Origin of the sequence: Xanthomonas sp. WHRI 10207 (assembly GCF_040202975.1) — a bacterium.
In the GTDB taxonomy this organism is placed as follows: domain Bacteria; phylum Pseudomonadota; class Gammaproteobacteria; order Xanthomonadales; family Xanthomonadaceae; genus Xanthomonas.
Genome location: NZ_JBEGDX010000008.1, coordinates 1 through 57,671, shown reverse-complemented (window position 1 = coordinate 57,671; position 57,671 = coordinate 1). Strand labels below are relative to the sequence as shown.

Here is a 57,671-nt window from a genome sequence, read left to right as displayed (position 1 = left end):
GCGCAACTTCGGCGCCGGTTTCGGTCGTCCGGGTGGCCCTGGCACACCGCCGACCCCGCCTGGCGCCGGCAGCATGGGCAGCGGCCCGATGGGCACCGGCACGCACGGTGCGTCCAACAGCCATACCGGTACCACCGGCAAGGCCCGCAACCGCGGATGACAGCACTGCTCGCGCCTGCCAGCCCGATGGGCTGGCAGGCGCGAGCAGTCAGCGGCCGGCCTGCTCCGCGCAGGCCGAGCAGATCCGCTCTACGTGGTAGCCGCGCGCACGCAGGCGCTCCACCACACCGTCGTTTCCCAACAGATGCAGGGCGCCCACCACGACCAGGGTGGTTCCACTGCCCTTGCCCAGCTGTTTTTCAAGACGTGGCACCCAACGCGCATTGCGTTCGACGTTGATGTCTTGATACAGCGCCGGGTACTGGCGGCGCATGTCTTCGGCCATCTGCGTGGAGAGCGTGTGCACGTCGCCATTGCGCCACGCCGCATGCAGGCGACGCAGCTGATCGGTTGTATCGGCTTCGTCCAGCGCTTCTTCCAGCAGCTGATGCTGCTCGGTGGGCGACATGCCATCCAGCAGGGCGATCTGTTCTTCGGCGCGCTCCAGACCGTCGGCGGGCTTGCCCTTGGCCTGCGCCTGGTCCATGAAGTAATGGTCCAGACCCGCGTTCGGGTCCATGCCTTGCCGGCTCATCTCGGCAAGGCTGATCGACAGTGCGACAAACCAGGGTTTGAGCGACTGCAGGGCGTCGATCGACATGCCGTACTTGCGCGCGTAGGCACTGAGCGCCTGCCAGGTCTTTGCGTCCAGCACGTCCTGCAGGGTGCGGCCATCGGTGCGACGTGCCACTTGCAGCATGCGGCTGGCCAGCTGCGGCGATTGCGCATCCGACGGCGGCAGCTCGAACAGCAGACGGTCGGCCTTGGCGAATGCCTGCATCACATCCGGCGACAACGGGTAATCGCTGGGCTTGAGCACGTGGAACGAACCCAGCAGATAGAGCGTGCCGCCCTTGCCGTCGACTTTCCACAGCAGCGGCACCGGCGGGCCGGCAGGTGCGTCGTTGGCACCGCGCGCCCAGGCCGGTGCGGCCGCCCCGCTCCACAGCGCCAGGCCGATCAGCGCGCCACTGCACCACGCGGCAACGCGCGCACGCAGGCGCACCGTCATCGCATCAACGTTCACCATATCCACCTCATCACGTCAGTGCGGCACCTTGTAGGTTTTCTCGCCGGCCGAGACCGCCAGATCGATCCGGTTTTCCGGCGGCGGCAACGGGCAGGTTGCGAAGGGAGTGAACGCGCACGGCGGGTTGTAGGCGCGATTGAAGTCCACCACCACATGACCGGACGCATCCGGCACGTCCACGTCCAGGAAGCGCCCGGCCGGATAGCTGCCGTGCCCACTGGTGCGGTCGGCGAACACCACGAACACCGGCCGCCCAGGTTCGCCGATCGTTTCCAGGCGATAGGTCTTGCCATCGCGCTCGAAGACGATGGCACCGGCGTTGGGCTGCTCGCTACTGATGCCGACGATGTCCACGATCGGGATGGTTTTGCCGACATCGTTGGGCACGTAGCGTGCGGTGATGCGCCAGGAAGGATCTGCCGGCCAGTACTCCAGCCCGGCGAATTTGCTGCGCGATGGCGCATCGGCGTGCTTGACCCGCAATGCGTAGCGGTCGCCACGATGGATCAGGCTGAGCACACCCTTGCCATCGTCGAAATGGATGAACGTGGGCTGCGGATCGCGATCGGACTGGAAGCGGATTCTGCCGGTCAGCGGCTTGCCATCCACGCTGAGCGCAGCGCCACGTTCGGGCACGAACCACACTGCCCCGCCCTCGCTGGACACCATGCCCATCTTCGGCGGCCCGACCGCGAGCCGGATGCCGCTGTCGGCGCTACTGCCGATGTAATGCGCTTTCAGCGACAGCCAATGCAGCCCGACCAGGCTGGTCCAGCCATCGGGCGCACGCAGTTCGTTGATCCGGCTTTCGCGCCAGGCGGCGTTGTCGGCCAGGAACGTCTTGTCCAACGCGACCGGCGCGGCAGGCGGCGGCGCATCGCGCCCACATCCGACCAGCGCCGCTGCCACCAGCATGCCGAGCAGCCAGCCCTTCCCCATGTGCACTGCCATCAACGCCCCCTGAGAAACCAACGATCGATATCGCTCAGCGTAAACCGAGCCCAGGTGGGTCGGCCATGATTGCATTGACCCGAGCGCTCGGTGGCTTCCATATCGCGCAGCAGCGCGTTCATTTCAGGCACGGTGAGACGTCGGTTGGCGCGCACCGCGCCGTGACAGGCCATGGTCGACAGCAGTTCGTCGCGTGCGCTGGCGATACGGCGGCTCTGACCGTGCTCGCGCAGGTCGCCCAGCACATCGCGCAGCAACGCCTCCGGCTCGGCATTGGCCAGCAAGGCGGGAATGCTGCGGACGTGCAGCGATTGCGGGCCGGCGCGGGTGATCTCGAAGCCCAGGGTGGCCAGCGTCTCGGCCTCACGCTCGGCGGTATCGGCCTCGCGCTCGCCCACTGCCAAGGTCATCGGCACCAGCAACGGCTGCGCATGCAGACCGATGCTGTCGTGCGCGTTCTTGAGCCGCTCGTAGCCGATGCGTTCGTGCGCGGCGTGCATGTCCACCACGATCAGGCCTTCGGCGTTTTCGGCCAGGATGTAGATGCCGTGCAACTGCGCCACCGCATAGCCCAATGGCGGCACGCCGCTGTCTTCGGCCGTGACTGGCAGACCGGTTCCGGAGAACTGCGGCAGGCTGGCAGACTGCTGCGCGCTGCCAGATGGCGGCGCATACAACGCGCTATAGGCTGCACGCGCTTCGTCCACACGCAGACCCAACGGCGTCTGCGAGGGCGTCCAGTTGGCGTAGCTGCCTGAGCCGCCACCATTCCCGGATGCGCCGGCATACGGTGTGGCACCGTCGCCAGCGAGGTTGCCCATCCCACCAGTCGCCGCATAACCCGCACCGTCGCTGCCGATGCTATTGGGCGTGGCGCCGGCGCGGGTCTGCGCCAGCGCATCCTGCAGGGTGCGATAGACAAAATCGTGAATCAGCCGCGCTTCGCGGAAACGCACCTCGTGCTTGGCCGGATGTACGTTGACGTCCACGCGCGCCGGGTCCAGCTCCAGAAACAGCACATACGCCGGTTGGCGGCCATGGAACAACACATCGCCGTAGGCCATCTTGACCGCGTGCGCCACGCTGCGATCGCGTACCGAGCGGCCGTTGACGTAGAGATATTGCTGGTCGGTGCTGGCCCGCGAGTAATGCGGTTGCGCAACCCAGCCATGCAAGCGCAGGCCGGCACCGCTGTGATCGACCCGCAAAGCCTGCCGTGCGAAATCCTCGCCCAAGGTTTCGCCCAGCCGCGCATCCGAGTAGAGATCGCCCGGCTTGTAGCGGCGCGACGGTTTGCCGTTATGCGAGACGCGCAATTCCACATCCGGGCGCGCCAACGCCAACGAGCGCAGCCACTCTTCGATGTGCCCAAGTTCGGTGCGTTCGGCACGCAGAAACTTGCGCCGCGCCGGCACGTTGAAGAACAACTCGCGCACTTCCACCGTGGTGCCGGGCGCATGCGCGTGCGGCGTTACTTCGCCAAGCCGCCCGCCTTCGATCTGCAACGCCGAGCCGTGTTCGGCATCGTGACGACGCGAAATCAGCGTAAAGCGGCTGACCGAGGCGATCGAAGGCAAGGCTTCGCCGCGGAAGCCGAGCGTGGCGACGGTTTCCAGATCGTCCAGCGAGGCGATCTTGCTGGTGGCATGCCGCGACACCGCCAACGGCAGTTCATCGGGCGGAATGCCGCCGCCGTTATCGCGGATGCGGATCAGGCGCACGCCGCCCTCTTCCAGATCGATATCCACGCGGGTAGCGCCGGCATCGAGGGCGTTTTCGACCAGCTCTTTGACCACCGATGCGGGCCGCTCGACGACTTCGCCGGCAGCGATCTGGTTGATCAGGATCTCGGGTAACTGACGGATCGCCATCAGCGCGCGCTTCGGCGCTGGCAGCGCAAAACAGGGTGCATCGCGGGTGTAGCAGGCAAGACGAACGTCGGCACGGCAATCCGGCGGCGCGCAGGCGCCGTCGCTCAAGGAATCAGTGCGGAATGATAGCCGAGCGGGTCAGCGACTGCCGCCGGCCACGGTGCCGACGGCATCGGCTTCGGCCTGCGCGCGCGCGGCAAACAAGGTGCCCGGAGGCGGCTGACGGGTGAAGAAGGTATCGATGCCATCCAGCACGGCGGAGGCGATCTTGCGCTGGTAGGCCGGGTCGATCAGGCGGCGCTCTTCGTCCGGATTGGAGATGAAGGCGGTTTCCACCAGCATCGCCGGCATGTCGGACGTCCGCAGCACCGCGAAGTTGGCGCGCTCCAGCTGCGGCTTGTGATTGTTGCCGATGCGCTTGAGGCCACCCAGCACATGGCCGGCGGCATCTTCGGAGGCCTTCATATGGCCGCTTTGTGCCAGGTCGAGCAGCACATTGGCCAGCGTGCTTTCGGTCTGTTGCAGACGCACGCCACCGACCAGATCGGCGGCGTTTTCCTTGTCAGCCAGCCAACGTGCGCGTTGCGAGGAGGCGCCCTTGGTCGACAGCACATACACCGACGAGCCGGTTGCACTGCGATTTTCTGCAGCGTCGGCATGGATGGAAATGAAAATGTCGGCCTTGGCGGCACGCGCTTTTTGCGCACGCATCGGCAAGGGAATGAACACGTCGGTATCGCGGGTCAGGTACGCCTTCATACCGGGCGTGGCATTAATCTGACGCGCCAGTTCGCGGCCGACCGCCAGGGTCACGTCTTTTTCGCGCTTGCCGGTCGGGCCCATCGCACCCGGATCCTGGCCGCCGTGACCGGGGTCGATCGCAACGATCAGAGGCCGCATGCCCGGCGCCATTTTGACCCGCGAGGCTTCGCTGGGCAGCACCGGGCGCGGTGGCAGATCGTCGTCGGCGCTGGCGCCGGACGCAGTGCCGGACGCGACCGCACCGGTGCCGGCAGCAGCCATCGGTGTGCTGCCGCCGTTCAAGATTGCGGCAGCGGACGCACCGCCGGTCGCAGCCGCACCAGTTGTGGGGCCCGCGGCACCGCGATTAGGGATGCTGCCAGCAGGAGTCGTTTGTGCAGCCACTGCAGCCGTTGCCGGACGCGGCGTCGGCACGCCGGTGGCGACGGTGGTCGGCACCGCTGCAGGGGTGACCGTCGGCATGGCCGAGGCAGGCACGACGACCGGCGCTGGCGGTGCTGGCGGCAGCGACGACGCACGCTGCGCGGACGCAGCCAGGGCAGCGGTTGCACGCGCGGCTTCTGCTTGTGCGTTGACGGGACGCGGCGGCGGCAGTGCGGCAGGGGTGCTGGCCGCAATCGGTGGCGCAACCGCCGGCGCCGGATCGCCCGGCCATTCGATCACCAGGGTGGAGGCACTACCCAGCGTCTGCATCTGCGGCTTGAGCGCGGTGACCGGGCTTGCCAGTTCGAACACCACCCGGAACGTGCCAGGCACTGGTTGCCCGGTGCGCACCGAGGTGACAAGGCCGCTGGCTGTCGGCAACTTCAAGCCACGCGCGGCTGCCGAATCCGGGAAATCCACCACCAAACGATTGGGATTGGCCAGCGACAGCGTCTTGAAACCGCCGCTACCGGCCAGCTGAATCTCTGCACGCGTGCCAGTGGCGCCGGTGCTGACACCGACGGTCTTGATTTCGCCGGCCCACGCAGCAAAAACCGCCAGGCTGAGGCTGGCGGTCAGGGCGGAAGCGCAGAACTGTCGGATCCCCGGTGTCATGGCGCTGGATTCAATCATCCAACCGGGTGAATTGCAAGATGATTTCCCTTAATAATCCGTAACCTGGCGTTCATTCTTCTTGTCCACTGACAAAAAGAGGCTGCAACTCGGCCTGTTGGGCCACCGCATGCAGCCAGTCGCGCCCGGCTGGGCTGCGGCCCAGCAACCGTACGCTGCGCCCGTCGCCCTCTACGGCCAATTCCACGTCAAGATCCACCGGCGGCAAGATGCCTGCGCCGCGCTCCGGCCATTCGACCAGCCACAGGCTGGCGCTGCCCTCGTCCAGACCGAGGAAATCCAGCTCGCCGGCATTGCCGATGCGGTACAGATCCAGATGCCAGGCTTCGTCGCCGCTGCCCAGCGGATAACGCTCGACCAGGGTGTAGGTGGGGCTGCGGATGGGGCCGGTGACGCCAAGCGCCCGCAGCAGCGCACGCGCCAGCGTGGATTTGCCAGCGCCGAGGTCGCCATGCAGTTGCACCATCGCCGTGGCAGGCCGCACCGCGGCCAGGGCGCGGCCGAGTGCTTCTGTGGCTTCGGCGTCGATCAGATGTGCGTCGAGCTGATTCATGTGCTGGCTCCGGCATTGGCGAGACGACGCAGCTGCGGCAGCAGGTCGGTGGGCAACAGGCCGCGCTCGCCATCGCGTGCGGCCGCATCGCCGGCGCAGCCGTGCAGCAAGGCGCCAAGGCTGGCGGCGTCGAAGGCCGACCAGCCCTGCCCCAGCAACGCGGCGATCACTCCGGTCAGCAGGTCGCCCATGCCGCCGACGGCCATGCCGGGATTACCGGCGTCGACGATCCGCGGCACCGCATGCGGCGCGGCCACCACCGTACCGGCCCCCTTGAGCACCACTACTGCATCAAACCGGTGGGCCAACGCGGCAGCGGCGGCCAGGCGATCGCGCTGCACCTGCGCAGTGGGGATTCCCAGCAGCCGCCCTGCTTCGCCGGGATGCGGGGTCAATACGCGCGGGCCACGCGGTGGCGCGGCGGTGGCCGCCAGCAGATTCAGGCCATCGGCATCGATGACGACCGCGCTGTCCGAACCCAGCACGCCTTGCCACAACGCGCGCGCCCAGTCGTCCTGGCCCAGTCCCGGCCCAAGCGCAACGACATCGGCGGCATCGGCCAGTGCGGCGATGTCGTCACCCGCCTGCATGGCGCGCACCATCGCTTCGGGGCAGCGCGCCAGCAGCGCGGTGACATGCTCGGCGCGAGTGGCGACCTGCACCAACCCTGCGCCGCTGCGCAGTGCGGCTTCGGCGGTCAGCAGGATCGCGCCGCCGCTGCCGAGATTGCCGCCCACACACAGCACACGCCCCGATTCGCCCTTGTGCGTATTGCGCCGACGCGGCCGCAAGTGCGCGGACAGGGCATCAATGTCCCAGCTGTGTGCAGCCGGATGCAGCCCATCGAATGCGGAGGCCGGCACGTCCAGCGCGGCGATGCCGCGTTCGCCCGTGTATTCCAGCGCGTCGCCGGTATACAAGCCGAGATGTGGGACGATGAACTGCAAGGTGACATGCGCGCGCACCGCGGTCTCGAAAGCAACGCCGTGGTCGGCATCGATCCCGCTGGGCACATCCAGCGCCAGCACCGGGGTGCCGGCCGCGTTGATGGCCTCGATCAAGGCGGCGGTCTGCGCATCCGGCGCGCGGTTCAGGCCGATACCGAACAGCGCATCGACAATGACATCGGCCTGCGCCAGCGGAGTTGGAAACAGCTCGATCGCACCGCCAACCGCCAGATACTCGGTGCAGGCGCGCTGGGCCAGCGCCGAGGCCGGGCCGTGCTCGGGCAGATGCACCACGCACACCTGGCGTCCGGCGCGCTGCGCCAGTCGCGCCAGCACGTAGCCATCGCCGCCGTTGTTGCCGGTGCCGCACACCACCACGATGCGCCGCGCCTGCGGCCAGCGTTCCAGCAACCATTGCCAGGCGGCCTGCCCGGCACGTTGCATCAAGGTGTAGCCATCGCCACCCAGCAGCATGGTGGCCTGCGCATCGAGCGTGCGCGCGGCAGCGGTATCGTAAAGAGCGAGCGGTGCATACATGCCGGGAATTCTATACTTGTCGCCATGTCTGCCGCCCTCGCCCGCCCCGACCCCACCCATGCTGCCGCGCGCATCCGTGCGCTTGCGCGCGAAGCGGGCTTTCAACGCTGCGGCATCACCGGTATCGAGCTGGGCGAAGACGAGGCGCATCTGCGCAGCTGGCTGGAAGAAGGCCTGTACGGAACGATGCACTGGATGGCCCAGCACGGCGACAAGCGCTCGCGCCCGCAGGAGCTGGTACCGGGCACCTTGCGGGTGTTGTCGGTGGGCATGGATTACGGCCGCAAGGACGACACCGAGGCCTGGACGACCTTGCACGATGGCACCCGCGCATACGTGGCGCGTTATGCGTTGGGCCGCGATTACCACAAGCTGATGCGCAACCGGCTGCAGAAGCTGGCCGAGCGCATCCAGGGCGAGATCGGCGCTTTCGGCTACCGCGTATTCGTCGATTCCGCACCGGTGCTGGAGCGCGCGCTGGCCCGCAACGCCGGGCTGGGCTGGATCGGCAAACACACCTGCCTGATCGATCGCAACGGCGGCTCGTGGTTCTTTCTGGGCGAGATCTACCTGGATCTGCCGCTGCCGGTCGACACGCCCGCCACAGCGCATTGCGGCACCTGCACGCGCTGCATCGACATCTGCCCGACCCAGGCCATCATTGCGCCGTATCGGCTGGATGCACGCCGCTGCATCGCCTATCTCACCATCGAGCACGATGGCCCGATTCCCGAAGAAATGCGCAAGCCGATCGGCAACCGCATCTTCGGCTGCGACGACTGCCAGCTGGTCTGCCCCTGGAACAAGTTCGCCCAGCGCACCGATGAGGCCGACTTCCGCGCGCGCAACGCATTGGATGTGGCGACGCTGCCGCAGCTGTTCGCCTGGGACGAAGCCGAGTTCCTGCAACGTACCGAAGGCAGCCCGATCCGCCGCAGCGGCCATCAGCGTTGGTTGCGCAACATCGCCGTCGGCCTGGGCAATGCGCCCGGCACGCCGGAGGTGTTGGCGGCGTTGGAAGCCCGTCGCCACGACGCGTCGGAGCTGGTCCGCGAACACGTGGGCTGGGCACTGGCGCAACACGGCATCTGAGTTTCCAGCCGCTGCGCTCACGCGTGCGCATCGCCACTGCAGGATAATGCGGCGATGGCAGACCGCAACCAACAGATCCTCACTCCCAGCCAGCTCAACACATTGGCGCGCGACCTGCTGGAAGGCAGCTTCCCGCTAGTCTGGGTGGAAGCCGAACTAAGCAGTGTCACCCGACCGTCTTCCGGCCATCTGTATTTCACGCTCAAGGATGCGCGCGCGCAGATCCGCTGCGCGATGTTCAAGCCCAAGAGCACCTGGCTGAAGTTTCAGCCGCGCGAAGGCCTGCGCGTGCTCGCACGCGGGCGTTTGACCCTGTACGAAGCGCGCGGCGACTACCAGCTGGTGCTCGACCACATGGAAGAAGCCGGCGAAGGCGCGCTGCGGCGGGCTTTCGATGAACTACGCGCGCGGCTTGCAGCAGAAGGCCTGTTCGATGCCGAGCGCAAGCAGCCGTTGCCTGCGCACGTGCGGCGACTGGCGGTGATCACCTCGCCCAGCGGTGCGGCGGTGCGCGACGTGCTCAGCGTGCTGGCACGGCGCTTCCCGCTGCTGGAAGTGGACCTGTTGCCGTCGCTGGTGCAAGGCGACAGCGCTGCAGCGCAAGTCACCTCGCTGCTGCAGCGCGCCGATGCGTCCGGGCGCTACGACGTCATCCTGATTACCCGGGGCGGCGGCTCGCTGGAAGATCTGTGGGCGTTCAACGACGAGCGCCTGGCACGCGCGATTGCCGCCGCGCAGACACCGGTGGTTTCGGCGGTGGGCCACGAGACCGACTTCAGCCTCAGCGATTTTGTCGCCGACGTGCGTGCCCCCACACCGTCGGTGGCGGCCGAATTGCTGGTGCCCGATCAACGCGAACTGGTGGCACGGGTGCGGCGCGCACGCGCGCGCATCGCCCAGCTGCAACAGCACGCATTGGGCAATGCGATGCAACGCGCCGACCGGCTCGCATTGCGCTTGCGGGCGCACAGCCCGCAGGCGCGATTGCAGCTGCTGCAGCGCCGCCAGGAAGAAGCCGGCCGGCATTTGCGCGCGCGCATGACCCAGCTGCTGGAGCGTCTGCAAGCACGCGTGCAACGCGGGCAGACGCGCCTGCAGGCGCAGAACCCGCAACGCAATCTGGCCACCTTGCAGCAACGGTTGCGCGCATTACACCCGCGGGCGGCGATGCAACGGCGGCTACAGCACGATCAATTACGTTTGCGCGGCCTGGTGCGCTCGCTGGAAGCGGTCAGCCCGCTCGCCACCGTGGCACGCGGTTATGCCATCGTCACCCGCCCTGCCGATGGCAGCGTGGTGCGCAGCGCTGCCGACGTGGCGCCAGGCGAGCGCCTGCGTGCGCAACTGGCCGATGGCAGCATCGCGGTGCGGGTCGAGCCGAGCGACGACTGACGGCGACAACGCAGGTGCGGGTGCTTGCGCCGGATAACCGACAGCGCACTGGCAGACCGCAGGCGGTATCGTCGCGACGATGGTGTGCAGCGACTGCGCGTAGTAGCGCGGATGCGGGTACTTGTGCCGCATCACCGACAGCGCGTTGGCGACCGCATCCTGCGTGGTCGCGACAATGATGAGCAGCGGAGGCTTGCAGCAGTGCCCTCGTGCGCGCCGCCACTGCGTTGGGTACTTTGCCCGCGCAGCCGCAACCGCCTGGCACATCTCAAACCGCCATGAGGCTTTGCACGCATGGCACCGGCATGAACATGCGCTAGCTGTGGGCGGGCATCTGCGTCGCCGCATGCTGCCAGCCCTGCATCAGCACGCCGGCCAGCACCACCGGGTCGTGATCGAAGTGGTGACCGCCGGGCCGCATCACGACCTCCACGCCGCGCGTGCGCAGCTCCGGGCACAAGGTGTCTTTTTCTTCGCTGCCGTAAATGCATTGCAGACGATGCGCATCCAGCGACTGGATCGCAGGTTCGACATCCCGCTCGGCGTCGTTATGCCAGCCCAGCCAGCCGCCGACGCGCACCTTGAAGTCGGCCTGATGACCAAGCCCGAGCAGGCTGACGAACTGCACCGAGGCGCGCTGCTGCGGCGACAGGTCCGGGTAGGCGAACGGCAGCACGTCGGCGCCGAACGAGTAACCGACCAGCGCCACGTGATGGATATGCCACCGTTGCCGATAGGCGGCGATCACCCGGTCAAGATCGGCGCCCACCTGCTGCGGCGTGCGGCTGGCCCAGAAGTAGCGCAGGCTGTTCCAGCCCACCACCGACACGCCCTGCTGCTGCAACTGCGCGGCAATGCCCTTGTCCAGCTCGCGCCAGCCGCCATCGCCGGACAGCATCACCACCAGCTTGTCGCTGCCGGGTGCGTGCAGTTCGACCAGCGGCAGATCGCCCAAACCCTGCGCCTGCGCTGCCTGGAAGTGGCCGCGTGTCGCTGCGGCAATCTGCATCGGGCTGGCATCGTCGACCAAATCATCGAGGAAGCCCTGATTGGCATCGGGCACGTCGCGCGAGCAGGCCAGGCCCGCCTCCTTGGTGCCGGCATCGGCGACCACCGCGCCGCCGAGCACGTCGGGTGCGGCAGACGCCAAGGCCTGACGCGCCAGCACCGCGCCATCGCCCTGCCCCACCAGCACCGGCGGCAGGAACGCGTCCACGTGTTCGGCGCGCAGCAACTTCTTGCCGAGCCGCTCGGCGTCGTCGGCCAGCGAGCTGCACGCGGCGTGGTGCGAGCGCACACGTTCGCGGTAGCTGGCTGTATCGATCACCGCAACCAACGCACCGTCGTTGCTCAGCATGTCGGCCAGTTGTTGCGCCTGCTGCGGATGGCCGCTATCGGGCAGTAGCACCACCATCGCCTTGGGCGTGCCTTCCGGGCGGATCACTTCCACCGAGCGGTAATGTCCGGCGGTGTTGCCGTCCTGCATATGCCGCGCCACGGCATAGCCACTGCCGCCGATCAGCAGGATTGCCACGACCCAACGAAACACTTTGATCCCCATGCCCATCGCAGCAGTCCTTCAGAAGCGCTGGCGCTTCGACCTCGGTCTGCGCCAACGGTTCCGGCCTGGTGCGGGCGGGTGTTCGCTGCGGTTAAGCCATGGGACCCAGGAACGCTGCAGATGGCGGCTGGTTAGCTCCTGGTCCTGAAGGCGGCAAAGGACGCAGTCATTACCGGCCATGTTCCCTTGCAGCGGCAGCATTGTCGGATCGACCTAACTTCATCCCGACGCCCTCCGTGCCAGCGTGCGTGTGCGATTGCCGCTGTGTCTGCTCTGGACGGTGTTGCTCGGCCGGCGAAGCGTATCGTCCCCGCTGCAAGGTGCCACCGCGGCACCGCTGGATGGCAGCCAAGGCATCTCCACTGGGCGAGAAGCGACTCTGCCGCGCCAAACGCGGGCAACCCGACCGCACGCTCGGCGCCTACTTGGCCGCGGCCGCGCGACTAGATCCCGCGTGCCAGCCGGAACCCGATGCGCGCACTGGTGCTGTCGGAGTCCTGCGACTGCCGCCAGGCCGCACGCGTCTGCTGCGGCGAATTGGCCCAGCTGCCGCCGCGGATCATGCGCTGCCGGCAGCCCGGGTTGAACCACGCCGCGCCATCTGCCGGTGCTCGCCGATAACTGGCGTGCCAGCAATCGGCCACCCATTCGCTCAGGTTGCCGCCCATGTCGTGCAGGCCCCAGGCATTGGCGCGGAAGCTGCCCGCCGGTGCCGGCCCCCAGAACCCATCGCCGTAGCCGACGAAGCCGTTATTCCAGTGCCGGCCGCTGCGCGAGACGTCGTTGCCGCCGGTGAAATTACCTGCATCGCGCGGTGGCGAGCCGGCCTTGCCCCACGGATAGCGTCCGGTGGTGCCGGCGCGCACCGCGTACTCGAACTCCGCCTCGCTGGGCACGTGGTAATGCCGGCCAGTCTGTTCCGACAGCCATGACGCATAGGCTTCGGCATCACGGACGCTGACGTGCATTACCGGACTGTTGGGCGCGGCCTGCGCGCCGTTGTAGTCGGACTGCCAGTCCACCCCGCTGCGGCGAATGAAGTTGCCGCTGCGCTCGTCGTACACCACCGAGTGTCCGCGCCGGGTGGCGCGTGGACGCGCGCCGGTGGCTTCGACGAACTGGCGGAATTCGCCGACCGTCACTTCAGTGATCGAGAGTGCGAAGCCGCGCGCGAAGCGCACGTAATGCGCCGGGCGCTCGTTGTCGGATGCCCCCGGTTCGGCGTCGCCTGCGCCCATCTGGAAGGCACCGTGCGGCACCACGATCATCTGCGGCCCACGGCCACCGACCTTGAGCCCATCGGTGAACACCTGCCCGGGGCGGAAGCTGCCGTAGTGGGTGGCCAACTCCAGGCGACGCCGCAGGTCGCCGGCCATCGGGTCGCCCGGGTCGGCGATACGCAGCACTTCCGCCAGTTTCTCACCGGCCGCCTTGAGCCCGCGCGGCGAGGTCAGATCGTGTAGACCGGCGTCGTGCAAGGCGGCAATCTGCGCGCGCCGGGTGCGCTCGATGCGCGCGCGCGCATCGGCAATGGTCGGCGCGCGGTCGCGCACCTGCCCGGCCATCTGCAACCAGTAACGCGCGCCGATGAAATCGGCAGCGTCGGCGGCCTGTTCGGCGCGCTCCAGCAAACCACTTTCTACTGCGGCCAGGCCCTGGCGCGTGCGTGGGTTGTCGGGGTCCAGCTGCGCAGCATCGCGAAAATTCGCCAGCGCGCCATTGCCGTCTTCGCCCAGACGGCCACCGCGCAGATCTTCTTCGCCGGCGCGGTTGAAACCGAGCACGCGTTGCGCGGTTTCAACCTCGCTTTGCAAGGCGCGCACCTTCGGGTCCTTGGGTGCAAGCGCCAAGGCCACGATGGCAAGCTCGCGCGCCTGGTCTAGCGCATCGTCCTGCCGATCAGTCTGTGCAACCAGCGCCTGACCGCGTTCGATCAAGCGTGCGCGTGCCTGTTCCAGGCCACGCCGGCTGGCCGCATCCTTGCCACCGGCACGTTGTTCGATCGCCAGATACAGCGGGATCGCATCGTCCGCATCCCGATACAGGCGGTCGTCCTGCAGGGCTTGGTCGGCACGCTTACGTACCTGCGCCAAGGGCTCGTCGCCCAGCTCCACCGCCGGCGGCTGCCACTGCGCGACCGTCTCGGCGGATTCTTCGCCACCGATGGACACATTCGGTTTGTTCGGCTGCGCAGACGCTGCCGGCTGTCGCGCAGCCGCGGGCGCCGGTGTCGGCGCGGGGGCACGCGAACAGGCGCACATGCTGAGCGCGACCAGTGCCCACGCTGCCATCCGGTTACCGCACTTACCCACCACCTGCTCCTTCCAGTGCTCTGCCGCACGACAGGCGATCGCGACGTTAGGCTATTCTGCGCGTTCTGCGCAAACCCTTGCTGTCGACGGAAATCACGTGCCCCATTGGATCACCCACCCCTCCGAGCTGACCGAACGCCTGCAGGCGGCGCGTCCTTCGCGCATCGGCCTGGATACCGAATTCATTCGCGAACGCACCTACTGGCCGCAACTGGCATTGGTGCAGATGGCCATCGGCGAGGAGATCCTGTTGATCGACCCGCTGATCCCGGGCATGAACGAGGCGCTCAAGGAGTGGTTGACCGCCACCGACATCGTCAAGGTGATGCATAGCGCCAGCGAAGACCTGGTCACCTTCAAGTGCGCATGCGGCGTCTTGCCGCGTCCGCTGTTCGACACCCAGATCGCTGCCGCGCTGGCCGGCGTGGGCGGCGGCATGGGCTACCAGAAGCTGGTGCAGGAAGTCACCGGCACCTTGCTGACCAAGGGCGAGACGCGCTCGGACTGGATGCGTCGCCCGCTGTCGGCATCGCAACTGGAATACGCCGCCGACGACGTGCGTTACCTGTTCGCGATTCACGACGAGCTGACCCGTCGCCTCACCGAACAGGATCGCCTGGGCTGGCTGGCCGAAGACGCCGAGCGCCTGCTTGCCACGGTTGAGCACGATGACGGCGAGCGCTGGCCGCATGTGAGCCTGCGCACCGCACAATTTCTGGAGCCGGCCGCGCAACGTCGGTTGCTGCGGCTGCTGCGCTGGCGCGATCTGCAGGCGCGTCAGAGCGATCGTCCGCGCAGCTGGATTCTGGACAACGAACTGGCCAGCCAGCTGGCGCGCTTTCCGCCCGCGGATCTGGACGCCTTGCTGCGCCAGTTCGACAAATTCCCCAAAGCCCCGCGCAAGCTCGCCAACGCAGTGTGGGACGCGCTCAACACGCCGCTACCCGACGAAGACACCGCACCGCTGGCGCAGGCCGCCACCGATGGCAACAAGGCCGTGCTCAAGCGTTTACAGGATGCGGTGGCGCAGCGCAGCCGCGAACTTGGCTTAGCGGACGGCCTGCTCGCCTCGCGTCGGCATCTGGAAACCCTGATCGAGCAGCACAGCTGGCCTGCCGCGCTGGGCCAATGGCGACGCGAAATACTGGAAGCGCAGCTGATGCCATTGCTGGCCGACAACACGGCGCAGTGAACCAGGCGTGACGCAGACGACAGCCCGCAGCGATGCGGGCTTTCTTTTTGCCAGATGCGTTCTGCTCGAAGCGATGCGCCTGGTCAATCCTGCGCTGCGCAACGCGCCAGAGTGCGTTGGAAACAGTCCATTTCTGACCACGGATCCGTGCGCTGGTAGCAGCCCCAGACAGCACTCTTGCGCGCAGCGCGACGTCGCTCACTCCAAGCGTCGTGATCCGGTAGTGCGGCTCATCGGCTTCATCGGCAAAATGATGCGGTCATGGTCGCGTAAGCCGGTGCTGCGCTGGTCATCGCTCATCGCCTGCTCCTGCTCTCGTCATGGTCGAATTTGCTGGCCTGCGTGTAAGCTGGGCAGCGCCCGCAACGACAATGCGAAAGCGGCCAGGCAGACCTTGTGAAAAGGCTGTTCACTTCGTGTGCAAGCCCCCGCACACGCAGCGGTCGCCCCCGGGCCCCATGCCATAATGGCGCTCGCCCCTAGGGCGGCGTCTCCACTCTATTATTCCGAGGCCATACCTCTGTGAGCAATACCTCTTCGAAACTGGATTCCATCGCGCAAGCCAAAGCCAAGCTGCTGGACGAGCTGCAGAAGCTGGAAGAACAGGAGAAAACCGAGCGCGCGAGCGAGGCATCCTCTGCGCATGCCACCATCGTCTCGCTGCTCGAGCAGTTTGCCGGTCACTTCAATACCAAGCAGCGCAACGACATCGCGGCCTATCTGGGCACCACTTCGGCACGCAAGGAAGTGGTCAAGAGCGGCCGTAGCGAAGTGAAGCCGAAGTACGAGCTGCCGCACACCGGCGAAACCTGGTCTGGCCGCGGCCGTACCCCGAAGGCCTTCGCTGCCTGGGAAGGCTCGGTGTCGTACAAGGAATGGAAGGCCAAGAACCCGGACCTCAAGTTCCCTTTGATTCGCGAGTAATCCGTGCGGGATTGACCGATTTGCCGCGGTCCGCTGCCGGTTGCCTTGGCGAACGGTGCGGCATGTGGTTAGAATCGAGTCACGTGGGGCGGTAGCTCAGCTGGGAGAGCGTCGCGTTCGCATCGCGAAGGTCGAGGGTTCGATCCCCTTCCGCTCCACCACCGCATCAAACGAAGAGCCCTGAACGTTCGCGTCCAGGGCTCTTTTGTTTCAGCTGTCCCACCGGCGCCAAGCACGCGGAGGGACAGGCCATGCCGCCGATATCACATCGCGCGCGCTAACGTCCGCCTCTCCATCCCAGCGGACCCTTCGCCATGAGCAACCAACAGCGCCAACCCGACAGTGCCGACGACGACGCCAGCGGCGTCTCCGACAGCCAGGACTCGCGCAAGCAGGACGAAACCGCCAAGCAGCGCCCGGGCCAGGAAGATCTGAAAGTGCATGACGAGCACAGCCGCCGCCCCAAGGGGACTGCCGGCCAGGGCGAATAGCCGCACCGTTCGACAGACCGAGTGCTGCAGCATCGGCGTGGGTTCGACACCGCGTCCGCGGCCCGCCGATGTGGCAAGATCCTGACATGTCAGCCGCTGGGGCGGCCGACATTTCGGCGCACCTAACGGCAGCGACCATCGCTGCAGACACTTGATCGCCTTGATGGCGCTTGTTGCAAAGGCCTTGCATGCAGCTTCCCGACGCGCCCGCGTTGCACCTGATCCACGCCACCTTGTTGCCGGGCGACATTGGCGCCTTGTTGGGTGCGCGCCCGCCGGCCAATGAAGACGACCGTCTAGCCGCACTGCAGGCCTACCAGCTTCTGGATACCGCCCCCGAGCCGCAGTACGACGCGCTCGCCGCCGATGCCGCCGCCATGTGCCGCACGCCCATGGCGCTGGTCTCGCTGGTCGACACGCAGCGGCAGTGGTTCAAGGCCAAGATCGGCATGCAACCGAGCGAGACGCCACGCACGCTGTCGTTCTGCGCGCACGCCATCCTTGCGCCCGACCAGCTGATGGAAGTGGCCGATACGCATCTGGATGCGCGCTTCGTCAACAACGCGCTGGTCACCGGCGAGCCGCAGATCCGCTTTTACGCCGGCGCGCCCCTGCTGACCTCCGATGGCATCGCGTTAGGCACCTTGTGCGTGCTCGATCGCACGCCACGGCGGCTGTCGGGTGCCGAACGCGATGCACTGCGGGTGCTGGCCCGGCAGGTCGTGGACACCATCGAGTTACGGCGTGCGGCCGAGCTGGTCGAGCTCGATGGATTACGCGACGCGCTCACCGGGCTCTGGAACCGCACCGGGCTGGAGCATGGCCTGCAGCGTCTGCAAGACACGTGCGCCGCGGTGCCGGAACAATCGCTGGGCTTTTTGCTGATCGATCTGGATGGCTTCAAGCGGCACAAACTGCAATCGGGCGTTGCCGCAGCGGAAGCGACGCTGGTGCAGGCGGCAAGATTGGTCGAGGCGCACCTGCCGCAGACCGCGATCGTGGCGCGGCTGGACTGCGATCGGCTGTGCGTGGCGCTTCCGGTAGCGGGGGCGTCTGCTGCAGTGCACGCTGCGGAGGACATCGGTCAAGCAGTCGAAACCGCGCACTGGCCCATCGGGACGTTGACCGCCAGCATCGGGCTGGTCGATGTGCCTGCCAGCGAGACGCTCGACAGCAACACCTTGCTGGCGCGCGCGCGACATGCGTTGCAGGGCGCGATCTGCGATGGACGCAACCGCGTGCAGCGGTTCAGCGGCTGGCATCTGCAAGGCTGACACTCGCTCCGGCTGAATTGCTTGCGCTGTTTTTACTGTGTGCCCTGAGTGACAGACGCTGCAGTGCCATGCACGCAGCACTGCGGGTACACGGCGCTGCGTAACACGTGTTCAACATTGGTTGATGCGCGCCTGCGACGTTCTGACGCCGAACGTCTTTGCGCTACGTGATTTGCCTTGGGCAACGAGCGGCAGTCAACCTACTGCCGCGCCCGCTGCCCAACCAACGCGCCTGGCTTACGAATCAGCGGGACTCACGACGCGCAGTCTTTCTACGCGCTGGCAGTCGTCTGCACTCTCAATCGACCGGCATCGGCTCGCCCGAATTCCAAGCGGCCTCAGGCAGCCAGCGCGTCGGCATTGCCCGCAATCTCGTCCACCTGCAGCACCTGTTCCATCTCCAGCAGCACCACGAAGCGCTCGCCCACCTTGCCCATGCCACGCAGCAGGTCGCGACGGATATGCGTACCGAATGCCGGCGCCGCTTCGATATCGTCATCGGCCAGTTCGATCACCGCGTTGACGGCGTCGACCAGCACGCCGATCACCTGCGTGCCCTGCGCCTGCTCGGTGGACAGAATCACGATGCAGCTGCGCTTGTTGATGGCGCTGTCGGCACGCCCGAGCCGTGCCTGCAGATCCACCACCGGCACCACCGCGCCGCGCAGATTGATCACACCGCGCACGCACGCCGGCATCGACGGTACTGGCGTCGGCGTGCGGTACTGGATGATTTCGCGAATCCCAAGAATGCTGGTGGCGAAGGTTTCGCCGTCCAGCTGAAAGGTGAGGTACTGGGCGGCTGCATCGGCATCGCCCGGCATGACATCGGAAGTCTGTGCGGTCATCGATCGATCTCTCAGAAGCGAGCGAACTGGCCTTCGTCCGGGCCCTCGGACATCGCATATGCCGGCGCTACATTGCCACGCCAAGCGCGCGCACCTGCAACACGTGCCGGGCGTGCAGCGACCTGCTTGCCACGCTTGGGCGGCGTGCTCGCAGCGCCCTGCCCGCCCAGCCGGAAGAACGCCATGCTCTGTTGCAGCTGCTCGGCCTGCGCGCTCATTTCTTCGGCGGTGGCGGCCAATTCTTCGGAGGCGCTGGCGTTCTGCTGGGTGGTCTGGCTCAGCTGCACCACCGCCGAGTTGATCTGACTTACACCCGAGGATTGCTCTTCGGAAGCGGCGGAGATTTCCTGCACCAGATCCGAGGTGCGCTTGATGCTGGGCACGATGGTGTCGAGCAGGCGCCCGGCGCGGTCGGCCAGTTCGACGCTGGAACTGGCCACCTCGCCGATTTCCTGCGCGGCCACCTGGCTGCGTTCGGCGAGCTTGCGCACTTCGGCTGCCACCACCGCAAATCCCTTGCCATGCTCGCCGGCACGCGCCGCTTCGATGGCGGCATTGAGCGCGAGCAGATTGGTCTGATAGGCGATGTCGTCGATGATGCCGATCTTCTGCGCAATCTGCTTCATCGCCTGGGTGGTGGCCACCACCGCTTCGCCGCCTTCGATGGTTTCCTTCGCGGCCTGGGTGGCCATGCCGTCGGTGATGCGGGCGTTCTCGGTGTTCTGACTGATCGATGCCGTCATCTGCTCCAGCGAGGCGCTGGTTTCTTCCACGCCGGCCGCCTGTTCGCTGGCGGCCTGCGACAACGACTGCGCAGTGGCGCTGACTTCTTCGGACGCGCTGGCCAGGGTCTCGGCACTGGTATTCACCTCGCCCACCACCTGCGACAACTTCTGCACCATGGTGCGCATGGCTTCGAGCAACTGCGCGGTTTCGTCGCGACCGTGTACATCGATGCGCATGGTCAGATCGCCTTCCGACAGGCCATTGGCGACTGCAACCGCGCGACGGATCGGGCCGGTGACGCTGCGGCTGATCACCACCCCAAGCGCGGCGCCGAGCAACACACCGCCGCAAATGATGGCGATCAGCAATTTGGAACTGCGCGCATGGATGGCGCCGGTTTCTGCGTTGGCGGAGGCGGCGCTGCGCTCGCGCAGTCCGCTCAGATCGGTCATCAAGGTATCCACTTCATCCGAGCTGGCGCGCACCGCACGCGACAATGCAGCAAGTTCGGGATTGGCCTCGCGCAATGCTTCGCGATTGGCGGCTTCGATAAAGCGGCCGCGCTCATCCAGATAGGTCTGCCACGCACGATCGAACTGCGCCAGTTTGGTCTTGCCCTCTTCGGTCTGAAAGCTGCCGCGTGCACGGGTCATGTGATCGACCACCTTGGCGGTGTACTTGTCGATGTTTTGCACATGCGACTGGCGTTCTTCCGCGCTGCTGGCCAGCAACAGGTTGGCGCGTGCGCGGCCTGCGTAGATCAGATTGATGTTGGCTTCCTTGACGTTGGACAGGCCGAGCAACTCGCGCTCGTACAGCGAGGTCGATAGGTCGCTGATGCGTCCGGAGTTGGAATAGCCGACCCACCCGATGCACGCGCCGATCGCCGAGACGATCAGAAACGCCACGATCAGCCTGGTTCCGATTTTGAAGTTGCCTAACATTGGGGAGTTCTCTTTGAGTACTGCGTGGGCTGCATGCGTTGCATGGGCAATCGACGGTGCTGCGCGTGCCGATCGCACGATGCGGGCTCGTCTAACCAATCGTTGATAGCTATCGGCGCTGGCAAAACACGCTTGATATGCTTCGATCGGTACAGCGCCTATTCATGAGATTGGATATGCAGTTTTGTGACAGGTCCGGCGCTCCTGACCTGGCGTGTTCGGAAAAACCCTACCCCTGCTCTGCGGGCTGTCCGGGACAGTCCGCAGAGACATCACGACCGGGCGACTAGGCTGATGCCATGTCGCCCACGCCACTGCCCCGCGCGTTCTACGCACACGATTCGCGCAAGGTTGCGCCGCGCCTGCTCAACAAGGTGTTGGTCAGTGCCGATGGCCGGCGCGGCCGCATCACCGAGGTCGAGGCCTATTGCGGCAGCGACGATCCAGCCGCGCATTCGTTCCGTGGCATCACCCCGCGCACGCAGGTGATGTTCGGCGCACCCGGGCATCTGTATGTGTATTTCATCTATGGCATGCACTGGGCGATCAATGCAGTCTGCGGCGGTGCCCCCGGGCACGCCGTGCTGATCCGCGCGCTGCAGCCGCTCGCTGGCGTGCAGGCCATGCAGGCGGCACGCGGCGCCGCACCGGCCAAGGCACTGACCACTGGCCCCGGCCGTCTGGCGCAGGCGTTCGGCGTTACTGCGGCCGACAACGGACTGGACCTGACCGATGCTGGCGCACGTCTGTGGATCGAAGACGATGGCGCCCCGCCGCCGGCGGTTGCGCTCGCGACGCCGCGCATCGGCATCCGCAAGGCCGTCGATCAGCCATGGCGCTGGGTGGTGCCCGACAGCGCCTATTTGTCGCGCCCGCTCCCGCGCGTGACCGGCACGCGTGCGGCGCTGCCAGGCGACTGAGCCAGCCATTGCTGCATCGGCGTCTGCTCGGCCGCACCTGGCCCGCGTTGCAGAAGGCGCAAGGCTTGCTCGGTGTGTTCGGCGGTGAGGTCCTGCAGCGGTTGGAAGCGATCGGCCGCCCACACCGCCATCGGCACGCCGTCGAGCGATGCGACGCGATTGCCCGGCACCCGTGCCACGCGCTCGCCAGGCAGGATGCTGCCCAACAGATTGCTGGGGTCGCTTGCGCTCACGCACACCCAGCGCTGCTGTGGAGCCTGGGCGCGCACACGGCGCAGGGCCGCGATCGCATCCGGCAAGGCGAACTGCTCGCCAGACAGACCGGCGATGAAACGGCCACCGCGGATTTCGCCGCGCGCTTCCAGGCGTTGATACATGCGCAGTAGTTCGCGCCAGGGCGGCAACCACGCCGCCTCGCGCTCAAGCAAGCGCCAGCACACCACGCCGTAACGGCGCAGCAGCGTGCGCGCGACGTGCTCAAGCATCTCTTGATGCCGCTCGCCGGCTTCGGCCAGCGGTAGCTCGGCAAGCGCACGCACCGGCGCCCATCGCCCGGCATCGCGTATGCCCAGAGCAGTGGCACGACGCCGCTGCCGCGAGAGCGCCGACGGCCGCTTGGAGGCCGGCACCAGCAGCGCGCGCAGCCCGGCATAACTGTCGCAATGCGCACGGCCACGCATCACCAGTTCGCTCAGGGCGTCTTCCAGCTCGGTGCTCATCAGGTGCGCGGCATCGGAAATCTCGTCGAAGAACAACGCACCCAGCTGCTGCAAGACCTCGACCACACGCTGCGCGCGCGACCCCAGCGGTGCGTCGTCGACCGCACGTGCCAGGCCACTCCAGCGCTGCGCGTCACGGCGCGGCAGCAGCACGATTGGGGTCGCCCGCAACGCGGCACCGCTGCGTCCACCGCCCGGCCGCAAGCGCGCCCACACGGTGCGTCCGGCGGTGCATAAATCATCCAGCCAGGCGGGTTGATAGTCGCGTACACGCGCCGGCAGCACTTCGCTTTCCCACAGCACGGCCGGCGCTTCGAAGCCTTCCAGTTGCCCGACCACGCCAGCCAACGCGTCCGGTCCGGCAACCCGGCTCTCGCTGTCCACATGCTGCCACTCGAACAGAAAGCGCGCGTAATCGCGCTGCGACACTGGCTCGATCTCCCGCCGCAAACGCCCCAGCGTGTAGCGATGGATGCGCGCCAGCAAATGGCGTTCGCACCATTCTTCCGACGGCGCATGCGCACTGAATTGGCCGGCCATGACATAGCCCTCGCGCTGCAATGCCAGCAATGCCAGCGCGATCTCGTCTTCGGGCAAGCGCAATGCGGCGGCCAAGGCCGACACTTGCGCCGGGCCCACTGCCGACAAGCGCCCGCGCAACAGCTCGCGCACCGCCCAGTCGCGCTCCCAGTCGGTCACACCACAGTCGGCCGGCGCTTTCAATGGCGGCTGCGCCGATGCGTGCGGATACAACGGCATGAACCAATCGATCCGCTCGGCGCTGATCCACAACGCAGGCGCGCCGTCCATCACCAGGCAACTGGCGCGGCCATCGGCGGCGAGTGCCGTCAACCACGGCTGCCACTGCGCACCGGCCATTTCATCGACCGGCAGCACGCCCAGACCGACCAGGGCCTCGTGCATCTCTTCGACATCGCGGGGCTGCGGCCAGGCTTCCTCACGCACCGACGCGATGGCCTGTGGGTCCAAGCGCCCCAGGTCGTCGCTGTTCTGCGGCGTGTAACGGCGGCTTTGCACCGCCTGGGTGCGGCGTTCTTCCAGCGGCGCATCGTCCAGAAATGCGTACGGCCGCGCATTCAAGGCTTCGGCCGCCAGCGGTGACGGCGCTGCCAGATCGCGCGCTACCAGGGTGATGGCACCCGATTCCAGCCCGCGCAACACCTGCAACCAGCCTTCGCTGTCCATCGCCTGATGCAGGCAATCGTCCAGCGTTTGCGTCACCAGCGGATGATCCGGCACCTCGCGCTCGCCAACCAGATTCTCCGCACAGGCCACCTGATCCGGGAACACGGTCGCCAACAGGTCTTCGGACTTCATCCGCTGCAACTGCGGCGCCACCTTGTTGCCACCGGTGAAACGCGGCAGCGCCATCGCGTTGGTGGCGTTCCAGCGCCAACGCACGCCGAACAGCGGCGCATCCAGCAGCGCCTGGATCAGCACATGCTCGGCAGACGACGAATGCAGATAACGGCCAACCTCTTCCAGCGCAAAACTGTGACTGGTAGACAGCGACAACACGATCGCGTCTTCTGTCGCTGCGGCCTGTAATTCAAAATTGAAGGTGCGGCAGAAGCGCTTGCGCAATGCCAGCCCCCATGCGCGATTGATGCGGCTGCCGTAAGGCGAGTGGATCACCAATTGCGTTCCGCCGCTGGCATCGAAAAACCGTTCCATCACCACACACTGCTGCGTGGGCATGGCGCCCAGCGTTGCGCAGGCATGCGCCAGATAGTCCACCAGTTGCTGCGCCGCTTCTGCAGAGCAGCCCAGCGTGCTGCATAGCCAATCACGTGCTGCCTGATGCGGTGCGCTGTCGAGTCGGGCCGCAATCTCGCCGCGCAGGCGCGACACCGCTGCTGACAGCTCGTCGCTGCGGCCAGGCGCTTCGCCCAGCCAGAACGGGATATTCGGCGGCGCGCCCTTGGCATCTTCCACGCGCACGCGCCCGGCATCCACGCGCAGGATGCGGTAGCTGGCATTGCCGAGCTGGAACACGTCGCCGGTGAGACTTTCGACCGCAAAATCTTCGTTCACCGTGCCGATCTTTTCGGCCTGCGGCTCCAGCACCACGCTGTAATCGCCGGTTTCGGGAATGGTGCCGCCGGAGGTCAGCGCGGTCATGCGCGCACCGCGGCGCGCATGCAGCCGCCGATGCACCGCATCGCGATGCAGATACCCGGCACGCGGGCCAAGCCGGGTGCTGAAGCCCTCGCACAGCATGCGCACAACGCTATCGAAAGTGGCACGGCTCAGCTGAGCGAACGGCCACGCGCGCCGCATCAGCGTAAACAGCGCATCTTCGTCCCAGTCCTCGCAGGCCGCTTCGGCCACGATCTGCTGCGCAAGCACATCCACCGGCGCCAAGGGAATGCGCAGCGCATCCAGTTCGCCACGTCGGATGCTGTCCAGCAACGCCGCGCATTCGACCAACTCGTCGCGGGTCTGTGGAAACAGCCGCGCCTTCGGCGTGCCGCCGACCTTGTGACCGGAGCGGCCCGCGCGTTGCAGGAAGGTGGCGATCGAGCGCGGCGAGCCGAGCTGGCACACCAGATCCACATCGCCGATATCCAGGCCCAGCTCCAGCGATGCGGTGGCCACCAGCACGGTGAGTTCGCCCGCCTTGAGCCGTTGTTCGGCCAGTAGACGCGTCTCGCGCGACAGACTGCCGTGATGCGCGGCAACGCGTTGCTTGCCCAACAGATCGCCCAGATGCCGCGCCGCACGCTCGGCCATGCGCCGCGTGTTGACGAACACCAGCGTGGTGCGATGCTGCTGCGCAAGCGTGGCCACGTCGGCATAGACCTGCAGCCATTGGTCGTTGGACATCACCACGCTCAACGGTGTGGGCGGCAGCGCCAACGCCAGATCGCGCTCACGCGTGTAGCCGATATCGACGATCTCGCAGGGCGGTGGCACGCCGTCTTCGCCAACGCCGACCAGAAACTGCGCGACGGTGTCGATGGGTTTCTGCGTTGCCGACAACCCGACCCGCGTGATCGGTTGATCGGCCAGTCGCTGCAGCCGCTCCAAGGTCAGGCTCAGATGGCTGCCACGTTTGTCCGCCGCCACCGCATGGATTTCATCGACGATCACCGTGCGCACATGCCGTAAGGCACTGCGCCCGGATGCCGAGCCCAGCAGCACGTACAACGACTCCGGCGTGGTCACCAGGATATGCGGCGGCACGCGCCGCGCCTGAGCCCGCTCGCGTTGTGGCGTGTCGCCAGTGCGGACCGCCGTGCGCACCGCCACGTCCGGCAGGCCTTCGGCGGCCAGGGCCGCGCGGATACCCTGCAACGGCGCGTCCAGATTGAGATGGATGTCGTTGGAGAGCGCCTTCAGGGGCGACACATACACCACCCGCGTTTGGTCAGGCAGCGCACCGCCGTTGTCCAGGCCGTCGCGAATCAACGCATCGATCGCCGCAAAGAACGCGGTGAGCGTCTTGCCCGACCCGGTCGGCGCCGCCACCAGCGTATGCCGCCCTGCCTGGATCGCCGGCCACGCAGCGATCTGCGCCGGCGTGGGCGCCGCAAAGGTCTTCGCGAACCACGCGGCGACCACAGGATGGAAGTGCTGCAGAACAGGATGCATGGGCGATGCCCGACACCACGACGCCAACGGGCGCCCGGCAATCGGATTCAACTCAACGAGAGTGCAATGGATGGGGGTCGGCAGCAGCCCACACAAGCCGGATGCGGCGTTGGCAGTGAACGATTTAGAGCGAATAGACAAGATTACGCCGCGACCATCAAACGGGTTCAGCCGCCAGGCGGGCACGCTCGGTGCCCGCAATCCTGTTTACCACGCTTGCACTCTGGTGCCCGTGTACCGTCCACGTCCGCTTCGCGGTGGCTCGCTACGTGTGCTGGCCGCTCTTGGTACGAGCAAGCAAGGCTAAAGCGCGAGCACCGGACGGGCGCGGCCGGTGCTCGGACACTTGTGTATCGCGCTTGCACTCTGGTGCCCGTGTACCGTCCGCGTCCGCCTCGCGGTTGCTCGCTACGTTGCGCCAGCCGCTCTTGGTGCGCGCAAGCAAGGCTGAAGCGCGAGCACCCGACGGGCGCGGCCGTACTCGGACTCTTGTTTATCGCGCTTGCACTCTGGTGCCCGTGTACCGTCCGCGCCCGCTTCGCAGCGGGTCGCTACGTTCTGATAGCAGCTCCTGGTGCGGCATGGCTGGGGCCGGACTGCGGGGTGCGGGATTGCGAGCACCGCCGATTGCTTGGCGATGATGGCGTCGCTGACGCAACGCTGCGGGCCGAGCGAACGATTGTCGATCGGCCGCAAGCCGTGGCACATTGGCGGCATGCCTAGCCTCATCCTCTTCATGATTGCCGGCGCCGCACTGTTCGCGTTTTGGAACTCGTCGCGGGCCGCCGCCGAACGCGCCGATATCCTCGGCCGCAATGCTTGCCGCGCTGCGGATGTGCAGTGGCTGGACCAGAGCGTGCACTCCACCAATCTGCGCATCTGCAGGATGCCCAATGGATGGCTGGGCTTCGAGCGCACGTTCCGCTTCGAGTATTCCTACGATGGCGCAGATCGCCACAGCGGCAAGCTGGTGCTGCGTGGCGATCAATTGATTGCCTTCACCGGGCCACAGGTCGCAACGGTGCGTGCGCTGCACCCGGAGCAAGAACGGCTGGAATGAGCAGGCTGCGTTTGCACCTGCCCTGGCGCCTTCGTCTTGCAGCTATCTGATGCCTGATGCCTGATGCCAGCGTATAGCGGCTAACGCAACGTCGCGAGCAGTCGTCAGGTGGGTGCGGACGGCGCGCTCATAACCGGAGTGGACGGTTGGTTCCTTCCCTACCGAGCGCCGGCCGCGCCCGCTTGGCGACGAGCGCAGCACTTTGTTAGCCGCTGTTAGCCGCGACTGTCGTCGTGCGTTGTACTTGGCTCAGTCCATCAGGCGACGAATGGCAGACCTCCAGCCAGATCCGGCCATCGGAGCTGCCGCGCCATCCGGCACCGGCTCGTAACCATCGCCCTTGCCGCTCAACCAGCGCAGCTGCTGCTTACCCTCGCGACGCAACTCCGCCTGTGCGAATAGGCAGAGCGGATGCTGTATGTCCGCCCGCTTCAACAGCCGCGACTTGCCACCCACTTCGATGCTGAGAAAGTGCGCTTCATCGGGCGTATCGACATAGCTGCGTGCCACAAGACAGCGCGCGCCTTGCGTGAAGCGATAGAGGTCGTACTCGTAGTGGTAATCGACCGCGCCGGACGCATCCAGCTCACTGCAATCGACATGACGCGCGCGTTCCACCAGCATGGGAACGCTGCGGTCAGCCATCTTGCGCGCGCTTACTTGACCACGCGCAGATGCGGGCGCTTGCCACCGCTTGGCGGCTCATCCGGCGCAGGCGCGCTCGGCGGCGGTGCACCGGGATCCGGCGGCTCGCTGCTGGTGCCGGGAATGTCGTCCGGCAACGCCATGCCCTGCCCGGTTTCGCGCGCGTAAACCGCCAGTACGGCGGCCATCGGCACCATCACCGGGTAGCTGACGCCGCCGAAGCGCGCAGTAAAACTCACGCTCTCGTTGTCGACCTGCAGCCCGACCACGGCGCGCTCGGCGATGTTCAACACAACGCGGCCATCTTTGACAGCACTGGCCGGCACTTGCACGCCAGGCAGTCCTGCATCCACCAAAACGTGCGGCGTCATGCCGTTGTCGTTGATCCATTCGACCAAGGCCCGCAACAGGTACGGGCGATGGCTGGTCATGCGGGGGAAATCTTCGCTCATGACGTCATTTTACCCGGACATGGCCCGCAACGGCGGCGACGCGCTCGCAAGTCGGTCTGTTGGCATACAGCCGTCACATCAGCCCGGCAGATCACGCAGCTTTTTTTCCTGATCGGTGAGGCTGCGAATGAAACCGGGATTGCGGAAGATCCGGTTGCCGTAGTCCTCGATCGCCTTGCCATCCTTGGGCAGACCGATCTCCAATGCATCCAGTCGCCAGATGATCGGCGCCATCGCGCAATCGGCCAGACTCATTTCCGGATTGAGGAAGAACTTGCTGGCCTTGAACAGCGGCACCGATGCGGTGAGCAGTTCTTTCAGCCGCTTGCGACCGGCTTCGGCCTGGGTCTTGTTGCCGAGCTGGATCGCCTGCACCTGCGGCACCCAGTCGTGTTCGATACGCAGCATCGCAAGGCGCAGACGCGCGCGCGATAGCGGGTCGACCGGCATCAGCGGCGGATGCGGATAGCGTTCGTCCAGATATTCGCTGACCACCGATGCGGCATACAGCACCAGGTCGCGTTCGACCAGCGTAGGCACCGAATGATAGGGATTGAGATCGATCAGATCTTCGGGGGGATTTTGCGGGTCGACCGGCACCAGGTCGTAGGTCACCCCTTTCGCTGCCAGGACCAGACGGACCCGATGGCACAACACGTCGTCGTTGGACGAAAACAAAGTCAAGGTATTCCGCATACGCACACTCGTCGCCATTCAAGGCTCTCCGACGACCGGAATCCGCCGGCCGCATCGGCGCGGTCGGCCCAACGCCGACCGTCACCACGGTCCTTTGAGTGTGCAATCACGTCACGCAAAAGCCAAGAGTGATAGGGCTTATTAATGCACGGGTAGCCGATGACGTTGTCGAGTTGTCAGGCATGGCAGACGATTTGCGCCGTTTTGGCGGAGATATCGCTTTGCGGCGATGCAGTTCAGGCGCCGACAACAGCCGATGCGTGGCATTACAGTCGATGCCCCACCTGGATGTCACTTTGTGAAACCTGCGCCCCGCAGGGCATCGCGCCGCAGCGGCCAACGTTGCATTGGCAGAACCGCTGAGTTGGATGGCTTGGTGTGACCACTGGCTGACGCCGCTGAAGCGTCGCGCAGGTTGCGCAGATCGCGTGGTGTATGCGGCTGCTATTGCCGGGGTGTGCTTTCGCTGTCGTGAGCGGAGCGACGCATTGCGGAATGCCTGCAGTGCGTGTTGTATCCGCGCAGATCTGCGCGAGTGATCGAGATCAACATCATCGTGCCAGCAACGATGGGTCGGTGGTGCATGCATCACTCGACAGCCTGCCCTCACCCCAACCCCTCTCCCGTGGGGAGAGGGGCTTGAGCATGCAGGTCAGTGTCCGAGCTTGGCGTCCGCAGCTTGGTGCCTTTGCTTGGTACGTGCTTGAGGCATGCGCTTGGTGCAGGCATTAATCGGAGATTACGCCCCGATCAATGCACGTCCCTCAAGTCTCAATGCACATCCTTCCAGTATTCCGTCTTCAGCAAGTACGCGATGAAGGTGAGGAGCGCCAGGAACAGGATCACCCACACACCCATGCTCTGCCGCTTCAATGCGGCCGGTTCGCCGGCGTACTCGAGGAAGTTGGCGATATCGCGCACGGTCTGGTCGAACTCCACCGGGGTCTGACGTCCCGGCTGCCCAAGCTTCAGCGCCTCAACCGGTTTGTCGCCGGTGGCCTTGTCGGGCGGGCCGAATTGCGCCTGCTGCAGGCCTTGCAGCTCCCACAGCGGATTGGGCATGGACGCGTTGGGGAACAATTGATTGTTCCAGCCCAGCGGACGGGTCTGATCCAGATAAAACGACTTGAGGTAGGTGTACACCCAGTCGGTACCGCGTACGCGTGCGATCAAGGTCAGATCCGGCGGTGCCTTGCCGAACCACTTGGTGGCCGCATCGTGCGGCATTGTGCCTTCGATATGCTCGCCGACCTTGGCCCCGGTGAAGTTGAGATTGGCCATGACCTCGGCTTCGCTCAATCCCAGATCGCTGGCCATGCGCGAGTAGCGCAGGTACTTCAACGAGTGGCAGCCGGAGCAGTAGTTCATGAACAACTGCGCGCCGCGTTGCAGCGATGCGCGGTCGCCCAGATCGTTGCCCGCCTGCTGCACCTTCCCGCCTTCGGCCGCCATTGCGCCTGCGGCCAGGGTCAGGCCACACAGCAGTGCCGCCACGCGCGACTTCCATGACATCACGATGCGCTTAGTCATGGGTCGTCACCCGCTCCGGTACCGGCTTGGTCTTGTCCAGCCGCGTCCACACCGGCATGGTGATGAAGAAGGCGAAGTACAGGAAGGTAAGCACACGCCCCACATAGGTTTCGTGCGCATCGGTGCCGGGGCCGGAGCCGATCACGCCCAACCACACGAAGCACACCACCAGCACGCCCAGCGCCACCTTCGAGATCCAGCCGCGATAGCGCACCGAGCGCACCTTGGCGCGATCCAGCCACGGCACCAGGAACAGGATGGCGATCGCCGAGAACATCACCAGCACGCCGCCGAGCTTGTTCGGTATCACGCGCAACATCGCGTAGTACGGCGTGTAGTACCAGACCGGCTTGATGTGCTCCGGCGTTACCAGCCGATTGGCCTCGGTAAAGTTGTCGTGCTCCAGAAACAGGCCGCCGAACGCTGGCGCGAAGAAGATGATGAAGGCAGCAATCAGGAGCAAAAAGCCGACGCCAACCAAATCTTTCACCGTGTAATACGGGTGGAACGGGATGCCATCGGCGGGCTTGTGCGCATCCCAGCGATTGCCCTTCGGCCCCTTCTTGATATCCACGCCGTCGGGATTGTTGGAGCCCACTTCGTGCAGCGCGCCGATGTGCAGCACGATCAGCAGCAACAGCACCAGCGGCAGTGCGATCACGTGCAGCGCGAAGAAGCGGTTGAGGGTGGCATCGCCGGGCAGGTAATCGCCCATGATCCACTCCGTCAGCCCGTTGCCGATCACCGGAATGGCGCCGAACAACGAGATGATGACCTTGGCGCCCCAGAACGACATCTGGCCCCATGGCAGCACGTAGCCCATGAAGGCTTCGGCCATCAGCACCAGGTAGATCAGCATGCCCAGAATCCACACCAGCTCGCGCGGTTTCTGGTAGCTGCCGTACATCAACCCGCGGAACATGTGCAGATACACCACGATGAAGAACAGCGAGGCGCCGGTGCTGTGCATGTAGCGGATCAGCCAGCCCCACTCCACGTCGCGCATGATGTATTCGACCGACGCGAATGCTTCGGCGGCGCTGGTCTTGTAGTGCATCGTCAGGAAGATGCCAGTGACGATCTGATTCACCAGCACCACGATGGCCAGCGAGCCGAAGTAGTACCAGAGGTTGAAGTTCTTCGGCGCGTAGTACTCGCTGATGTGCTTGCGGTACGTGGGCATCAGCCCGGGCGCGCGTTCGTTGACCCACTCGAACACACCGTTGGCGGTACGAACCAGGATATTGCTCATCAGGCAGCCCCCGTGCTTTTGGTCGACGGACCTGCACCATCCGGATCGACGCCGATCACCAGGGTGTTGTCGTCCACATAGTGATGCGGGGGCACCAGCAGATTGATCGGTGCGGGCACGCCGTCGAAAACGCGGCCGGACATGTCGAAACGCGATTTGTGGCAGGGGCAGAAGTAGCCACCCTTCCACTGCGGGTCGTAGGGCTCGGGCCGGATTTCGGCCACCATTTCCGGTGAGCACCCCAGATGCGTGCACAACCCGACCAGCACCGAGATATCGGACTTGATCGAGCGGTACTCGGGGTTCTTCAGCACGTACTCGGGCTGTTGGTCCTTGTTCTCGGACTTGGGGTCCTTGAGCCGGTCGTCCAACGACGGCAATGCATCAAGCATTGCCTTGGAGCGCTTGACGATCCAGATCGGCTGACCGCGCCATTCCAGGACCAGCCGTTGCCCTTCCTGCAAGGCGCTGATGTCGGCGGTCACCGGTGCACCTGCCAATTTGGCGCGTGCACTGGGATTCCACGACTTCACGAATGGAACTGCAACAAATCCTGCTCCGACCGCACCGACCACGGCCGTCGTCGCGGTCAAAAACCGACGACGCCCGATATCAGCAGGTGCGTTAACCCCATCGTTGGCCATCCGGCTCTCCGATCTTAATTAGGTAGCGTGAGGCTGCCAACGGCTGGCGGGGGGTCCAGCCGCGATGAATCGACCGCAGTGTAGCGGAACGCTTAATGCACAGACAATGCAATGTACGCAGTCGGGCATGTGCGATGCAATGGCCGATGTGCGCGGTCGCCTGTCGTGGTGCCTGCGAAGCGCGATAACCCATGCGATGGTTGTGACGCAGTGCGCGCAGACGGCGCATCGGTGCGAGGGCGCGATGAGGCAGCGGAGGCATCGCTGCGCGTGTGCAGCACTGCCGACCATGCGAACGGCAAGGCCTCATGGAGTCACCACCTCAGCGCTGCCTGCATCTGCACGTGCTGGGGCGCAGCGCATTGCTCAGTTGGCAGTTGCGCTCTGACCACGATAGCGGCCGGCCAGCAGGCCGACGCGTTGCACGTAGCGCTGGGTCTCGCTGTAGGGCGGCACGCCACCATAGCGATCCACGGCACCCTCGCCGGCGTTGTAACCCGCGGCTGCCAGGGTGAGGTCGCCATTGAAGCGCTTCAGCAACCACGAAAGGTATTGCACACCACCGCGAATGTTTTGCGATGCGTCATAGGCATCGTTGACACCGAAGCGGCGTGCGGTACCCGGCATCAACTGCATCAGTCCCTGTGCACCGGCGCGACTGAGCGCCAATGGGTTATAGGCCGACTCGGCATGGATGATGGCCCGCACGATGGCTTCTTCGACCCCGAACTCGCGCGCCGCCGACGCGATCTCCTGCTGGTAGGCCGCAGTGTTGAGCCGGATTGCGCCGAAGTTGACGCCCGGCTTGGCGCCGCAGGCGTAACAGGTCTCGATGAAGCTGTAGTGGATGGTGCGCAGCCCTTCGATGCTGGCAACCTGGCGCGGACGTGCGCTGGTGTAATGACGCACGCCGTCCTTCATATACGAATAGACCTGCCCGCTGACCACCCGGCGCGGGTTGACCGCGGCGGCCGGCATGATCAATGTCGCACGCTCTGCCACCGGCAGCGCACGCGGCGCCGCCACAGCGGCCTCGGCCGCGCGCCGTGGTGGCGGGCTGATGATCGTGGCGGGCGCGCCACTGTCGATACTGGCGATGGGACGGGCCAGACCGCTGGACACTGCCGACGCCGGGTATACAGGCGAAGGCGAAGATGGCGGACGGCGGACCGAGCGGTCGGGGGTATAGCTGCTGATGACGCTACAGGTGGCGCCGCTCTGGCGCTTGCTCAGGTAGCTGGTGATGCCGTCGCCGCTGACGCACTTGTATAGCGTGCCGGCGCTGACCGGCGCAGCCGACAACGTGACAAGCAATAACCCCAGCAATCTTGACATCCCCTTCATGCGGCGGAGTGTCCCAGCTTGCCCCGGGCTTGCCAAGAGGCGGCAATGCTCAGGCCGACAGCCGGTGCAGTCGTGTCCGCAATGCATCCAGCGCATCGACCAGCGGCTGCCGCAGGTCGTCCGGCGCAATCGCCTCGAATGGCAGCTCCAGCAACAGAAGATTGGCGGCAAGCGCCGGCATGCTCGGCGCGCCCAACCCAAGCCAGCAATGGCCTGCCCCGTCTGCCTCCAGCGCGCCCAGCCAGGGTGGAACCTGCACGGCCAACACCTCCAGCGTCCCCGGCAGGCGCACCCTCACCCGACAGGGAAACGGCGCTTCGCCGATGGCTTTGCGCAGCAACTGCAGCGGCTCCTCCGGTAGCGCACGCGCGCCGAACCGGGCCCCGGTAAGGACCGCCAGATCGATGCGATCTGCGCGCAGCGTGCGCCAATCCTGGCGTTCGCAATCCCAGGCCAGCAGGTACCAGCGCCGACCGTAGTTGACCAACAGCGCTGGCTCGACGCAGCGGGTGATGGCCACACCGGAGTGACGTCGATAGTCCAGCCGCAGCGTGGTGCGGTCGCGGCAGGCGCCGGCAAGCTGCGCCAGCAAGGCGGCGTCCACCAGGGTGCCCGCCTCGGCAATCGGCATGCTCGCCATGGCAGCGTGTGCGGCGCTGGCGCGTTGACCGCTCCGGCGTGGCAACAGCGGGTCCAGCTTCGCCAGCACCCGGGCCGCCGCCGCATCCATGCCGGCGATGGCCGGGGCGGCCGCGCGTAGGGCGATCGCCACGGTCAGGGCCTCTTCTTCTTCGAACAGCAGCGGCAAGGCCGCCGCACCCTGCCCCAGTCGGTAACCGCCACCGGATCCCGGCGCCGCATGCACCGGATAGCCAAGCTCGCGCAGTCGCTCGATATCGCGCCGCAGGCTGCGCGGGTGCACCTCCAGGCGCGCGGCCAGTGCAGCGCCCGGCCAGCTGCGGCCACCTTGCAGCAAGGAAAGCAGTCGCAACAGACGGGCAGCAGTCGAAGCCATGGCGAGACGGTATTGCGGACAGAAACTGTCCGCAAGCCCCCTTAGGATCGTCATATCAGCAATGACCTCGAACCCACCTCACCACCACCTGCTCTCAAGGAACCCACCATGTCCGCCGACCGCCACATCACCCTGTTCCATAATCCCCGCTCACGCTCACGCGGTGTCCTGGTGCTGCTGGAAGAGCTGGGCGCCAGCTACAGCCTGCAGATCATCGATCTGGAAAAGGAGCAGCAGCTTGCGCCGGAGTTCCTCGCGATCAACCCGATGGGCAAGATCCCGACGATCGTGCACGGCGACAGCGTGGTCACCGAACAAGGCGCCATTTATCAGTACCTGGCCGAGCTCTACCCGGAAGCCGGCCTGTCGCCTGCGCCGGGCGACGCCGACCGCGGCGCCTACCTGCGCTGGTTGGCGTTCTATGGCGCGGCATTCGAACCGGCAATCGTCGACCTTGCGCTCAAGCGCTCGCCCCCACCGCGCTCGCTCTCGCCCTATGCCGACTCCGACACCGTACTGAACGTGGTCTACGCACAGCTGGCGCAAGGCGACTACCTGCTGGGCACGCGCTGCAGCGCAGCCGACGTGCTGTGGGGCGGCGCATTGGCATGGATGGTGCAATTCGGCCTGATCGACCCGCCGGCCCCGACCCGCGCCTACATCGCACGGATGGCCGAGCGCCCGGCAGTCGCGCGGGCAACCGGCGTCGACGCGCAGGCAGCAAGCTAGGAGCGCAGGCGCTGCCGTGAGCGGGTAAACTGTCCGGCTATCTCACCCGCCTGGAATAAGCGCCATGCCCGGGACATCCGTTTCCGATCTGTCCGCGGCCACCGCCGTGGACGCACCTGCCCTGCTGCCGTTGCCGGTCGCCCGCCCGGCGACGCCTGCCGTGGTGCGCGGCAAGCTGTACATCAAGACTCACGGTTGCCAGATGAACGAGTACGACTCGGCCAAGATGGCCGACGTTCTCGCAGCCTCCGAAGGGCTGGAGCTGACCGACAACCCTGAAGACGCCGACGTGGTGCTGGTCAACACCTGCTCCATACGCGAGAAGGCGCAGGAAAAGGTGTTCAGCCAACTGGGCCGCTGGCGCTTGCTCAAGGAAAACCGTGCCAAGGCCGGCGGTACGCCGGTGATTATCGGCGTGGGCGGCTGCGTGGCCTCGCAGGAAGGCGAAGCCATCGTCAAGCGCGCGCCGTATGTGGATCTGGTGTTCGGGCCGCAGACCTTGCATCGCCTGCCGGAACTGATCCGTGCTCGGCGCCAGTCCGGCAAGTCACAAGTGGACATCAGCTTCCCGGAAATCGAGAAGTTCGATCGCCTGCCCGAACCGCGCGCCGATGGTCCATCGGCGTTCGTATCGATCATGGAAGGTTGCTCCAAGTACTGCTCGTTCTGCGTGGTGCCCTACACGCGCGGCGAAGAAGTCAGCCGCCCGTTCGAGGATGTGCTGGTGGAAGTGGCGCAACTGGCAGCGCAAGGCGTGCGCGAGATCAACCTGCTCGGCCAGAACGTCAACGCGTATCGCGGTGCGTATGGCGCCGATGCCGGCGAGGCGGCGCAGTACGCCGATCTGGGCCTGTTGATCCGCACCATCGCGCAGATCGAGGGCATTGGCCGCATTCGCTTCACCACCTCGCATCCGCTGGAGTTTTCCGATTCGCTGGTGGATGCGTATCGCGACGTGCCGCAGCTGGCCAATTATCTGCATCTGCCAGTGCAGGCAGGCAGTGACCGCATTCTGTCGGCGATGAAGCGTGGTTACACGGCACTGGAATTCAAATCCAAGATCCGCAAGTTGCGCGCGGTGCGCCCGGACATTTCGATCAGCTCGGACTTCATCGTCGGCTTTCCCGGCGAGACCGAAGCAGATTTTGAAAAGACCATGAAGTTGATCGAAGACGTCGGCTTCGATCAGAGCTTTTCGTTCGTGTATTCGCGTCGCCCCGGCACGCCGGCTGCGGACCTGGAAGACGACACGCCCGATGCGGTCAAGCAGGCGCGTCTGGCGCGCTTGCAGGCACACATCAGCGCGCATGCGGCGACCATCTCGCAGTCCATGGTCGGCAGCGTGCAGCGGGTGCTGGTGGAAGGCCCATCGCGCCGCGACCCGAACGAGCTGACCGGCAAGAGCGAGAACATGCGACCGGTGAATTTCCCCGGAAATCCGCGTCTGATCGGGCAGTTTGTGGATGTGTTGATCACCGAGGCGATGAGCAATTCGCTACGTGGTCGCATCCAACTGGATGACAGCACCAGCTGACATACGCGCCGCAGTTGTGCGGCGCTGCGTCGAGACAGTCTTTGCAGCGAACACACATCGCGCGTGCGCTGCACGCGTGATGCCGTGTCGGCACACCACCGCTGAAAGATCGATGCAAGCTGCCAGCCGCATTGCGTGCTGGCGCGTGTGCTGGGTCAGGCGGCGCACGTGCTGTCGCGCGTGACTCCTGCTTCGCCTCGACGCAGTGGACTCGCTGTTTAAGGTGCTCGTGGGCGATGCGCAAGATGCATAGCCGCGTTGCCGGAGGCGAGGTCGCCACCTACTCCCGCATCCGGCGATGCGCCGCAGAGCGGCGACATCGCGGCACGCAGCATTCCACCGCATCCGCTACAGTGGTCAAAAATTCACCACACTGCTGCAACACCTTGCAGCACAAGGCGTGGTGACACTTACCCACAGGCTTTGCGGAATTCGATCCACACCGCATGTGGACAACCTCGCAGGCACTGGTGATTTTTTCACCACACAGCTCCCAGACCTTGCGCCAGTAAGGCTGACGCAATCTATCCACAGGTTAGTGATGCGTGACTCCACAGCGCTTGTGGAAAACTGCCTGCACGCGCAGCGGCTATCGCTGACGCCACCGAGTTTGTTGGTGGGATCACATGCTGCGCGCTACCCTCATCTGCCGCCCTACCGACGCCGCACGCGCGCTGTCCGACCCCACCATGAACTCACCTGCCTACCGCGATTTCACCCTGGAACCCGACGACACCGAGCGCCTGGCCAATCTGGCCGGCCCGTTCGACGCGCACCTGCGCCAGATCGAACTCAAACTTGGCGTGGAGATCGCCAACCGCGGCAACATCTTCCGTATCACCGGCCCGGAGCCGGCAGTCACCGCCGCGCAGACGCTGTTGACTGCGTTGTATGACGAAGCCGCCTCGACCACCTTCGATAACCATGCGATCCACTTGCGCTTGACCGACGCCAATGTCGAGCATGTGGCAGACCGTGCTTACCAGGCGCAGGACGTGGCGATCAAGGTCAAGCGCGGCACCGTGCGCGGCCGCGGCGCCAACCAGGCCAAGTACCTGCATGCGATCGCCACGCACGACATCAATTTCGGCATCGGCCCGGCCGGCACCGGCAAGACCTTCCTGGCAGTGGCCAGCGCGGTGGAAGCCTTGAACGAATCGCGCGTGCAGCGGTTGATCCTGGTGCGTCCAGCGGTGGAGGCCGGCGAAAAGCTCGGCTTCCTGCCAGGCGACCTCAGCCAGAAGGTGGACCCGTACCTGCGCCCGCTGTACGACGCGCTGTACGAGATGCTGGGTGTGGAAAAGGTGGTCAAGCTGCTGGAAAAGAACGTCATCGAAATCGCCCCGCTGGCCTATATGCGCGGCCGCACGCTCAACGATGCCTACGTGATCCTGGACGAGGCGCAGAACACCACCATCGAACAGATGAAGATGTTCCTGACCCGCCTGGGCTTCGGCTCTACTGCCGTGGTCACCGGCGACCTGACCCAGATCGACCTGCCCAAGCACGTCAAATCCGGCCTGCGCGATGCGATCGAGGTGCTGCACGATGTGGAAGGCGCCAGCTTCACGTTCTTCGAAGCACGCGACGTGGTGCGGCATCCGTTGGTGGCACGTATTGTCAAGGCTTATGAAAAGCGCGACCTAGTCGAAAAGCCTGCCGAACCTGCGGCATGACTGTGTAACGATAGCGCCCTGCTAAGCGGGGCTTGGTGCAAATTTAGGACAAGCCAGAAACTGCGGAAATTCTCGGCGTGGTCATCGCGCCGCCGTCCGCCGCAGCGCGGATCTACACGCACCAATCCGCAGCGCTACAGCGTTACACTTGGGACAACGCTCTGCACAGGAAGTGCGCATGGTCGGCTATCGCGTCTTGTTCTCTGTCTGCCTATTGGGTCTTGCGCCGGCTGCGTTGCCAGCCGCAGCGGAGAATGCCGGTGCATCCTCCCGCGCTTACATCGAAACCAGTTATCTGGCCGCACCGAGGAATATTGGCCCATTCAGGCTCGCCCGCAGTTCCTATAACCCGGCCGCCAAGGTTTCGGGCGCCTGGTTTCATTACACGATGGCCGACCATTCGGAATTGAACATCGATGTCTTCGTGTATCCGGCCGGGCAACGTGATCAAGCCGAAGCCATCAAGCACGGCATGACCGCCTTCCGCCAGGATCTTGCCGCGGCGCGTACGCAAGGCACCTATTCACGGCTGGACGAGCTGGACCAGACCAGGTTCATCTTGACAAGCGACGATGCCCCGACTCATACCCCGGCCGACGCGGTAGATGCCCAGGTGATTGCGGCCATTGCCGATGCCGAGCGAATCGTTGGAGAAAAGTTGAGACTCAGCATGGACTTGTCGTCGTCCGGCATGCCGCTGCTTTCCACAGGCTATCTGTTCTACAAGCAGCTCTACTACGTCAAGGTACGGGTATCGGCAGCGCAGCGAGCCATCGCGCAACCCGACTTTGACGCGCTCGCCGACCAGGCCGCACGTGCGCTCGTACCGGCAGTGAAGGTGACCAACATCGGCGGATGCGCGGACCTGACCATCCACCTCGACGCCAAGGCCAAGCCCGAGCAAAGCGCCGTGGGCATGACGCGCCAGCTCAAGGCGCATCTGGGCTTCAATTGCTACACATCGACCAAGCAGGCTGGCATCGAAGATTTGGTAAAAGCCGCCGAGGTGATCGAAATCGCCTACAGCGCCGGTGACTGGAAGTCGCAGTGAGGCAGCACTCGCGCGATACTGTCACCTCTGTCTGATCTGACTTGCTGGTGCTCCCATGACCAAAGGACCCGTCCGCCTCGACGTTGCCGTCAGTTACGCGCTTCCGCGCGCCGGCCTGCCGTCGGCGGTAAGTTTTCGCAAATGGGTGGCCGCGGCGCTGAAGGGCCGCATCCGCGAGGCCGACCTGGCGGTGCGCGTGGTCGACGAGAAGGAAGGCTGCTCGCTCAACCATCATTACCGCGGCAAGGACTACGCCACCAACGTGCTGAGCTTTCCGGCCGAACTGCCCGAAGGCCTGCCCAAGGGCATCAAGATGCCGCTGCTCGGCGATCTGGTGATCTGCGCGCCGGTGGTGGCACGCGAGGCGGCCGAACAGGGCAAATCGCTGGCATCGCATTACGCGCATCTCACCGTGCATGGCACCTTGCATCTGCTGGGCTGGGACCACGAAGACGACAAGGAAGCCGACGCCATGGAGCAACTGGAGCGGGAAATCCTGGCCGACCTGGGCATCGACGACCCGTATGCGGGGGAGCGCTGATGCGCGCGTGGTTTGCCCTGACCTGCGTGCTGCTGAGCCCGTCAGCGGTTCTGGCACAGACCGCACCGATGCGGCCGGACCTGCCGGCGTTGATCGAATGCCGGCAGCGCATTGGCGACTTCAACGCCCTGACGCCGGTACTGGCCGACCCGCTCAAGGCGGTCGCGCTGGGCTGGACGCCGCTGGAGCAATCCAACCTATTCATGACCGAATACACGCTCAACACGCCAATCACTGTGTTCGGCCACAGCACCACGCATATCGCGTTTTCCGGCGCCAGCGTCATGGCGATCCTGGACCTGCCCGACCCGCGCCCGCTGGCCAAGCAGCTGGACCTGGAACTGGGCGTGGATAACGCCGAAAAGGTCATGTACGGCCGCGAGCTGGTCAGCGAAGACACCACCAACCCGAAGACCGGTGAGGCGATGATCGAGTCGGTCGTGCTCAGCGTGACCAACGTCAAATCGCATCCGGGCAAGACCGTGGTCGGCTGCGGCTACAGCCTGGACCTGCCCTGAAACCCTGCGCCCGGCAGCGCATCCACAGCGGCTTGCCGGCTTCCTGCTAGACTGCGCCCTATCGCCTGGTCTGCCGGGTGCCCTTCCCCGTCATGATGTCCGAAGACGACAGTAGCCACACCTCAGAAAACCCCGAAAAACGCCGCAGCTGGCTCGAACGCCTGAGCGCGGCCTTCTCTGGCGAACCCCATACCCGCGACGAACTGGTCGCCTTGCTGCGGACCGCCGAACAAGACGGTCTCATCGCCGCAGACACCCTGCGCATGATGGAAGGCGCGATCTCCGTGTCCGAGCTCACCGTGGGCGACGTGATGATTTCGCGCTCGCAAATGGTGTCGCTGCCGGTGGAAGCGCGCTTCATCGACCTGATGAAGCAGGTGGTCGAATCCGGCCATTCGCGCTTCCCTGTGCATGGCGAAAACAAGGACGAAGTGCTCGGCATCCTGCTGGCCAAGGACCTGTTGCGCGGCGTGGTCGCCGATAACGGGCCCGGCAATGTGCGCGAGCTGCTGCGCCCGGCGGTGCTGATCCCCGAGTCCAAGAAGCTCAACGTGCTGCTCAAGGAATTCCGCCTGTCGCGCAACCACATGGCGATTGTGGTGGACGAGTACGGCGGAGTCGCCGGCGTGGTCACCATCGAAGACGTGCTGGAGCAGATCGTTGGCCAGATCGACGACGAGCACGACGATGCCGAAGAAGAGAATTCGCTGATCGCGATCCAGGCAGATGGCCGCTACGTGGTCGATGCGCTGACGCCGATCGAGGACTTCAACGAACGCTTCGGCGCCGAATTCCCGGATGACGAGTACGACACCGTGGGCGGCTTGGTCACCGATGCGATCGGGCACCTGCCGGAGACCGGCGAAGAGTTGACCTTGGGCAGGTTTGCGTTTCGCGTGGCCAAGGCCGACACGCGCCGTGTGCACGCCTTCCACGTCACCATCCTGCCGCCCGACCCGCAGGACGACGCTTGAACCTCGCGCGCCGTCACGCCACGGTGCGATGCGGCCGTGGTGGCTGGCAATGGGTCGCGTCCTGGGCGCTGCTCCTGCTGACGCTGCTGGTTGCGCCGCTTGCGTCGGCCCAGGGTACGCAGGCTGCTGCCTCGGTTAGCACACCGCCACCGCGCGTCGGCGTGGTCACCATGCAGCCGGGCGAAGTGTTCTTCGAGCGCTTCGGGCATGACGCCATCGTGGTGGTCGACCCGCTCACCCAGCGGGCAACCTCGTACAACTTCGGCTTCTTCGACCCGAGCGAGCCGGACTTCGTGCCGCGCTTCACCCGCGGCGAAATGATGTACTACCTGGTGGCGTTGCCACTGGAAGAAGACCTGTCGCAGTACCGCGACGTTGGCCGCGGCGTCAGCGTGCAGTGGTTGGATCTGCCGCCCGAGCAGGCGCGCGCGCTTGCCGATGGCCTGGCGGTCCGCAGCCGGCCGGAAAACGCGCGCTATCACTACGATTATTTCGAAGCCAACTGCGCCACCATGGTGCGCGACACCCTGGACCGTGCCATGGGCGGCGGTTTGAAATCGCAGCTGGCTGGCCGCTCGCGCGGCAATACCTTTCGCAGCGAAGCGGTGCGCCTGGCCTCCCCTGCCCCGTGGATGTGGCTGGGCTTCGACCTGGGGCTGGGGCCGTACGCAGACCGCTCGCTGTCGCGCTGGGAAGAAGCGTTCGTGCCGATGCGGCTGGCCGACAGCCTGACCCAGGTACACAACAGCGCCGGCCGTCCGCTGGTGCAAGCCACGCAGATACTGCTGCCGCACCGCATCGCCCCGGAACCTGCCGACCAGCAGCGCCATTGGTGGCCGTGGTTGCTGGTCGGGCTGGCGCTTGCAGCCGGCGTGCTGGCACTGCGTCGCAAACCGCGCTTACTGGCCGGCCTTGCGCTGCCGTTTTGGTTGTTGTGCGCCATCGGCGGCGGCCTGCTGGTGTACCTGTGGGGCTTTACCGCGCACCAGTCCGCCTGGGCCAACCGTAATCTGCTGCTGGTCAATCCGCTGTGCGTGCTGCTGTTGATCGGCGGCATACAGTTGCTGCGTGGTCGCCGGCCCGGACGCTGGTTCGATGGACTGCGCTGGGTGGTGGCCGCAGGGGCCTTGCTGGCCATGGTGATTCACTGGCTCTCGTTCCAGGCGCAATACAGCCTGCAATGGGTGATGCTGCTGTTGCCGGTCCACGCCGCGCTCGCGATCGCTCTGCAACCGCGCGACTTGCCGCTGCGTCAGCGCTGATCCAGGATGCGCGCATGAACAACCACGGTCGCCATCCGGACAACCCGTCCTGCGTCATCACCTGCGCGTACTACGACGGTGACGGCAAGCGGCACGACATCAGCCTGGAGCAGATCAGCGATGTGCTGGAGCGCCCGGATGGCTTCGTCTGGGTCGGCTTGTACGAGCCGCAGGAATCGGTGCTGCACAAGTTGCGGGACGAGTTCGGCTTGCACGATCTGGCTATCGAGGACGCGCTCAAGGCGCACCAACGCCCCAAGGCCGAGAGCTACGGCAATTCGTTGTTTGTGGTGGTCAATACCGCGCAACTGGTCAACGAACGCATCCGCTATGGTGAGACGCATGCGTTCCTCGGCGCACGTTTTCTGCTGACCGTGCGCCACGGCGCGTCGCTCTCCTACACGCCGGTCCGCCATCGGGTGGAACGCGAGCCGGCGATGCTGCGCAAGGGCGCGTCGTTCTGTCTGTATGGCGTGCTGGACTTTGTGGTCGACAACTATCTGCCGATCATGGACGAGTTTCGCGACACGCTGGAAGGCCTGGAAAAAGACATCTTTGCCGACAATTACAAGCGCGAAACCGTGGTGCGCCTGTATGAGCTCAAGCGCGAACTCAACAAGATGCGTCTGGTGGTCGCCCCGTTACAGGACGTGCTCTCGCACCTCAAGCGCAATCCGGGCGCGTTGATCCATGACGAGGTCGGCATCTACCTGCGCGACGTGCTCGATCACGCCGTGCGCATCAACGACGCCATCGACACCTTGCGCGAGATGCTGGGCACCGCCTTGAGCGTCAACCTGTCGATGGTGACGCTGGCACAGGGCGAAACCGTCAAGCGCCTGGGCGCCTGGGCCGCCCTGCTCGCCGCACCGACCCTGATCACCAGCTGGTACGGCATGAACTTCACCCACATGCCCGAACTCGACAAATCCTACGCTTACCCCTTGCTGGTGGGCGGTGTGGTGGCCTCGTGCCTGGTGCTGTATCGCCTGTTCAAGCGCGCGCGGTGGCTGTAGGCCGCTTTGCGGCCGGGATTGGGGAGTGGCGATTCGGGATTGGTTGGAGCGGGTTGGCTGGTTGCTGATCGAGCTTGAGTGATGGTTGAGTTTGAGCGCTGTTGCGTTTGATCGTTCGATCAATCCTGTTTGAAGGCTGGTGGTTTCTGTTGGCGCGCGCTAGCCAACGACCAGCTGATGCGTACCCTCATCCGCCCTTGGGGCACCTTCTCCCGATGGGAGAAGGAAGCGCCGTTGCTTGACGAATCCCTACTCCCGAATCCCCACTCCCGGCACTCAAGCCACATAGATCGTCTTGATATTCATGAACTCGTGGATGCCGTGATCGGCGAGTTCGCGGCCAAATCCTGAGCGCTTGATGCCACCGAATGGCAGCCGCACATCGCTCTTGACCACCGAATTGACGAAGGCGGCACCGCACTGCAATTGCTGCGCGACGCGCTCGCCGCGCTTGGCGTCTGCGGTCCACACACTGCCGCCCAGGCCGAAGGTGGTGTCGTTGGCCACACGTACCGCTTCGGCTTCGTCGGCCACACGAATGATCGAGGCCACCGGCCCGAAGAATTCTTCGTCGTACGCCGGCATGCCGGGGGCGACCTGGTCGAGGATCGTGGCCGGGTAGCCGGCATGCGAGCCCGGCACCGGTGCGCCGCCCAGCAATACCTTCGCGCCCTTCGCCACGCTGGTCTGCACCTGCTTGTGCAATTCGTCGCGCAAATCGGCGCGTGCCATCGGTGCGAGCGTGGTGCTTTCCTGCTGCGGGTCGCCGACCACGCGCTCGGCGGCGGCCGCGACGAAGCGTTCGATAAACTGGTCGGCGATGGCATCGACCACGATGAAGCGCTTGGCGGCAATGCAGGTCTGCCCGCTATTGTCGAAGCGCGACTGCACCGCCGATTGCACGGTGTGCTCAAGATCGGCGTCTTCCAGCACCACGAAGGCGTCGCTGCCGCCCAACTCCATCACGCATTTCTTCAGCTGGTCGCCGGCATTGGCGGCCAGCGAGCGGCCGGCATGTTCGCTGCCGGTCAACGTCACTGCAACAATGCGGTCATCGCGCAGCACATCGGCGGCCTGGTCGTTGTCAATATGCAGCACGTCGAAAACGCCCGGCGGAATGCCGGCAGCATCGAGCACGTCCTTCATCGCATCGGCGCAACGCGGCACGTTGCTGGCGTGCTTGAGCAAGGCCACATTGCCGGCCATCAGGCCTGGCGCGAGAAAGCGAAACGCCTGCCACAGCGGGAAATTCCACGGCATCACCGCAAACACGCAGCCCAGCGGTTCATAGCGCACATAGCTGGACTGCGCCTCGGTTGGAATCTCGCGTGGCGCCAGGTATTCGGCAGCATGGTCGGCGTAATACGCGCAGGCCTGCGCGCACTTGTCGACCTCGGCCAGCGCTTCGCGGCGCAGCTTGCCCATCTCGGCGGTCATGATGCGCTGCAGGTCGTCGCGCCGTTTGGTCAACTCTTCGCCGACCCGGCGCAGCAAGGCGCCGCGTTCGGCCAAGGGCAATGCTGCCCACTGCGGAAACGCCTTGGCGGAAGCGGCCAAGCGCGCCTCGATGGCGGCGGCGTCCAGCGTCTGCTGGGTATGTTCGACCTGGCCGTTGGCAGGGTTGACGGTGTCGTAGGACATGACGGTCTCCAGTTGCAAGACGCCCAATGCTAGTCGCCGGGAAGTTGCAGCCGCGTCACAACCACTGCAAATTGCTGCAACGCTGTGTTTACCCGCACCGCGACGCAATGCCGCACATTCATCGCACAACTCTCTGATCAATGACCGCTGGGATAACGCCCCCAGACGAGGTAACGAAAGCAGCCTTGCCCTGTTCAGACGGTCCAACCGCGCATTGCTCTAGCATTGCGCGGCGGCAGATTCATCCATCCATGGAAGACCACCACGATGCGCCGGAATCTCATTGCTCTCGTTGTACTTGGCACCAGTGCATGCCTGCCGGGATGTGCCGTCGTCCAGGACCTCTTGCGTGGCCCGCGGCCCGGACCGGCCGGGTTTGTCACCGTACGCTGCAACAGCCTGATGCCCGATCCCGCGCAACCCTGCGAGGACGAGGCACTGCATGCGTGCTCGGACACTGCCATCCGCCAACTGATCACCGCGCAATCGTCACCGAACATGGTCACGATCTTTCCCGATAAGCGAAAGTCCAAGGACGACGGCAAGGACAACCGCAAGGACCGCGCCGATGAACAACCTAGAGTCGAGCAACACGGCTACGACATCAGGGCCGAGTATCAGTGCTACCTGACCAAGCCGCAGCCCTGGGACAACGGGTACACGCCTCCGGCCAGGTAGCCGCCGCCGCTCCCACTGGTGTTCCCAGCGTCCGGCGGCCGTCGTAATAGTAGTCGCAGCCGTCGTCCACGTCGGTGGCTTGAGCGTTCGCACCTGTCTGGTGGCCGCTTGCTGCAGTTCATTGGCCACACCAATGCGAGCCCCTGCTCAGGGAGCCGCTTGCAGCGCCAGTTGCTGATCGCGCAGACGGCGTTTTTCGCTGCGTGCCAGCAGCCACCAACCGATCACTGCGGCGACCGACACCGCCAGCACCATCACTGTGGCCAGTGCGTTGATCTTGGGGCTGATGCCCAGCCGCACCGATGCGAACACCTTGATCGGCAGGGTGGTCGAACTCGGCCCGGCCAGGAAGCTGGCAATCACTACATCGTCCAGCGACAGGGTAAAGGCGAGCAGCCACCCCGATGCGAGTGCCGGGGCGATGATCGGCAAGGTGATCAGGAAGAACACCTTCAGCGGCGTGGCCCCCAGATCCATCGCGGCTTCTTCCAGCGAGCGGTCCAGCTCCTGCAGGCGCGAGGAAATCACCACGGTGACAAACGACACGGTGAAGGTGACATGCGCGACCCAGATCGCCACTGCCCCGCGCGGTGCGATGCCGAGCACGCCGCCCATCGAGACCAGCAACAGCAGGATCGACAAGCCGATGATCACCTCCGGCATCACCAGCGGTGCGGTGATCAGCGCGCCGAACAGCGTTTTGCCGGGAAACCGCCGCATGCGCACCATCGCCATCGCGGCCATCGTGCCCAGCACCATCGACGCGCAGGCGGTCCAGAACGCAACTTCCAGACTGACCCAGGCTGCCTCCAGCAATTGCCGGTCGCGCAGCAACTCGCCATACCAGCGCGTCGAAAACCCGCCCCACACCGTGGCCAGACGCGAGGCGTTGAACGAGTACACCATCAGCAACAGGATCGGCAGATACAAAAACCCGAACCCCAACGCGAGCACACTGCCGCCGAGCACGCGCCCACCGCGCGAGGCGCGCATCATGTCAGCCGCCCTTCCAGCTCGCGCTGCTGGTAACGGTGGAAGATCACGATTGGCACCAGCAACAACACCAGCATGACCGTGGCCACGGCAGCGGCCACTGGCCAATCGCGATTATTGAAGAACTCGCCCCACAACACGCGGCCGATCATCAAGGTGTTGGGGCCGCCCAGCATTTCCGGAATCACAAACTCGCCCACCGCCGGGATCATCACCAGCATGCAGCCGGCCACGATGCCGTTACGCGACAGCGGCAAGGTGATGCGCACAAACGCTTGCCACGGACGCGCGCCCAGATCGTAGGCCGCTTCCAGCAAGCGGTTGTCGTGCTTGACCAGATTGGCGTACAGCGGCAACACCATGAAGGGCAGATAGCAGTAGACGATGCCGATGTAGGCGGCGACGGGCGTGTACAGCAACTGCAATGGCTGCTTGATCACGCCCAGCGCCAGCAGCGCCTGATTGAGCAGGCCGTTGCCGTCGAGAATGCCGATCCACGCGTAAACCCGAATCAAGAACGAGGTCCACGATGGCAGCACCACCAGCATCATCGCCACGTTGCGGGTAGCCGACGGCAAGCGTGCGATCACATACGCCATCGGGTAGCCGATCAACAACGCCAGTGCGGTGGAGATCGCCGCGATCTTGATCGAACTCAGGTACGCGGCCACGTACTGGCTGTCACGCAGCAGCGCCAGATAATTGCCCAGATGCAGCCTGACGCTGACGGCGCCATCGGCCGCAGATGCGAACAGCGGCGTGTATGGCGGCATCGCGATGGCGCGCTCGGCAAACGAAATCTTCAGCACGATCAGGAACGGGATCGCGAAGAACACCAGCAACCACAGGTACGGTGCAGCGATCACGCCCCAACGTGCACCCGGCAAGCCGCGACGGAAAAGACGCGGCCTCATGCGGTAAGCACCACGCCGTCGTCCTCGCCCCAGCCCACCCACACCGCATCGCCCCAGGTCAGCGCTTCGCTGGCCCAGCGCTGGCGATTGGCAAAGTTGGCCATCAGCTTGACCCCGCTGGGCAGCCGCACGTGGTAGACCGAATGGCTGCCGAAATAGGCGATGTCTTCGATCACCCCCTGCGCCTTGTTGCAGGCCTGCGTGGGTTCGTCCTTGCCGATGGCGAGTTTTTCCGGACGCAGCGCAAACGCCACTGCTTGGCCTTCGAAGCCGGTGATGCCGTGGCCGATACGGATAGGGGCGTCGAACGCCGGCGTCTTCAGCGTGACGTAATCGGGCGCGTCTTCGGCGATGACGGCATCGATCAGATTGACCGAGCCGATGAATTCGGCGGCGAAACGGTTGGCCGGTTGTTCGTAGATTTCATCGGGCGTGCCGACCTGCTGGATCCAGCCCTGATCCATCAGCGCGATGCGCGTGGCCATGGTCATCGCCTCCTCCTGATCGTGGGTGACCATCACGCAGGTGACCCCGGAGGTTTCGATGATGTTGACCAGTTCCAGCTGCATCTGCGAGCGCAGTTTTTTGTCCAGCGCGCCCATCGGTTCGTCCAGCAGCAGCAGCTTGGGTCGCTTGGCCAGCGAGCGCGCCAGCGCGACACGCTGCTGCTGGCCGCCGGAGAGCTGATGCGGCTTGCGCCTGGCCAACGCGCCCAGCTGCACCAGCTCCAGCATCTCGCCGACGCGGGTGGCGATAGCGGCCTTCGACAAGCCCTCCTGTTTCAGCCCGAAGGCGATGTTCTGCTCCACGCTCATATGCGGAAACAGCGCGTAGGACTGGAACATCATGTTGATCGGGCGCTCGTACGGCGGCAGCGCGTCGATCGGCTGGCCATCGAGTGTGATGCGCCCCTTGGTGGGTCGCTCGAAGCCGGCCAGACAACGCAGCAAGGTGGATTTGCCGCTGCCCGACCCGCCCAGCAGCGCAAAGATTTCGCCCTTGCGGATCTGCAGGCTGACATCGTCGACCGCGACAAAGCCATCGAATTCCTTACGGACCTCGCTGATGGACAGGTAGCCGGCATCCGCAGGGGTGGACAGGGGCGGCAAGGCGTCGGTCAGTGACATGGTTCCTCTCGATGACGGCAAACGCAGGCGCCGGGGGTAGAGCCTGCGCGCCATGATGGCAAAAGCATGTATCGGCTGTCGGGCGCGTGCGGGTCTGCGCGTCTGCGCGTCTGCGCGTCTGCGCGTCTGCGGTTGAGAGTGACGATCAAGCGGCATTGCGGCAAGTGTCGGTGACTGCATCAGTGGTGACTTGTTTCGATTGGAGAAGACATCGCCGGGCAATACCAGCCAATCAAGCGGGACCAATGCTAGACGAGCAGCTAACAAAACAACTGTGCTCAACGCCAGGCGGCCGGTGCTCGGTGCTCGGTGCTCGTTGCGGCATCTACCACTCGTACATTCCGGTTCCTCCGGGCCGTCCGCACCCACCTGACGATTGCTGGCTCCGTTGTGTTAGCCGCTCCAAGTTGGTCTGATCAACCGGATATCCGGATGCAAAACGCACGCCGTCCAAACGTGTAAGACGATGCGTAAATCGGTATGCAAGCCGTCCTCGTCGCTGCGTGTTTAAGTCCAGCAAAGCGCAGGTTTCCACACTCACTGACGGGGCTTGTGCAAACCCCATCAACCCGATGACGTCCGTGCCACCAATACTCCCGATGCAGACCGCATGCGCAACCATCACCGACGCGCGGCAATGGCAATGGAATTGGCAGCGCAGGCATGCCTACTTGAAGGCACCATCAGGCATCGACGACAGTCAACGCGTCTCCTGCGGCGCCTCGCTCCAGCCCAGACCCAGACTTTTTTGCAGCGCGACGTAGTTGACCAATAGCTGCACCTGCGCTTGCGCGGCGGCGTCCTGTGCGGACAACTGCTGGCGTTGCACGTCGAGCAGATCGATCGACGAGGTTGCGCCGGCATCGCGGCGTTGCTGCATCAGTCCGGCCGAGCGCGTGGCCGAGGCTTCGGCCTGGCGCGCGACCACTAGCTGCTTGCGCGCAGAACCGAAGCGCGACAACGCAGAGTTGGCATCCTGCAACGCCGCCAGCACCGCGCCCTCATAAGCCGCCTCGCGGCCGGCATTGCCGGCACGCGCCTGTTCCACCTGCGCACGGGTCTTGCCGAAATCGAAGATCGACCAGCGCAGCATCGGCACCGCCAGGGTGGTCAGCGCATCGGAGTTGAAGTCGCTGGGCGAACCGGCCACCCAACTCAGCCCACCCAGCAGGGTCACCTGCGGGAAGTAACCATTCAACGCCTCGCCGATCTGCGCGCTGGACGCGGCCAGCTCGCGCTCGGCCTTGCGCACGTCGGGGCGACGACGGATCAACGCGCCGGCATCGTCCACGCGCACGTCGGTGGGCAACATCGGCAGTGGCTGCACCGCCGCCAGTTGCGCGTCCAACGCGCCGGGCTCGCGTCCGACCATCAGCGCGAGCTGGTCCAGCGCTTCCTGCAACTGCATTTCCAGCGGCAGACGCTGCGCTTGCTGCTGCTGCACCTGGGTAGCGATCTGCTCAACCTGCAGGTCAGAGGACGCACCGCGCTCGCGGCGTTGACGGGTCAATGCCAGCGATTGGCCGATCTTCTCCAGATTGGCATCGGCAATGGCCAGCCGTGCCTGCAGCCCGCGATAGTTGAGATACACCTGCCCCACTTCGGCGGCGAGCTGCACCTGCGCATCGGCCAGCTCGGCTTCGGAGGCCTGCGCTTGCGCCAGCGCGCCCTCGGCGGCGCGACGGCGACGGCCGAAAAAATCCAGCTCCCAACTGGCATCGAAACCGGCGCTGTAGATCTGGGTCTTGTCCAGATCCAGTGCCTGATCGCCTGCAGCGGGCTGTTGACCGGGCTGGCCCTCCTGCAGCCCGCCCAGCGTGTCCACAATGGTCTGCGGCGGCTCGGCATAGGCGTAGATCGCACTGGCATTGAGCTTGGGCAAACGCTCGGCGCGGCGTTGCCGGGCCAGTGCGCGGTTGGCGCGCAGACGCGCTTGGGCTGCGCGCAGGTTGGGGCTGTCGGCCAACGCCCGGGTCACCAGCTGGGTGAGCTGCGGGTCGTTCAATTGCTCCCACCAGTGGTTCAGCGGCGCGGCGGCAACCACCTGCGCGCCGCTGGCGCGATGCAGCGCGGGCGCCTGCATGGCCGCATCGGCCACCGGCGGTGCCTTGGTGTAGTTAGGGCCGAGCATGCAGCCGCCAAGCAACACGGCGCTCAGCGCCGCCGCCAGTGGCATGCGCATCGGGCGCAGGGAATCAGTGCATTGCAAGGTGCGCCCCCTTGGGTAACGGTTTGAGCAAAAAAGCCAGCGGGATCGTGCAGACCACGATCACGCCGAAGATCCAGAACAGATCGCTGTAGGTCATCACCAGCGCCTGCTGTTGCACCAGTCGCGCCAACTGCGCGATCGAGCGGATGGCCGCCTCGCCACCGGCGCTGCCCTGCATCTGCGCGCTCAGGCCAGCCAGAAAGTCCTGCGCGCGCGTCGCATTGGCGGTGATCGCGCTACCGATGGTTTCGGTGTGGAAGGTCATGCGGCGCTCCTGGAAGGTGGAGATCAGCGCCAACCCGACCGAGCCGCCCAGGTTGCGGCCGGCATTGAACAGGCCCGATGCATCGCCGGCCAGCTCCGGCGGCACCGAAGAGATGGCCGCCTGATTGAGCGACATCATCGCCAGTGCCAACCCGCAGCCTTGCAGCAACTGCCCGGCAACGAAATGCGTGCCGACGGTGTCGGCGGTCAGCGACAGGTTGACGAAACACGCCGCGGCAAAACAGATCAGCCCGGCGATCACCAGGATGCGCACGTCCACGATGTCCAGCAGCTTGGGCATCATCGGCATCAGCAGCACGGTGGGCAGGCCGGACAGCAGCAGCACGTAACCAGCCTGCTCGGTGTTGTAGCCGGAGATCACCGCCAGAAACTGCGGAATCATGTACATCACGCCGAACAGGATCATGCCCACTGCCATGATCATGATGAACACCGCACCGAAACTGCGATGCAGCAGCAGCGATAGACGGATCACCGGCGCGCGCTTGCGGAACTGGCCGACCACCAGGGCAATGAATCCGCTCAAGGCGATCAGGCTCAGCGTGTTGATTTCGCTGGATTCGAACCAGCGTTCGCGCTGGCCTTCTTCAAGCACTACGGTGAGCCCGCCCAGGCCCGCAGTCAGGCCGTAGATGCCCAGCCAATCGGCATTGAGCAGGCCCGCCCAATCGGCCTTTTCATGCTTGAGCCCCAGCAGCAGCAACGCCACCAGGCCGACGCAGATCGGCACGTTGATGAAAAACGCGTAGTGCCAGCTGACGTTTTCGGTCAGCCAGCCACCGAGCAGCGGGCCGATCACCGGGCCCATGATCACGGTCATGCCGAACAAGGCGGTGCCCATGGTCTGCTGGCTGGGCGGCAGCCGGGTCGCAACGATGGTCAGCGCGGTGGGAATCAGCGCACCGCCGGCCAGGCCCTGCCCGACCCGGCCGATGATCATCATCGTCAACGAGGTCGATAACCCGCACACCACCGAAAACGCGGTGAACATCACCGCGCAGATCAGCAGGAAGTTGCGCAGCCCCAAGGTGCGCACGAACCAGCCGGTCAGCGGGATCATGATGATCTCGGCGACCAGATACGCGGTGGAAATCCAGGTGCCTTCGGTGCCGCTGGCGCCGACCTCGCCCTGGATGGTGGGCAGCGCAGCGTTGACGATGGAGATATCCAGCGTCGCCATGAACGAGCCGATGGTGCCGGCCAGCACCGCCAGCCAGGCGCCCGGCTCGGCCTTCTCGCGAGTCGCGCTGCCGCCGGCACTCGGGCCGGTGGCTGCCGCTGCACTCACTGCGCGCGCTCCTGCTCCTGCACGCGGTCGGATTCTTTTTCGGCACGCTCCTTGGCGTCCTTGGCCGAGCGCGTGTCCACCGTCACTTCCACCGACATGCCTGGCACCAGCACCTTGCGCGCCTCTTCGCCGGCCAACACGCGGATGCGCACGGGCAAGCGCTGCACCACCTTGGTGAAGTTGCCGGTGGCGTTTTCGGGTGGCAACAGCGCGAACTGCGAGCCGGTCCCGGGCGACAGGCTTTCGACCTTGCCGTGCAGCTTCACCCCGGACAGCGCGTCGACCTCGATCTCGGCCGGCTGACCAGGACGCATCAGGCCGACCTGGGTTTCCTTGAAGTTGGCGATCAGGTACAGCGATTCCTGCGGCACGATGGTCATGGTGCGGGTGCCGGCGGCCAGGAACTGCCCCACCTGCACGGTCTTGTCGCCGACACGGCCGTGGATCCGGCTGGTCAGGCGCGTGTCTTCCACCGCGATGCGGGCCTGATCGGCGTCGGCGGTGGCTTGCTTCACTCCGGCCTGGGCCTGCTCCAGTTGCGCCGTGCTGGCCTGAATCTGGCTCTGCGCCCCTTTGGCCTGCGCCTGGGCGGCGTCGTATTGGGCGCGGGCGCGCGCCAGCTCGTGCTGCAGGCTTTCCTGGTGCTCGTGGGTGTCGGCGCCGGACGCCGCCAGCGGCGCGAAGCGCTTCACTTCGGCCTGGGCGAAGGTGAGGCTGGCAGCGGCAGCAGTGACCTGGGTACGTGCCTGCACCAGCGCCGATTCCTGCGCAGAGACATTGGCGGTGGCCGCAGCGATATCGGCCTGGCGTGCTGCAATCGCGGCTTCTGCCTGCTGCAGGGTTGCCTGGTAAGTGCGGTCGTCGATCTGCAGCAGCGGCTGGCCGGCGTCCACGATCTGGTTGTCGCCCGCCATCACCTTGGTCACATAGCCGCTGACGCGCGGCGCCACCGCCACCGAATCGGCCTGCAGATAGGCGTTATTGGTGTCCTGCATGTAGCGGCCCTTGATCAGGTAATAGGCCAGCCAGACCACCAGCAAGACCAGCACCAGCACGCCCACCAGGATCAGCGTCCACTTGACCTTGGGGTTCTTCAACGGCGAAGGCTTCTGCTCCTGGTCGTCATGCGCGTCGGCGCCCTGCGCATCCGCGGGCTGGCTGCGGCCATCGTTGGACGGGTGGTCTGCTTGGTTGCTCAAAGGAAGCGTCCTGTAGGTCGTGGGCGATGCGCGCAGCGGCATGCCGCATCAGCGGCACGGCGAAAGCGGCGGAACCATACAATTATTTGAACTCGTCAGTACAGGTTGCGTGATGAGGCCAGTCAGCTGGGGCTGAGGCTGGCCGGACGCGCGGTACCGCTCGGTTGGCGCGTGTTGGGCAGCCGCGTGCCGCACCCAAGCGTGCGCTCGCGACGCGATGCCGGTGCGCCAGCTGCACGCTGCCGCGACCAGATTTGCAGTGTCTCAGCCAATGATTGGCGTTTGATAAGGATGCGGCGGCCTGCGCCGCATCAGCGTCTGACGCCCCCGGCTCAGCGGCCGGTCTTGATCTCGGTCCACAGCCGCGTGTACAGGCGATCGACGTCCGGCGAGTTGATCGCGTAGGTGAACATCTTGGCAGTCACTTCCGGCGGCGGGTAGATGGTGGGATCGTTGCGGATCGCCGCATCCACCAGCGGCGTGGCGGTGCGCACCGGGTTGGCGTAGTGAATGAAGTTGCTGTTGGCCGCGGCTACCTCCGGCTTCAACAGGTAATTGATGAAGGCGTAGGCGTTGTCAGGATGTTTGGCGTCCTTGGGGATGGCCAGCATGTCGAACCATTGCGGCGCGCCTTCCTTCGGAATGGCGTAGGCCACGTTGACGTTGTTGCCGGCCTCCTTGGCACGGTCGCGCGCCTGGATGATGTCGCCCGACCACCCCACCGCCAGGCAGGTATTGCCATTGGCCAGCGAGGTGACGTACTGGCTGGAGTGGAAGTTCTGCACGTATGGGCGGATGGTCTTGATCAGCGCGGCAGCCTTCTCGATCTCGGCCGGCACGCTGCTGTGCGGATCCAGGCCCAGGTAGTTCAGCGCGATCGGGATCATGTCCGAAGGCGTGTCCAGAATGGTGACGCCGCAGTCCTTGAGCTTAGACAGATTCTCCGGCTTGAACACCAGATCCCAGCTGTTGGCGACATCGGTACTGCCGAAGATCGCCTTGAGCTTGTCGACGTTGTAGCCGATGCCGGTAGTGCCGATCATGTACGGCACGCCATAGGCGTTGTTCGGGTCCTGCGCAGCGATGCGGCGCATGACGTCCGGATCCAGATTGACCAGATTCGGGATCTTGCTCTTGTCCAACGGCAGGAACACACCGGCCTGAATCTGCCGGCCGAAGAAGTTGAGCGTGGGCACCACCACGTCGTAATCGCTGCCACCGGCCAGCAACTTGGTTTCCACCATCTCGTCGCTGTCGAACACGTCGTAGGTGACCTTGATACCGGTGCTTTTTTCGAACGCGGGAATCGTGTCTTCGGCGATGTAGTCGGAGTAGTTGTAGACGTTGAGCACCTTGGCCTGCGCATCGGCCTTGCCCGGCGCGCCACCGCCGCCACAGCCGGACAACAGGGTGATGGACAGGGTCAGGGCGAGCAGTCGCAGCGTCATGTGGGTCTCCAGGGCAGCGCGGTGGGAGCGGCCCGGCATCGCGGCCGGTCTGCGCCCAGCCTACCCACCGCGTCCGGGTTTGCACAGCAGGAGGTGCGTGGACCGGGGTTCGCGGTTTGACGCGCTGAAGCGTCGGGATTGGCGAAGGTCGGTTGCGGCGGTGGCGCTTGCTGCGCTGTGGTTGCGCGGCTTTGCGGCCGGAAGCCTGCCGCCGCGCTTACTTGCCCAACGCCTGCGCGGTGTCGTCCAACGCCGCCCAGGTCTTGTCGAACAGCTCGTCGACCTGCTCGCAGGTGATGATCAACGGCGGCGACAGCAGCATTGCATCGTAGGTGGCGCGCAGGATCAGCCCGCGCCGTAACGCGAAGTCGCGGCACATCGCGCCGACCCGCCCGCGCCCGGGGAAATACCGGCCGCGCTGGCGCTTGTCCGGCACCAGCTCCAGCGCGCCGACCAGGCCCGCGATCCGCGCCTCGCCGACCAGCCGATGCGCACCCAGTTCGGCCCAGCGCTGCGCCAGATACGGCGCAATCTGCGTGCGTGCTGTATCCACGATGCCTTCGTCCTGCAGCAGACGCAGATTCTCCAGCGCCACCGCCGCGCACACCGGATGCCCGGCATAGGTACCGCCATGCGCCAGCTCGCCGCCCTGCTGCTTGAGCACCCCGGCCACGCGATCACTGAACATCGCCGCCGCCAGCGGGATGTAGCCGGAGGTGATGCCCTTGGCCAGCGTCATCACATCGGGCTGAAAGCCGAAGTAATCCGCCCCGAACCATTCCCCGGTACGCCCGAATCCGCAAATCACCTCGTCAGCCACCAGCAGCACGTCGTAGTGCCGGCAGATGCGCTGGATTTCTGGCCAATAACTGTGCGGCGGGATATAGACACCGATCGCCCCCATGATGGGTTCGCCGATGAACGCCGCTACGTTTTCCGGCCCGAGTTCGAGAATCCTCGCTTCCAGACGGCGCGCGGCAAGCAGCCCGTATTCGTCCGGCGCCATGTCCCCGCCATCGCCGAAATGATTGGGCGGCTCGATATGCACGATGCCCGGTATCGGCAACCCACCCTGCTTGTGCATGCCCTGCATGCCACCCAGGCTGGCACCGGCCATGGTGGTGCCGTGATAGCCATTGTGGCGACCGATGAAGACGTGTTTCTGCGGCTGCCCCTGCACCGCCCAGAAATGCCGCACCAGGCGCAGGATGGTGTCGTTGGCCTCCGACCCGGAATTGGCGAAGAACGCATGATTCAAATCGCCGGGTGTCAGTTCGGCCAGCTTGGCGGCCAGGTGGATGGTGGGCTCGGTGGTGCACTGGAAAAAACTGTTGTAGTACGCCAGCTGCTCCATCTGCCGCGCCGCCGCCTGCGCCAGCTCGGTGCGTCCATAACCCACATTGACGCACCACAACCCACCGAACGCATCCAGCAGCTTGTTGCCATCGGCGTCCCACACGTACACGCCCTCACCGCGCGTCAGAATGCGCGTGCCCTTGCCCGCCAGCACCGCGTTGTCGTTGAACGGATGCAGATGATGCGCCGCATCGAGCTGCTGCAACGACCTGAGCACAGAAGGATCCACGACCTGCTCCACGCATGAGGAACCACGAGCATACCCACGCCTTGTTGCCGCACCGTGGACGGCATTGCAGATTGCCCTGCGAATCGCTGGCACATCCGCCAGACGACTTGGCCGCGAGAACTAGCGCTGCCACCAACACCGCACCCTCATCCGCCCTTCGGGCACCTTCTCCCGATGGGAGAAGGGAACGCTTTGCTGCGTCCGCGATCTACGCATTTCCGGCACGGCGCCGGCCTCCTGCCCAGCACCGGCCGGCTCCCGCATGACATCGCCACACCTTGATGCGCTGACCTGTGCAGCGCTTTGCTTTGCTTTGATCTGCCTAGCTTCGCTTTGTTTCCCCTAGCTCCGCCTTGCCTTGCCTTGCCTTGCTTTGCTTTAGCTTTGACTGCCTTGCTTCGCTTGCGCTTTCCGGGGCCCCATACCGCAGCGGCAAGGCCGGCAGATACAACCCGCAGGGCGGCGCGCATGGATGCGCGACGTTTTTGT

Annotated in this window: 47 protein-coding genes, 1 tRNA gene, 3 other RNA genes and 1 pseudogene (1 of these 52 running past the window's edge); 23 read left to right on the top strand and 29 right to left on the bottom strand. The window is 65.3% G+C overall.

Going from position 1 to position 57,671, the window contains the following annotated elements; translation table 11 throughout:
* On the top strand, positions 1-160 hold the 3' portion of the coding sequence (gene phaR / locus ABQU90_RS20530) for a polyhydroxyalkanoate synthesis repressor PhaR (protein ID WP_005994381.1). Its footprint begins 416 nt before the window's first position; only the last 160 of its 576 coding nucleotides appear in the window; its start codon lies off the left edge, out of view; its stop codon occupies positions 158-160.
* Between the two features lie 48 nt (positions 161-208).
* Here the strand turns inward: phaR and ABQU90_RS20525 are convergent, their stop codons facing one another.
* The 6 genes from ABQU90_RS20525 to ABQU90_RS20500 form a co-directional block, all read right to left on the bottom strand.
* Positions 209-1,171, bottom strand: a complete 963-nt coding sequence (locus tag ABQU90_RS20525; protein ID WP_323522767.1) for a TraB/GumN family protein — start codon at positions 1,169-1,171, stop codon at positions 209-211.
* Positions 1,172-1,204: 33 nt separating this feature from the next.
* On the bottom strand, positions 1,205-2,140 hold the full coding sequence (locus tag ABQU90_RS20520) for a DUF1684 domain-containing protein (RefSeq protein ID WP_323522656.1): 936 nt from the start codon (positions 2,138-2,140) through the stop codon (positions 1,205-1,207).
* Positions 2,140-4,011: a DNA mismatch repair endonuclease MutL gene (gene mutL / locus ABQU90_RS20515; RefSeq protein WP_311238611.1), complete on the bottom strand. Its 1,872-nt coding sequence runs from the start codon at positions 4,009-4,011 to the stop codon at positions 2,140-2,142. The genes ABQU90_RS20520 and mutL overlap by 1 nt, the downstream gene beginning before the upstream one ends.
* Before the next feature lie 138 nt (positions 4,012-4,149).
* A complete protein-coding gene (locus ABQU90_RS20510; RefSeq protein ID WP_323522655.1) occupies positions 4,150-5,811 on the bottom strand; it encodes an N-acetylmuramoyl-L-alanine amidase in 1,662 nt (553 codons plus the stop codon).
* Positions 5,812-5,881: 70 nt separating this feature from the next.
* Positions 5,882-6,382 (bottom strand): tRNA (adenosine(37)-N6)-threonylcarbamoyltransferase complex ATPase subunit type 1 TsaE, encoded by a 501-nt coding sequence (tsaE, locus tag ABQU90_RS20505; protein ID WP_323522654.1) that lies wholly within the window; start codon positions 6,380-6,382, stop codon positions 5,882-5,884.
* Entirely contained in the window at positions 6,379-7,866 is a 1,488-nt protein-coding gene (locus ABQU90_RS20500) for an NAD(P)H-hydrate dehydratase (protein ID WP_323522653.1), read from the bottom strand. The genes tsaE and ABQU90_RS20500 overlap by 4 nt, the downstream gene beginning before the upstream one ends.
* A 24-nt stretch (positions 7,867-7,890) precedes the next feature.
* Between ABQU90_RS20500 and queG the strand changes: the two genes are divergently transcribed.
* Together queG and xseA are read left to right on the top strand one after the other, a co-directional pair.
* A complete protein-coding gene (queG, locus tag ABQU90_RS20495; RefSeq protein ID WP_323522652.1) occupies positions 7,891-8,958 on the top strand; it encodes a tRNA epoxyqueuosine(34) reductase QueG in 1,068 nt (355 codons plus the stop codon).
* A gap of 54 nt (positions 8,959-9,012) precedes the next feature.
* On the top strand, positions 9,013-10,350 hold the full coding sequence (xseA, locus tag ABQU90_RS20490; protein WP_323522651.1) for an exodeoxyribonuclease VII large subunit: 1,338 nt from the start codon (positions 9,013-9,015) through the stop codon (positions 10,348-10,350).
* A 316-nt stretch (positions 10,351-10,666) separates the two neighbouring features.
* On the opposite strand, the gene ABQU90_RS20485 is transcribed toward xseA, so the two are convergent.
* Positions 10,667-11,917 carry a virulence factor gene (locus tag ABQU90_RS20485; protein ID WP_323517655.1) on the bottom strand — a complete coding sequence of 417 codons (1,251 nt, stop codon included), beginning with the start codon at positions 11,915-11,917 and terminating at the stop codon, positions 10,667-10,669.
* A gap of 220 nt (positions 11,918-12,137) precedes the next feature.
* Here ABQU90_RS20485 and ABQU90_RS22850 point away from each other — a divergent pair.
* Positions 12,138-12,326, top strand: a pseudogene (locus ABQU90_RS22850) (hypothetical protein); the annotation flags it as partial.
* Between the two features lie 28 nt (positions 12,327-12,354).
* Here ABQU90_RS22850 and ABQU90_RS20480 read toward each other — a convergent pair.
* Positions 12,355-14,202, bottom strand: a complete 1,848-nt coding sequence (locus tag ABQU90_RS20480; RefSeq protein WP_503064269.1) for a formylglycine-generating enzyme family protein — start codon at positions 14,200-14,202, stop codon at positions 12,355-12,357.
* Between the two features lie 118 nt (positions 14,203-14,320).
* Here ABQU90_RS20480 and rnd point away from each other — a divergent pair, with 118 nt between their 5' ends.
* From rnd to ABQU90_RS20455, 5 genes are all read left to right on the top strand, one after another.
* Positions 14,321-15,415: a ribonuclease D gene (gene rnd, locus ABQU90_RS20475; RefSeq protein ID WP_115527947.1), complete on the top strand. Its 1,095-nt coding sequence runs from the start codon at positions 14,321-14,323 to the stop codon at positions 15,413-15,415.
* A gap of 522 nt (positions 15,416-15,937) precedes the next feature.
* The gene (locus ABQU90_RS20470) at positions 15,938-16,339 is read left to right on the top strand and encodes an H-NS histone family protein (protein ID WP_055851906.1); all 402 of its coding nucleotides are present in this window, start codon (positions 15,938-15,940) and stop codon (positions 16,337-16,339) included.
* Positions 16,340-16,424: 85 nt separating this feature from the next.
* Positions 16,425-16,500: transfer RNA gene (locus ABQU90_RS20465), tRNA-Ala, on the top strand.
* Positions 16,501-16,653: 153 nt separating this feature from the next.
* A complete protein-coding gene (locus ABQU90_RS20460) occupies positions 16,654-16,830 on the top strand; it encodes a hypothetical protein (RefSeq protein ID WP_162847468.1) in 177 nt (58 codons plus the stop codon).
* A gap of 188 nt (positions 16,831-17,018) precedes the next feature.
* Entirely contained in the window at positions 17,019-18,104 is a 1,086-nt protein-coding gene (locus ABQU90_RS20455) for a GGDEF domain-containing protein (protein WP_323522650.1), read from the top strand.
* A 338-nt stretch (positions 18,105-18,442) separates the two neighbouring features.
* Here ABQU90_RS20455 and ABQU90_RS20450 read toward each other — a convergent pair whose 3' ends face one another.
* Together ABQU90_RS20450 and ABQU90_RS20445 are read right to left on the bottom strand one after the other, a co-directional pair.
* The gene (locus ABQU90_RS20450; protein WP_055851899.1) at positions 18,443-18,952 is read right to left on the bottom strand and encodes a chemotaxis protein CheW; all 510 of its coding nucleotides are present in this window, start codon (positions 18,950-18,952) and stop codon (positions 18,443-18,445) included.
* A gap of 11 nt (positions 18,953-18,963) precedes the next feature.
* Positions 18,964-20,622, bottom strand: a complete 1,659-nt coding sequence (locus ABQU90_RS20445; protein ID WP_323522649.1) for a methyl-accepting chemotaxis protein — start codon at positions 20,620-20,622, stop codon at positions 18,964-18,966.
* A 299-nt stretch (positions 20,623-20,921) separates the two neighbouring features.
* On the opposite strand from ABQU90_RS20445, the gene ABQU90_RS20440 reads away from it, so the two are divergent.
* A complete protein-coding gene (locus tag ABQU90_RS20440) occupies positions 20,922-21,542 on the top strand; it encodes a DNA-3-methyladenine glycosylase (RefSeq protein ID WP_323522648.1) in 621 nt (206 codons plus the stop codon).
* Here ABQU90_RS20440 and ABQU90_RS20435 read toward each other — a convergent pair.
* Complete coding sequence (locus ABQU90_RS20435; protein WP_323522647.1) at positions 21,482-25,876, bottom strand: DEAD/DEAH box helicase; 4,395 nt, start codon at positions 25,874-25,876, stop codon at positions 21,482-21,484. The two genes, ABQU90_RS20440 and ABQU90_RS20435, sit on opposite strands and share 61 nt — an antisense overlap.
* Before the next feature lie 348 nt (positions 25,877-26,224).
* Here ABQU90_RS20435 and ABQU90_RS20430 point away from each other — a divergent pair.
* Together ABQU90_RS20430 and ABQU90_RS20425 are read left to right on the top strand one after the other, a co-directional pair.
* A non-coding RNA gene (locus tag ABQU90_RS20430) (sX9 sRNA) lies at positions 26,225-26,300 on the top strand.
* 255 nt (positions 26,301-26,555) lie between these two features.
* Entirely contained in the window at positions 26,556-26,936 is a 381-nt protein-coding gene (locus ABQU90_RS20425; protein WP_055852311.1) for a DUF3301 domain-containing protein, read from the top strand.
* A gap of 78 nt (positions 26,937-27,014) precedes the next feature.
* Here the strand turns inward: ABQU90_RS20425 and ABQU90_RS20420 are convergent.
* The 9 genes from ABQU90_RS20420 to ABQU90_RS20380 all read right to left on the bottom strand — a co-directional run bounded on the left by ABQU90_RS20420 (position 27,015) and on the right by ABQU90_RS20380 (position 34,514).
* Positions 27,015-27,091, bottom strand: a non-coding RNA gene (locus ABQU90_RS20420) — sX9 sRNA.
* Between the two features lie 94 nt (positions 27,092-27,185).
* Complete coding sequence (locus tag ABQU90_RS20415; protein WP_323522646.1) at positions 27,186-27,560, bottom strand: hypothetical protein; 375 nt, start codon at positions 27,558-27,560, stop codon at positions 27,186-27,188.
* Between the two features lie 32 nt (positions 27,561-27,592).
* Positions 27,593-28,033 (bottom strand): ClpXP protease specificity-enhancing factor, encoded by a 441-nt coding sequence (locus ABQU90_RS20410; RefSeq protein WP_115513199.1) that lies wholly within the window; start codon positions 28,031-28,033, stop codon positions 27,593-27,595.
* Between the two features lie 78 nt (positions 28,034-28,111).
* On the bottom strand, positions 28,112-28,747 hold the full coding sequence (locus ABQU90_RS20405) for a glutathione S-transferase N-terminal domain-containing protein (RefSeq protein ID WP_024939278.1): 636 nt from the start codon (positions 28,745-28,747) through the stop codon (positions 28,112-28,114).
* 753 nt (positions 28,748-29,500) lie between these two features.
* Entirely contained in the window at positions 29,501-30,259 is a 759-nt protein-coding gene (locus ABQU90_RS20400; RefSeq protein ID WP_055851883.1) for a cytochrome c1, read from the bottom strand.
* Positions 30,252-31,511: a cytochrome b gene (locus ABQU90_RS20395; RefSeq protein WP_055851880.1), complete on the bottom strand. Its 1,260-nt coding sequence runs from the start codon at positions 31,509-31,511 to the stop codon at positions 30,252-30,254. Before ABQU90_RS20395 ends, ABQU90_RS20400 begins: the two co-directional genes overlap by 8 nt.
* A complete protein-coding gene (gene petA / locus ABQU90_RS20390) occupies positions 31,511-32,155 on the bottom strand; it encodes a ubiquinol-cytochrome c reductase iron-sulfur subunit (protein ID WP_055851876.1) in 645 nt (214 codons plus the stop codon). Before petA ends, ABQU90_RS20395 begins: the two co-directional genes overlap by 1 nt.
* Before the next feature lie 366 nt (positions 32,156-32,521).
* Entirely contained in the window at positions 32,522-33,499 is a 978-nt protein-coding gene (locus ABQU90_RS20385; RefSeq protein ID WP_323522645.1) for a lytic transglycosylase domain-containing protein, read from the bottom strand.
* A gap of 49 nt (positions 33,500-33,548) precedes the next feature.
* A complete protein-coding gene (locus ABQU90_RS20380; protein WP_323522644.1) occupies positions 33,549-34,514 on the bottom strand; it encodes a helix-turn-helix transcriptional regulator in 966 nt (321 codons plus the stop codon).
* Positions 34,515-34,622: 108 nt separating this feature from the next.
* Here ABQU90_RS20380 and ABQU90_RS20375 point away from each other — a divergent pair, with 108 nt between their 5' ends.
* From ABQU90_RS20375 to ABQU90_RS20335, 9 genes are all read left to right on the top strand, one after another.
* On the top strand, positions 34,623-35,243 hold the full coding sequence (locus ABQU90_RS20375; RefSeq protein ID WP_323522643.1) for a glutathione S-transferase family protein: 621 nt from the start codon (positions 34,623-34,625) through the stop codon (positions 35,241-35,243).
* Between the two features lie 64 nt (positions 35,244-35,307).
* Positions 35,308-36,777, top strand: coding sequence for a tRNA (N6-isopentenyl adenosine(37)-C2)-methylthiotransferase MiaB (gene miaB / locus ABQU90_RS20370; RefSeq protein WP_323522642.1), 1,470 nt, complete (start codon positions 35,308-35,310; stop codon positions 36,775-36,777).
* A 689-nt stretch (positions 36,778-37,466) separates the two neighbouring features.
* Positions 37,467-38,453 (top strand): PhoH family protein, encoded by a 987-nt coding sequence (locus ABQU90_RS20365; protein ID WP_055852306.1) that lies wholly within the window; start codon positions 37,467-37,469, stop codon positions 38,451-38,453.
* 178 nt (positions 38,454-38,631) lie between these two features.
* The gene (locus ABQU90_RS20360; protein ID WP_323522641.1) at positions 38,632-39,504 is read left to right on the top strand and encodes a hypothetical protein; all 873 of its coding nucleotides are present in this window, start codon (positions 38,632-38,634) and stop codon (positions 39,502-39,504) included.
* 55 nt (positions 39,505-39,559) lie between these two features.
* The gene (gene ybeY / locus ABQU90_RS20355) at positions 39,560-40,045 is read left to right on the top strand and encodes an rRNA maturation RNase YbeY (RefSeq protein WP_055851860.1); all 486 of its coding nucleotides are present in this window, start codon (positions 39,560-39,562) and stop codon (positions 40,043-40,045) included.
* Positions 40,045-40,563, top strand: a complete 519-nt coding sequence (locus ABQU90_RS20350; RefSeq protein WP_323522640.1) for a hypothetical protein — start codon at positions 40,045-40,047, stop codon at positions 40,561-40,563. The genes ybeY and ABQU90_RS20350 overlap by 1 nt, the downstream gene beginning before the upstream one ends.
* A gap of 95 nt (positions 40,564-40,658) precedes the next feature.
* Entirely contained in the window at positions 40,659-41,537 is an 879-nt protein-coding gene (locus ABQU90_RS20345; RefSeq protein ID WP_055852298.1) for a CorC family transporter, read from the top strand.
* A complete protein-coding gene (locus ABQU90_RS20340) occupies positions 41,534-42,799 on the top strand; it encodes a lipoprotein N-acyltransferase Lnb domain-containing protein (protein WP_323522639.1) in 1,266 nt (421 codons plus the stop codon). The genes ABQU90_RS20345 and ABQU90_RS20340 overlap by 4 nt, the downstream gene beginning before the upstream one ends.
* 14 nt (positions 42,800-42,813) lie before the next feature.
* Positions 42,814-43,815, top strand: coding sequence for a magnesium and cobalt transport protein CorA (locus tag ABQU90_RS20335; protein ID WP_055851850.1), 1,002 nt, complete (start codon positions 42,814-42,816; stop codon positions 43,813-43,815).
* A gap of 276 nt (positions 43,816-44,091) precedes the next feature.
* Here the strand turns inward: ABQU90_RS20335 and ABQU90_RS20330 are convergent, their stop codons facing one another.
* Positions 44,092-45,456 carry an NAD-dependent succinate-semialdehyde dehydrogenase gene (locus ABQU90_RS20330; protein ID WP_323522638.1) on the bottom strand — a complete coding sequence of 455 codons (1,365 nt, stop codon included), beginning with the start codon at positions 45,454-45,456 and terminating at the stop codon, positions 44,092-44,094.
* 402 nt (positions 45,457-45,858) lie between these two features.
* Here ABQU90_RS20330 and ABQU90_RS20325 point away from each other — a divergent pair, with 402 nt between their 5' ends.
* The gene (locus tag ABQU90_RS20325) at positions 45,859-46,134 is read left to right on the top strand and encodes a hypothetical protein (RefSeq protein ID WP_115514540.1); all 276 of its coding nucleotides are present in this window, start codon (positions 45,859-45,861) and stop codon (positions 46,132-46,134) included.
* Positions 46,135-46,281: 147 nt separating this feature from the next.
* Here the strand turns inward: ABQU90_RS20325 and ABQU90_RS20320 are convergent, their stop codons facing one another.
* The 3 genes from ABQU90_RS20320 to ABQU90_RS20310 are packed head-to-tail and all read right to left on the bottom strand — an operon-like array spanning position 46,282 to position 49,168.
* Positions 46,282-47,130, bottom strand: coding sequence for an ABC transporter permease subunit (locus tag ABQU90_RS20320; protein ID WP_055851842.1), 849 nt, complete (start codon positions 47,128-47,130; stop codon positions 46,282-46,284).
* The gene (locus ABQU90_RS20315; RefSeq protein ID WP_323522636.1) at positions 47,127-48,041 is read right to left on the bottom strand and encodes an ABC transporter permease subunit; all 915 of its coding nucleotides are present in this window, start codon (positions 48,039-48,041) and stop codon (positions 47,127-47,129) included. The genes ABQU90_RS20320 and ABQU90_RS20315 overlap by 4 nt, the downstream gene beginning before the upstream one ends.
* Positions 48,038-49,168 (bottom strand): ABC transporter ATP-binding protein, encoded by a 1,131-nt coding sequence (locus ABQU90_RS20310; RefSeq protein ID WP_311238636.1) that lies wholly within the window; start codon positions 49,166-49,168, stop codon positions 48,038-48,040. Before ABQU90_RS20310 ends, ABQU90_RS20315 begins: the two co-directional genes overlap by 4 nt.
* A 323-nt stretch (positions 49,169-49,491) precedes the next feature.
* Here ABQU90_RS20310 and ABQU90_RS20305 point away from each other — a divergent pair.
* Positions 49,492-49,567: non-coding RNA, sX9 sRNA (locus ABQU90_RS20305), on the top strand.
* Between the two features lie 301 nt (positions 49,568-49,868).
* On the opposite strand, the gene ABQU90_RS20300 is transcribed toward ABQU90_RS20305, so the two are convergent.
* The 5 genes from ABQU90_RS20300 to ABQU90_RS20280 all read right to left on the bottom strand — a co-directional run bounded on the left by ABQU90_RS20300 (position 49,869) and on the right by ABQU90_RS20280 (position 57,182).
* The gene (locus ABQU90_RS20300) at positions 49,869-51,359 is read right to left on the bottom strand and encodes an efflux transporter outer membrane subunit (protein WP_323522765.1); all 1,491 of its coding nucleotides are present in this window, start codon (positions 51,357-51,359) and stop codon (positions 49,869-49,871) included.
* Positions 51,360-51,363: 4 nt separating this feature from the next.
* Positions 51,364-52,950 (bottom strand): MDR family MFS transporter, encoded by a 1,587-nt coding sequence (locus tag ABQU90_RS20295; protein WP_055851832.1) that lies wholly within the window; start codon positions 52,948-52,950, stop codon positions 51,364-51,366.
* Positions 52,947-54,149, bottom strand: a complete 1,203-nt coding sequence (locus tag ABQU90_RS20290) for an HlyD family secretion protein (protein WP_323522635.1) — start codon at positions 54,147-54,149, stop codon at positions 52,947-52,949. Before ABQU90_RS20290 ends, ABQU90_RS20295 begins: the two co-directional genes overlap by 4 nt.
* Positions 54,150-54,481: 332 nt before the next feature.
* Positions 54,482-55,597, bottom strand: coding sequence for a polyamine ABC transporter substrate-binding protein (locus ABQU90_RS20285; protein ID WP_115527967.1), 1,116 nt, complete (start codon positions 55,595-55,597; stop codon positions 54,482-54,484).
* A 217-nt stretch (positions 55,598-55,814) separates the two neighbouring features.
* Positions 55,815-57,182, bottom strand: a complete 1,368-nt coding sequence (locus ABQU90_RS20280) for an aspartate aminotransferase family protein (protein WP_323522634.1) — start codon at positions 57,180-57,182, stop codon at positions 55,815-55,817.
* Between the last annotated feature and the right edge of the window lie 489 nt (positions 57,183-57,671).

Excerpts from the sequence above, each read along its gene's own strand:
- ABQU90_RS20385 (WP_323522645.1), bottom strand. The coding sequence starts at position 33,499 with ATGAAGGGGATGTCAAGATTGCTGGGGTTATTGCTTGTCACGTTGTCG.
- ABQU90_RS20455 (WP_323522650.1), top strand. The coding sequence starts at position 17,019 with ATGCAGCTTCCCGACGCGCCCGCGTTGCACCTGATCCACGCCACCTTG.
- ABQU90_RS20510 (WP_323522655.1), bottom strand. The coding sequence starts at position 5,811 with ATGACACCGGGGATCCGACAGTTCTGCGCTTCCGCCCTGACCGCCAGC.
- ABQU90_RS20440 (WP_323522648.1), top strand. The coding sequence starts at position 20,922 with ATGTCGCCCACGCCACTGCCCCGCGCGTTCTACGCACACGATTCGCGC.
- ABQU90_RS20325 (WP_115514540.1), top strand. The coding sequence starts at position 45,859 with ATGCCCGATCCCGCGCAACCCTGCGAGGACGAGGCACTGCATGCGTGC.
- ABQU90_RS20435 (WP_323522647.1), bottom strand. The coding sequence starts at position 25,876 with ATGCATCCTGTTCTGCAGCACTTCCATCCTGTGGTCGCCGCGTGGTTC.
- tsaE (WP_323522654.1), bottom strand. The coding sequence starts at position 6,382 with ATGAATCAGCTCGACGCACATCTGATCGACGCCGAAGCCACAGAAGCA.
- xseA (WP_323522651.1), top strand. The coding sequence starts at position 9,013 with ATGGCAGACCGCAACCAACAGATCCTCACTCCCAGCCAGCTCAACACA.
- ABQU90_RS20445 (WP_323522649.1), bottom strand. The coding sequence starts at position 20,622 with ATGTTAGGCAACTTCAAAATCGGAACCAGGCTGATCGTGGCGTTTCTG.
- ABQU90_RS20380 (WP_323522644.1), bottom strand. The coding sequence starts at position 34,514 with ATGGCTTCGACTGCTGCCCGTCTGTTGCGACTGCTTTCCTTGCTGCAA.
- petA (WP_055851876.1), bottom strand. The coding sequence starts at position 32,155 with ATGGCCAACGATGGGGTTAACGCACCTGCTGATATCGGGCGTCGTCGG.
- ABQU90_RS20480 (WP_503064269.1), bottom strand. The coding sequence starts at position 14,202 with ATGGCAGCGTGGGCACTGGTCGCGCTCAGCATGTGCGCCTGTTCGCGT.
- ABQU90_RS20350 (WP_323522640.1), top strand. The coding sequence starts at position 40,045 with ATGCGCGCGTGGTTTGCCCTGACCTGCGTGCTGCTGAGCCCGTCAGCG.
- ABQU90_RS20395 (WP_055851880.1), bottom strand. The coding sequence starts at position 31,511 with ATGAGCAATATCCTGGTTCGTACCGCCAACGGTGTGTTCGAGTGGGTC.
- ABQU90_RS20415 (WP_323522646.1), bottom strand. The coding sequence starts at position 27,560 with ATGCTGGTGGAACGCGCGCGTCATGTCGATTGCAGTGAGCTGGATGCG.
- ABQU90_RS20345 (WP_055852298.1), top strand. The coding sequence starts at position 40,659 with ATGTCCGAAGACGACAGTAGCCACACCTCAGAAAACCCCGAAAAACGC.
- ABQU90_RS20330 (WP_323522638.1), bottom strand. The coding sequence starts at position 45,456 with ATGTCCTACGACACCGTCAACCCTGCCAACGGCCAGGTCGAACATACC.
- queG (WP_323522652.1), top strand. The coding sequence starts at position 7,891 with ATGTCTGCCGCCCTCGCCCGCCCCGACCCCACCCATGCTGCCGCGCGC.
- ABQU90_RS20335 (WP_055851850.1), top strand. The coding sequence starts at position 42,814 with ATGAACAACCACGGTCGCCATCCGGACAACCCGTCCTGCGTCATCACC.
- ABQU90_RS20410 (WP_115513199.1), bottom strand. The coding sequence starts at position 28,033 with ATGAGCGAAGATTTCCCCCGCATGACCAGCCATCGCCCGTACCTGTTG.
- ABQU90_RS20405 (WP_024939278.1), bottom strand. The coding sequence starts at position 28,747 with ATGGCGACGAGTGTGCGTATGCGGAATACCTTGACTTTGTTTTCGTCC.
- ABQU90_RS20500 (WP_323522653.1), bottom strand. The coding sequence starts at position 7,866 with ATGTATGCACCGCTCGCTCTTTACGATACCGCTGCCGCGCGCACGCTC.
- ABQU90_RS20320 (WP_055851842.1), bottom strand. The coding sequence starts at position 47,130 with ATGATGCGCGCCTCGCGCGGTGGGCGCGTGCTCGGCGGCAGTGTGCTC.
- miaB (WP_323522642.1), top strand. The coding sequence starts at position 35,308 with ATGCCCGGGACATCCGTTTCCGATCTGTCCGCGGCCACCGCCGTGGAC.
- ABQU90_RS20485 (WP_323517655.1), bottom strand. The coding sequence starts at position 11,917 with ATGGGCATGGGGATCAAAGTGTTTCGTTGGGTCGTGGCAATCCTGCTG.
- ABQU90_RS20375 (WP_323522643.1), top strand. The coding sequence starts at position 34,623 with ATGTCCGCCGACCGCCACATCACCCTGTTCCATAATCCCCGCTCACGC.
- ybeY (WP_055851860.1), top strand. The coding sequence starts at position 39,560 with ATGACCAAAGGACCCGTCCGCCTCGACGTTGCCGTCAGTTACGCGCTT.
- mutL (WP_311238611.1), bottom strand. The coding sequence starts at position 4,011 with ATGGCGATCCGTCAGTTACCCGAGATCCTGATCAACCAGATCGCTGCC.
- ABQU90_RS20520 (WP_323522656.1), bottom strand. The coding sequence starts at position 2,140 with ATGGCAGTGCACATGGGGAAGGGCTGGCTGCTCGGCATGCTGGTGGCA.
- ABQU90_RS20525 (WP_323522767.1), bottom strand. The coding sequence starts at position 1,171 with ATGACGGTGCGCCTGCGTGCGCGCGTTGCCGCGTGGTGCAGTGGCGCG.
- ABQU90_RS20365 (WP_055852306.1), top strand. The coding sequence starts at position 37,467 with ATGAACTCACCTGCCTACCGCGATTTCACCCTGGAACCCGACGACACC.
- ABQU90_RS20450 (WP_055851899.1), bottom strand. The coding sequence starts at position 18,952 with ATGACCGCACAGACTTCCGATGTCATGCCGGGCGATGCCGATGCAGCC.
- ABQU90_RS20460 (WP_162847468.1), top strand. The coding sequence starts at position 16,654 with ATGAGCAACCAACAGCGCCAACCCGACAGTGCCGACGACGACGCCAGC.
- ABQU90_RS20315 (WP_323522636.1), bottom strand. The coding sequence starts at position 48,041 with ATGAGGCCGCGTCTTTTCCGTCGCGGCTTGCCGGGTGCACGTTGGGGC.
- ABQU90_RS20310 (WP_311238636.1), bottom strand. The coding sequence starts at position 49,168 with ATGTCACTGACCGACGCCTTGCCGCCCCTGTCCACCCCTGCGGATGCC.
- ABQU90_RS20285 (WP_115527967.1), bottom strand. The coding sequence starts at position 55,597 with ATGACGCTGCGACTGCTCGCCCTGACCCTGTCCATCACCCTGTTGTCC.
- ABQU90_RS20400 (WP_055851883.1), bottom strand. The coding sequence starts at position 30,259 with ATGACTAAGCGCATCGTGATGTCATGGAAGTCGCGCGTGGCGGCACTG.
- ABQU90_RS20360 (WP_323522641.1), top strand. The coding sequence starts at position 38,632 with ATGGTCGGCTATCGCGTCTTGTTCTCTGTCTGCCTATTGGGTCTTGCG.